This is a genomic window from Streptomyces sp. NPDC048623 (assembly GCF_040650755.1).
Lineage (GTDB): Bacteria > Actinomycetota > Actinomycetes > Streptomycetales > Streptomycetaceae > Streptomyces.
The window spans coordinates 336,437-385,610 of record NZ_JBEZHV010000005.1; the positions used below are offsets into that span (position 1 = coordinate 336,437).

Below are 49,174 nucleotides of genomic sequence, written 5' to 3' on the forward strand. Positions count from 1 at the left end.
AGCCCGGTCACCGAGCGCGCGGCCCGCACCTGGAAGAGCATCACCGCGCCGGTGTTGAGGATCCAGAGCGCCGAGACCGTCCAGCCGGGCGCGGTGGTCCGCTCCACGATCCACAGCGGGAGCGCCAGGCTGAGCAGCGGGAGCCGGAGCAGCAGCAGTGCGTTGAGCAGGGTGAGGAGCGCGTACGGGCGGTCCCGCAGGACGACGAGGCGCGGCTCGCCGGTGCCGCCGGCCGGGCTGCCCGGCACCGCGGGGAGGCCGTGGAGGACGAGGGCGCAGAAGAGGAAGCCGAGCGCGTCGAGTCCGAAGACCGCGAGATAGGCGGTGCGGGTGCCGGAGGCGATGGCGAGTCCGCCGAGCGCGGCGCCGATGGCGAGCCCGGCGTTGAGCGTGGCCTGGAGCCGGGCCAGCATGCCGACCCGGGCGTCCGCCTCGACGAGCCCGGCGAGCAGGGCCTGCCGGGCGGCGGCGAGACCGCTCTGCGCCGTGGCGTACAGGACGGCGGCGAGCAGGAAGGGCACGAAGGAGCGGATGAAGAGGAAGGCGGCGACCGCCACCGCGGTCGCCACGGCGAGGAGTACGGCGCTGCCGCGCGGCCCGCGCCGGTCGGCGAGATGCCCGAGCGGCACCCCGGCGAGCGAGCCGATGCCCCAGGCGACGGCGAGCCCGGCACCGATCTGCGCGGCGGAGAGCCCGACGATCAGGGAGAAGTAGAGCGCCGAGGCCGTGTAGAAGGCGCCGTCGCCGACCGAGTTGCCGAACTGGGCGACAAGCAGCCTCCGCCGCACCCGCGCCCCGGCGTGCGCCGCCTCCCGCGCGCTCCCCTCGTGCCCCGTGTGCCCGGCCGGCTCCCCGCGCCCCGCCCGGCCCGTGCGCCCCTCGCGCCCCGGATTCCCCGTGCTCTCCGTGCTCTCCGTGCTCCGCGTCGTCGTCATACCCCTGAACCTAGGGGTCAGTGGCCCAGAGCTCCCGGTCCATTTCGGGCCTGCCGCGGTGGGCCACTTCAAGGGTCGGCGACGACCGGGCACGACAAAGCCCCTCTGCCTGCGTTTCCGCAGGTCAGAGGGGCTTACTTCCGGTGGAGCCTAGGGGAGTCGAACCCCTGACATCTGCCATGCAAAGACAGCGCTCTACCAACTGAGCTAAGGCCCCGGAGCGAGACCAGAGTACCGGGTGACCCCCCGTATCCCGCAAAAGGATTGGGACTCCCCGTGGACGACCACTCTCCGTAAGATGCTGACCGGGGTTCGCAGTGGTGAACCCAAGGGATGGGGAGAAGTAGTAATGGATACAGCGCAGCAGGAAGCCACGGCCAGAGCCCGGGAGCTTCAGCGCAGTTGGTACGGGGAGCCGTTGGGGGCGCTCTTCCGTCGGCTGATCGACGATCTCGGACTGAACCAGGCCAGGCTGGCGGCCGTGCTCGGGCTCTCGGCGCCCATGCTCTCCCAGCTGATGAGCGGTCAGCGGGCCAAGATCGGCAATCCCGCCGTCGTCCAGCGTGTCCAGGCCCTCCAGGAGCTCGCCGGCCAGGTCGCCGACGGCAGCGTCAGCGCCGCCGAGGCCACCGACCGGATGGACGAGATCAAGAAGTCCCAGGGCGGCTCGGTCCTCACCGCCAACAGCCAGACCACCTCCAGCAGCGGCGCGCCCACCGTGCGCCGGGTGGTGCGCGAGATCCAGTCCCTGCTGCGCTCCGTGGCCGCGGCCGGCGACATCATCGAGGCCGCCGACTCGCTCGCGCCGGTCCACCCCGAGCTGGCAGAGTTCCTCCGGGTGTACGGCGCCGGGCGCACCGCCGACGCGGTCGCCCACTACGAGGCGCATCAGAACTGAGCCCGGCCGGTACGGGCCGGGAGACGGTACGACGGGGAGCGGGCGCAGCGCGATGGGTGAGGTCTTCGCTGGTCGGTACGAGCTGATCGATCCGATCGGCCGCGGCGGGATCGGCGCGGTCTGGCGTGCCTGGGACCACCGGCGCCGCCGCTATGTGGCGGCCAAGGTGCTCCAGCAGAGCGACGCCCACGCGCTGCTCCGCTTCGTGCGCGAGCAGGCGCTGCGCATCGACCACCCGCATGTCCTCGCCCCGGCCAGCTGGGCCGCGGACGACGACAAGGTCCTCTTCACGATGGACCTGGTGGCGGGCGGCTCCCTGGCGCATGTGATCGGGGACTACGGCGCGCTGCCGCCCCGCTTCGTGTGCGCCCTGCTCGACCAGCTGCTCTCCGGTCTGGCCGCGGTGCACGCGGAGGGGGTCGTGCACCGCGACATCAAGCCGGCGAACATCCTGATGGAGGTCACCGGCACCGGGCGGCCGCATCTGCGGCTGTCCGACTTCGGCATCTCGATGCGCAAGGGCGAGCCCCGCCTCACCGAGACCAACTACGTGGTGGGGACGCCCGGTTATTTCGCGCCCGAGCAACTGATGGGCGCCGAGCCCGACTTCACGGCCGACCTGTTCGCGGTCGGCCTGGTCGCGCTCTATCTGCTCCAGGGCCGCAAGCCCGACTCGCACGCGCTCGTGGACCACTTCCGGGCCCACGGCACGCCGGGCGCCCCGCAGGGCATCCCCGAGCCGCTGTGGCAGGTCCTGGCCGGGCTGCTGCAGCCCGACCCGCAGGCCCGCTTCAAGACGGCCACGGGGGCGCGCAAGGCGCTCACGGCGGCCGTCGAGCTGCTGCCGGAGCCCGCGGCCGGTGAGGAGCCGGTCGAGGTCTTCGACCAGATCGGCCCGCTGCCGGCCGGCTTCGGCCCGGAGGGCCCGGAGGCCGCGGCCCCGGCCGCCCCGGCGCCCGTACCCGTACCCGTACCCGTACCCGTACCCGTACAGCAGCCTGTACCCGCGCCCGTACAGCAGCCCGCACCCACGCCCGTACCGCCGCAGGACGCGGCACCGCCCCTGCCGGGGCCGTCCGAGACGGGCAGCTTCCCTCTGCCGCCCCCGCCGCGCCAGGCACCGGCGCCGGCTCCCGCCGTGATACCGACCCCGACCCAGCAGGTCGTCGCGGCCCCCGCGCAGGCTCCGGCCGCCTTCGCGCAGGCGCCCACGGCCGCCGTGCCGTACGACGGGCCGGCGGCGCGGCCCGCGCCCCACCCGTACACCGCTCAGAGCCCGGTGGCCCCCGTACGGCAGCCCGGGCCGCCCGCCAAGGTCGCGGTGCCGGTCCTGATCGCCGCGCTGCTGTGCTTCGCCGTGGGGATCTGGGCGCTGATCCAGGCCTGATCCGGGTTCAGCGCGTACGGCGGGCGAGGAGCCACCAGGCGCCCAGGCCGAGCAGCAGCACGCCGCCCGCGCCGATGCCGGCCACGCCGACGATCCGCAGGGTGCCGCTGCGCTCCTCCGCCTCCGGGCCGCTCTGCCCGCTGGCGGCGGCGTCCCGGTCGTCCTCGGTCACCGAGAAGACGCCGGCGCCGCCCACGTACGCGGGGGCGGGCGCGGCCTGGCCGGTGACGTTCACCTTCAGGGTCAGCGGCAGCGCCTTGTCCCCGTAGGCCGTGGCCATCTCCGGGCTGAGCGTCGCCGACAGGTAGTACCAGCCGGCGAAGCGCATGCCGCTGGTGGAGTCGCTGGAGTCGAAGCGGTTCTCGTAGGCGACCGGCCGGTGCGGGTCGAGCGACATCGTCGCCGGATCGCCGGAGTACGTCATGGTGTCCTGGTCCACGTGCCCGCGCGCCGGGTTCTCCAGGGAGAGCATCAGCGCGTTGCCGACGTAGGCGTCGCCGGCCGGGCTGCTGCCGAGCTCGGCGGTGGTGAAGAGCTGCTGGCCCCAGTCGACCGGCACCCGGTAGTAGACCGTCTGGCCCGGCCTGATGTCGGTGCGCCACTCGCCCTGCGTCAGCGAGACCGCGTCGTGGAGGCCGGCGCCGCCGTCGCGCCGCCGCGGGCCGCCGGCGGGCGGCTGGGGCGTGCCCGAGGCCCAGGTGGACGGCAGGGCGGTCGGACCGGCCTTGGCGACGGCCGGCTCGGTCAGATAGCGGATCTCCAGCTCCCAGTCGCCGCCGTCCGAGCCCTCCTTGGACTCGCGCTCGACCAGGGCGTAGTACGTGCCCGCCTGCCGGCAGCTCGTCGAGTCCGGCTCGATGGTGCGGTCGGCGTACGCGACGACGGGGCGGGAGTGGTCGCCGAAGGAGAAGGACGTGCTCTGGTAGCCGCACTGGCTGTTGGAGCCGTCCAGCATCGTCACCTTGATGCCGTCGCCGTAGCCGGCCTTGGCACCCTTCGCGGGGACGGCGACGACGGAGACGTACGCGTTCTGTTTGTCGTCGAGGTCGACGCGGTAGTAGAGCTTGCCGTCCTTCTTGATGGTGTCGCGGTAGGTCCGCCCGGCCGTCAGCCGCTCCGCGTCCAGGTTGGACACGGCGCCCTTCACCCGCTGCGCGCCGCCGTCGAAGCCGTAGCCGCCGCCGTCCCCGGCCGCCCACGCCCCGCCCGGCAGGGCGAGGCCCGCGCACAGTGCCGCGGCCAGCGCCCCGGCCGCCCGCCCGGCCGCCCGCCCGGCCGCCCGCCCGTAAAGCGTCGCGGCCGTGCGGCGCCCGCGCCCGGTTCCCCGTTGCCTCTTCACGCGCTTCCGCTTCCCCTCGTCGTGTCCGTGCCGGCCCATCCTGCCCGCCCGTACCGCCGACACCCTACAAATTCGCGAGAGCAAGCATTTCGTTCGCTTTTGTTCGCTCCGGCGAACCATCGGCGAACAGAGTGAGGCCCCGGCCGCTCGAAGCGGCCGGGGCCTCACTCATGGACGATCTTTCGTCTCACACACCCGAACCTGCGGGCACGGAGTCGGTCGCCTCCGTCCACAGATCCTGCTCGGCGCGATCCGCCTGGATCTGGCGGTACACGAGGAGCCCGCCGATGGCGGCCAGTGCGACCAGGAGAAGCTTCTTCACCGCGCGACCTCGTCTTTCGTTGACGTAGGAGACTTCTGACGCCCACTCTACACACCGGTCGATACCGATCGGTGACCTAGGCCGCCCCCGTGCCACGCAAAACAATCGGCCCGGACGGGTGAACCGTCCGGGCCGATCTTCACTGTGGGGCTAACAGGATTTGAACCTGTGGCCTCATCCTTATCAGGGATGCGCTCTAACCAACTGAGCTATAGCCCCGCCGTTGCTTCGCGGTGTGTGTCCCGCTCGCTGACTCCTGAAGATTAGCGCACGTGGGGGCCAGTCCCAAAATCGGTTCGTGACCGACCCCCGCGCAGGTCACTCGTCCTCGGCGAGCGTGAGCTCGACACCGCCCACGAAACCGGCGGAGAGGTTGTAGATGAACGCGCCCAGCGTGGCGAGCGCGGTCATCAGGACCACGTCGATCACCGCGATCACCGAGGTGAACATCAGCACGCGCGGCAGCGACAGGAAGGACTGCAGATCGAAGCCGTTCGACTCGTTGGAGCCGGTCGCCTCGCTGATCGTGCCACCCACGGTCGAGAAGACGCCCATGGCGTCCATGACCATCCACAGCACCGCCGCGGCCACCACGGTGCAGATGCCCAGTGCGATGGAGAGCAGGAAGCTCACCTTCATCACCGACCACGGGTCCGCCTTGGCGACCCGCAGGCGCGCCTTGCGGGTGCGCGGCGTGGTGCGCGCGCCCGTCCGGGCCTTGCGCTGGGCCGCCGCGTTCTGGCCGGCCAGCGTGCCGCCCGCCCCGCCCATGGTGCCGCCGCCGCCCTGTCCGGGCTGGCCGCCCGGCGCGCCCTGCGGCGTGCCGTAGGCCTGCGGCGGGTGGTACGGGCCGCTCTGCTGCGCCCCCGTCCGCTCGCCGGGCAGTGGCCCGTTGTACGTCTCGTACGAGGGCCGCTGCCCCCGAGTGTCCGTCACCGTAATCCCCCTACCTTCGGCGGGAGTGCCCCCACCCTGGGAGTCCGCGGCGGAGCCACGGGCACCGCTCGATCCTGCGGACCGGCCGTCGGCCGAACCGGCGCCCGTGGCTCCACTCACGCTCTACTCCTCGTGCTCCCCGGTCGCGGGCTCCGTGCCCTCGACCGCCTCGGCTGTCTCGACCGTCTCGGCCGCCTCGACACCCTCGGCCGCCTCGTCGGCATCCTCGTCCTCGCCGCCCTCGGCATTGCGGGCGATTCCGACGACGGCATCGCGCTTGCCCAGGTTGATCAGCTGGACGCCCATGGTGTCACGGCCGGTCTCCCTGACTTCGTTGACTCGCGTACGAATCACACCGCCGGACAGCGTGATGGCGAGGATCTCATCCGTCTCCTCGACCACCAGCGCGCCCACGAGCGAGCCACGGTCCTCCACGATCTTGGCGGCCTTGATGCCGAGGCCGCCACGACCCTGGACGCGGTACTCGTCGACGGCGGTGCGCTTCGCGTAGCCGCCGTCGGTCGCGGTGAAGACGAACGTACCGGGCCGGACGACATTCATCGAGAGCAGTTCGTCGTCCTCGCGGAAACTCATGCCCTTGACGCCCGAGGTCGCGCGGCCCATCGGGCGCAGCGCCTCGTCCGTGGCGGTGAAGCGGATCGACTGCGCCTTCTTGGAGACGAGCAGCAGGTCGTCCTCGGCGGACACCAGCTCGGCGCCGATCAGCTCGTCGTCGCTGCCGTCCTCCCGCTCGCGCAGGTTGATGGCGATGACACCGCCGGAGCGCGGCGAGTCGTAGTCCTTCAGGGCGGTCTTCTTCACCAGGCCGGCCTTGGTGGCGAGCACCAGGTACGGCGCGGCCTCGTAGTCGCGGACCGCGAGGATCTGGGCGATCTGCTCGTCCGGCTGGAAGGCCAGCAGGTTGGCCACGTGCTGGCCGCGGGCGTCCCGGCCGGCGTCCGGCAGCTCGTACGCCTTGGCGCGGTAGACCCGGCCCTTGTTGGTGAAGAACAGCAGCCAGTGGTGGGTGGTCGAGACGAAGAAGTGGTCGACGATGTCGTCCTGCTTCAGCTTCGTGCCGCGCACGCCCTTGCCGCCGCGCTTCTGCGAGCGGTAGTCCTCGGTCTTCGTCCGCTTGACGTAGCCGCCACGCGTGATCGTGACGACGATGTCCTCCTCGGCGATCAGGTCCTCGATGGACATGTCGCCGTCGAAGGGCACCAGCTGCGAGCGCCGGTCGTCGCCGAACTTCTCGACGATCGCCGCCAGCTCCTCGCTGACGATGGCCCGCTGCTTCTCGGGCGAGGCGAGGATCGCGTTGTACTCGTTGATCTTGGCCTGGAGCTCGTCGTGCTCGGCGACGATCTTCTGGCGCTCCAGGGCGGCGAGCCGGCGCAGCTGCATCTCGAGGATGGCGTTGGCCTGGATCTCGTCGATCGTGAGCAGGTCCATCAGGCCCGTGCGGGCGATCTCGACGGTCTCGCTGCGCCGGATGAGCGCGATGACCTCGTCGATCGCGTCGAGCGCCTTGAGCAGACCGCGCAGGATGTGGGCGCGCTCCTCGGCCTTGCGCAGCCGGAACCGCGTCCGGCGCACGACGACCTCGATCTGGTGCGTCACCCAGTGGCGGATGAACGCGTCCAGGGAGAGGGTGCGCGGCACGCCGTCGACGAGCGCCAGCATGTTGGCGCCGAAGTTCGTCTGCAGGTCGGTGTGCTTGTAGAGGTTGTTGAGGACGACCTTGGCGACGGCGTCGCGCTTGAGCACGATGACCAGGCGCTGGCCGGTACGGGACGAGGTCTCGTCGCGGACGTCGGCGATGCCGCCGATCTTGCCGTCCTTCACCAGGTCGGCGATCTTCTGCGCGAGGTTGTCCGGGTTGACCTGGTAGGGCAGCTCGGTGACCACCAGGCACTGGCGGTTCTGGATCTCCTCGACCTCGACGACCGCGCGCATGGTGATGGAGCCGCGGCCGGTGCGGTACGCCTCCTCGATGCCCTTGCGCCCGACGACCAGCGCGCCGGTCGGGAAGTCGGGGCCCTTGATGCGCTCGACGAGCGCGTCGAGCAGGTCCTCGTGGCTGGCCTCGGGGTTGGCCAGGTACCACTGGGCGCCCTCGGCGACCTCGCGCAGGTTGTGCGGCGGGATGTTGGTCGCCATGCCGACCGCGATGCCGGCGGAGCCGTTGACCAGCAGGTTCGGGAACCGGGCCGGGAGGACCGTCGGCTCCTGGTTGCGGCCGTCGTAGTTGTCCTGGAAGTCGACGGTCTCCTCGTCGATGTCCCGGACCATCTCCATCGACAGCGGCGCCATCTTGCACTCGGTGTAGCGCATGGCGGCGGCCGGGTCGTTGCCCGGGGAGCCGAAGTTGCCGTTGGAGTCGACCAGCGGCATCCGCATCGACCAGGGCTGGGCGAGGCGGACGAGCGCGTCGTAGATGGAGGTGTCGCCGTGCGGGTGGTACGTGCCCATGACGTCGCCGACGACGCGGGCGCACTTGTAGAAGCCCTTCTCGGGCCGGTAGCCGCCGTCGTACATCGCGTAGAGCACGCGGCGGTGCACCGGCTTGAGACCGTCACGGACGTCGGGCAGCGCGCGGGACACGATGACGGACATCGCGTAGTCGAGGTACGAGCGCTGCATCTCGGTCTCGAGCCCGACGGGCTCGATCCGCAGCGGGGGCTCTTCGTCCCCGGCGGTCTCGGTGTTCACGGGAGTGGTGTCGTCGGCCATTGCTGGTCGTCAGTCCTTTCGTGCGGTCAGCTGAGACCGACTCAGATGTCGAGGAAGCGAACGTCCTTGGCGTTGCGCTGGATGAACGAGCGCCGCGCCTCGACGTCCTCGCCCATCAGCACCGAGAAGAGGTCGTCGGCCTGGGCGGCGTCGTCCAGGGTGACCTGGCCCAGCACGCGGTGGTCGACGTCCATGGTGGTGACGCGCAGCTCCTCGGCGTTCATCTCGCCGAGACCCTTGAAGCGCTGGATCGAGTCTTCCCTGATCCGCTTGCCGTTCCGCTTGCCCAGCTCGACGAGCGCGTCGCGCTCGCGGTCCGAGTACGCGTACTCGAAGTCGTCCCGGCCCCACTTGATCTTGTAGAGCGGCGGACGCGAGAGGTACACGTGCCCGTGCTCGATGAGCGGGCGCATGAAGCGGAAGAGGAAGGTCAGCAGCAGGGTGTTGATGTGCTGGCCGTCGACGTCGGCGTCCGCCATCAGGATGATCTTGTGATAGCGGAGCTTCTCGATGTCGAAGTCCTCGTGGACACCGGTGCCGAAGGCGGAGATCAGCGCCTGGACCTCGGTGTTCTGCAGGATCTTGTCGACCCGGGCCTTCTCGACGTTCAGGATCTTGCCGCGGATGGGCAGGATGGCCTGGTACATCGGGTTGCGGCCGGACTTGGCCGAGCCGCCGGCGGAGTCACCCTCGACGATGAAGATCTCGCACTTGGTGGGGTCGTTCGACTGGCAGTCGGACAGCTTGCCCGGCAGCGAGGCCGACTCCAGGAGGCCCTTGCGGCGGGTCAGGTCGCGCGCCTTGCGCGCGGCCACGCGCGCCGTGGCGGCGTTGATGCCCTTGCGGATGATGTCCGCGGCCTCGACGGGGTTGCGGTCGAACCAGTCCGTGAGGTGCTCGTGGACGACCTTCTGGACGAAGGTCTTCGCCTCGGTGTTGCCGAGCTTCGTCTTGGTCTGGCCCTCGAACTGCGGCTCGCCGAGCTTGACCGAGATGATCGCGGTCAGGCCCTCGCGGATGTCGTCACCGGTGAGGTTGTCGTCCTTCTCGCGGAGCAGCTTCTTGTCGCGCGCGTACTTGTTGACGAGCGTCGTCAGCGCCGCGCGGAAGCCCTCCTCGTGGGTGCCGCCCTCGTGGGTGTGGATCGTGTTGGCGAAGGAGTACACACCCTCGCTGTACGAGGAGTTCCACTGCATCGCGATCTCGACCGAGAGCGTGCGCTCCTTGTCCTCGGCCTCGACGTCGATGACGCTGGGGTGGATCAGCTCGCCCTTGCGCGAGTTGAGGTACGTCACGAAGTCGACGATGCCGCCCTCGTAGTGGTACTTCACCGTGCGGGCGGCGGGCTCGGCGGCCGCCTCGGCGTCCGGGTCGTCGGCGCCCACGGTCGCCTTCGCGGACTCGCGCTCGTCGGTGAGCGCGATGGTCAGGCCCTTGTTGAGGAAGGCCATCTCCTGGAAGCGGCGCGAGAGCGTCTCGAAGGAGTACTCGGTCGTCTCGAAGATGTCGCCGTCGGCCCAGAAGGTGACCGACGTGCCGGTCTCCGTGGTGGCCTCGTGCTGCGCGAGGGGCGCGGTCGGGACGCCCATCTTGTAGTCCTGCGTCCAGCGGTGGCCGTCGGTCTTGATCTCGACGGCGACCCTCGTGGACAGGGCGTTCACGACGGAGACACCGACGCCGTGCAGACCGCCGGAGACCGCGTAGCCGCCGCCGCCGAACTTGCCGCCCGCGTGCAGCACGGTCAGGACGACCTCGACGGCCGGCTTGCCCTCGGAGGCCACGATGCCCACCGGGATGCCGCGGCCGTTGTCGACGACGCGCACGCCGCCGTCGGCCAGGATCGTCACGTCGATGGTGTCCGCGTGGCCGGCCAGGGCCTCGTCGACCGAGTTGTCGACGACCTCCTGCACCATGTGGTGCAGGCCGCGCTCACCGGTCGAGCCGATGTACATGCCAGGGCGCTTGCGCACGGCATCCAGGCCTTCGAGGACCTGGATGTTGCTGGCGGTGTACTGGTTGTTCTCGTTGGGGTTGCCGGAATCGGCCACGAAGCGCCCTTTCTGGCACAGCACAGGCCGTTCTCCGGGCATACGGGAGCCGGCTGCGTCGTTCGACTTGTTCCGCAGGGTGGCGGGATTGTCTTCCAGTCTACCGGTACCACTGACACTCATGGGGGTTTGCCGGTACCTGAATGCTCATGTGCCGCCCTCGGCGGCCCTGAGACGACTCCCCATATCCGGAGAGGGGCTCCAGAGGCCTCTGGCGGCCACCTAGCGCTTCGGGTCGTAGCGCGTTGTGGCGACGGGCGGCGAGGGCCGGGCAGGGGCGAGGTGGGGGTCGACTGTTTGCGGGCATTCGTCCCGCTGGGGCTGGAGGTCCCCCCGCCGAAGGCAGGGGGAGGGTGGGCACAAACCCCCCAGGGCGGCGCCCGCTCCCCGTGCCTCCGCCCCTACGGACCCGCACCCGCGGTCGGTCCGGCTCAGCCGTACGTGTCCCCGGGCCCGGTGGACCCGGGCGCCCGCAACGGCCCGTACCCCCGGCGGGGTCCGCCAGGGCCAAGAACCTTGATCATGCGCACGGTCCCATGCCCGAGGTCCTCGTTCAGCCGCGCCACCAGCCTCGGCGCCAGCAACCGCAGCTGCGTCGCCCACGCGGTGGAGTCGCACTGCACGGTGAGCACCCGCTCCTCCGGGTCCTCGTCGTACTTCAGCGGCACACAATGCTTCGCCAGGTCCTCGCCGACGATCTGCGGCCAGCGCCCCATCACCCCGCCGACCGCCGCCGGCGTCTCCCAGCCGCGCTCGGTGATCAGCCGGTTGATCGCGGCGCCGAGCGCCATCGGATCGCGCCCGTCGGCACGCGCGCCGGAGCGCAGTCCGCCCCCGCGCCTGGCCTGCTTCTTCTGCGCGGCCGCCGCGCCCCGCGCCTTCGCCTGCTCCTTGGCGGCGCGCAGCGCGACCCGCGCGAGGTCGACGCCGGTGGGCGCGGGCTCGGGAGCCGCACCTTTGTCCACAGGCTGTGGGGAAACCGGCGCACCCGGCGCACCGTTCTCGCTCATACGCGTTCCACCTCCCCGCCGGCCACCGCGTACCGCGTCCCCGTCAGGACCCCCGGCACGTCGTCGTCCACCGCCGCCGTCACCAGGACCTGCTCGCCCGGCGCCACCAGCTCCGCGAGCCGCTCGCGCCGCCGCGCGTCCAGCTCGGCGAAGACGTCGTCGAGGACAAGCACCGGCTCGTTGCCCTCCGCCCGCAGCAGGTCGTACGAGGCGAGGCGCAGCGCCAGCGCGTACGACCAGGACTCGCCGTGACTCGCGTACCCCTTGGCCGGCAGGTCGCCGAGCTTGAGGAGCAGGTCGTCGCGGTGCGGGCCGACCAGCGTGACCCCGCGCTCGATCTCCTGCTTGCGTACGTCCGCGAGCGCGGCGATCAGCTGCCCGTACAGCTCCTCACGGGTGTGCCCGGAGCCGGGCGCGGACGGCTTGTACTCCAGCTGGACCGGCCCGCCGCCGGGCGCCAGCTGCTCGTACGCCTTGTCGGCGAGCGGGCGCAGCATGCCGATGAGGTCGAGCCGCTGGGCGAGCAGCTCGGCGCCGGCCCGGGCCAGGTGCTGGTCCCAGACGTCGAGCGTGGACATGTCCATGGAGCGGCCGCCGTGCCGCCGCGCCATGGCGGCGGACTTCAGGAGCGTGTTGCGCTGCTTGAGCACCCGCTCGTAGTCGGAGCGCACGCCCGCCATGCGCGGCGCGCGCGCCGTGATCAGCTCGTCGAGGAAGCGCCGGCGCTCCCCGGGGTCGCCCTTGATCAGCGCCAGGTCCTCCGGCGCGAACAGCACCGTCCGTACGATGCCGAGCACGTCACGCGGCCTGACCTGCGAGGAGCGGTTGATACGGGCCCGGTTCGCGCGCCCCGGGTTGAGTTCGAGCTCGACCAGCTGGGAGCGCTCGCCCTGGGTGACGGCGGCCCGGATGACCGCCCGCTCCGCGCCCATCCGCACCAGCGGGGCGTCGGAGGAGACGCGGTGGCTGCCGAGGGTGGCGAGATAGCCGACCGCCTCGACGAGATTGGTCTTGCCCTGCCCGTTCGCCCCCACGAACGCGGTGACGCCCGGATCGAGCGGAACCTCGACCCGGGCGTACGAGCGGAAGTCGGCCAGCGACAGATGCGTGACATGCATGGTGGGCGCCGACCTTCCCCCGGCTGCTGTGCACCGCGGGGTGCACAGCCTGTGGATTACTTCTTCGTCTCGACCGCGTGGCCGCCGAACTGGTTGCGCAGCGCGGCGATCATCTTCATCTGCGGCGAGTCGTCCTGACGCGACGCGAACCGCGCGAACAGCGACGCGGTGATCGCCGGCAGCGGTACGGCGTTGTCGATGGCGGCCTCGACGGTCCACCGGCCCTCGCCGGAGTCCGACGCGTAGCCGCGCAGCTTGTCCAGGTGCTCGTCCTCGTCCAGGGCGTTGACCGCGAGGTCGAGCAGCCAGGAGCGGATGACGGTGCCTTCCTGCCAGGACCGGAAGACCTCGCGGACGTCGGTCACGGAGTCGACCTTCTCCAGGAGCTCCCAGCCCTCGGCGTAGGCCTGCATCATGGCGTACTCGATGCCGTTGTGGACCATCTTCGCGAAGTGGCCGGCGCCGACCTTGCCCGCGTGCACGTTGCCGAACTCGCCCTCGGGCTTCAGCGCGTCGAAGATCGGCTGGACCCGCGCCACGTGCTCGGCGTCGCCGCCGTACATCAGCGCGTAGCCGTTCTCCAGGCCCCACACGCCGCCGGAGACTCCGCAGTCGACGAAGCCGATGCCCTTGGCGGCGAGCTCCTCGGCGTGCTTCTCGTCGTCCGTCCAGCGGGAGTTCCCGCCGTCCACGACGACGTCGCCGGGGGAGAGCAGCTGGGCCAGCTCGTCGATGGTCGACTGGGTGGCCGCGCCGGCGGGGACCATGACCCACACGACACGCGGACCCTTGAGCTTGCCCACAAGCTCTTCGAGGCTGTGGACGTCGGCGAGGTCCGGGTTGCGGTCGTATCCGACGACGGTGTGGCCGGCGCGGCGAATGCGCTCGCGCATGTTGCCGCCCATCTTGCCGAGACCGACGAGACCGAGCTCCATCAGAGATTCCTTAAGCGTCGTGTGCGGTTCGTACCCGGGTCCGAGCCTACGCCCGGACCCGCGTGCACACCTGTGGGGTCAGCCGCTCACTCGGCCACCCGTGGAACGCCCCTGAAGGCCGTGTCAGCCGCTCAGCCGCACCGGCATACTGCGATCCCCGGGGGGCAACCCCCGGACCCCCGGCAGAGACCTCAGCCGCTCAGCCGCACCGGCATGATCAGGTACTTGTAGGCCTCGTCCGCCTCCGCGTCGACCGCCGGCTTGCCGCTGAGCAGCGCGGGCTTGGTGGAGGTCGTGAAGGAGAGCTGGGCGACCGGGGAGTCGATGGCGCTCAGTCCGTCGAGCAGGAAGGTCGGGTTGAAGGCGATCGAGATGTCGTCGCCGTCCAGCTGCGCGTCCACGCGCTCCACAGCCTGTGCGTCGTCGCTGGAGCCGGCCTCCAGGATGAGCACGCCCTGCTCGAAGCTGAGCCGGACCGGGGTGTTGCGCTCGGCCACCAGGGCCACACGCTTGACGGCCTCCACGAAGGGGGCGGTCTCGATCACCGCGATCGAGTTGAACTCGGTGGGGAAGAGCGTCCGGTACTTCGGCAGGTCGCCCTCGAGCAGCCGGGTGGTGGTGCGGCGGCCCGCGCCCTCGAAGCCGATCAGGCCCTCGCCCTTGCCGGAGCCGGAGAGCGCCAGGGTCACGGTGTCGCCGCTGGTGAGCGCCTTGGCGGTGTCCAGGAGGGTCTTCGCGGGCACCAGGGCGACCGCGGAGGCGTCCGGGGACTCCGGCTTCCACAGGAACTCGCGGACCGCGAAGCGGTAGCGGTCGGTGGAGGCCAGGGTGACCGTGTCGCCCTCGATCTCGATGCGCACACCGGTGAGCACCGGCAGCGTGTCGTCACGGCCGGCGGCGATGGCCACCTGGGCGGCGGCGGAGGCGAAGACCTCGCCGGGGACGGTGCCGGTCGCGGTCGGCATCTCGGGCAGCGCCGGGTACTCCTCCACAGGCAGGGTGTGGAGGGTGAAGCGGGAGGAGCCGCAGACCACGGTCGCCCGTACACCGTCTGTGGAGATCTCCACCGGGCGGTTGGGGAGGGCGCGGCAGATGTCGGCGAGCAGGCGGCCGGAGACCAGGACGGTGCCGTCCTCCTCGACCTCCGCCTCGACGGAGACCCGGGCCGAGACCTCGTAGTCGAAGCTGGAGAAGCTCAGCGCGCCGTCCTCGGCCTTCAGCAGAAGGCCCGCGAGCACGGGCGCCGGCGGACGGGCCGGAAGGCTGCGGGCCACCCACGCCACCGCCTCCGCGAGTACATCGCGCTCCACCCGGATCTTCACCGGAACCGCCTCCTGCTTGTTGCTGGCTCTTCGTCGACTGCGGGAACCAGTCTGACGTACGCCACCGACACTCGGTGCGGCTCGGGGTCAAGTCGCGACAACAGGTCGCCGAGGCTCCGGGCTCGAGTTGTGCACAGGTCCCACTTCGAAGCGGATTCCGGGCTAACTATGAGTGGGAGTAGTAGTAGGGCCTGTGGAAACCGTGGATAACGTCGTCCGCGCAGGTCAGACCCAGTTTTTTGTCCACTGCCCCTGTGGGTGGCACCGGTGGACAACTGGGGTGCGCTGTGGACACAGGAAAGTTCTGCACACCCGATTCACAGGCCATGGGGAGTTCTCCCCAGTGCTGTCCCCAGCTTTCCCCAGGTTCCCCACAGCCCAAACGTCTCCCTTGGTGTGACGGCTTTCACTCGCCCCAGTGAGCCCGGGCGTTTCGTTGCCGAACAGTGGACAGGCGTGTGGAGAAGCTGTGGGCAACCGGACCCTGCCTGTGGGTTGCCGGTGGACAACCGAGCGGGGTCCCTGTGGACGGATCTTTCATCCACAGGCTGTGGAGATCGTTTGCCAACAATTCCACAGCCCTCTGACCTGGAGTGATGGGTTGTCACCAGGGGGGCCTGTGGATGCAATCCGGATAACTCGACAGTCCCCACCCTGTGGACGGGAGATCATCCCCCAATCTGTGGAGAACCCGCCACCGCACCTCACTAATCGAACAGCGCCGCCGCGCCGCGGAGCGGCCGCCGGCCTCGCGCGACTGCTCGGGACGGTGCTCCGAGCGGTCCGGGGACGGTCCGAGGCGGCCTTGAGGCGGCTCCAGGGAACGCCGAAGGGCGCCCCGGATGTCTACCCGGAGCGCCCTTCGGCGAAGCGGCGGCGTCAGCCGTTCTTGATGCGGTTGGTCAGTTCGGTGACCTGGTTGTAGATGGAGCGCCGCTCCGCCATCAGCGCACGGATCTTGCGGTCCGCGTGCATGACCGTGGTGTGGTCGCGGCCGCCGAACTGCGCGCCGATCTTCGGCAGCGACAGGTCCGTGAGCTCGCGGCACAGGTACATGGCGATCTGGCGGGCGGTGACGAGCACCCGGCTGCGCGAGGAACCGCACAGGTCCTCCACCGTCAGCCCGAAGTAGTCCGCCGTGGCCGCCATGATCGCGCCGGCCGTGATCTCCGGCGCCGAGTCCTCGCCGCCCGGGATCAGGTCCTTGAGGACGATCTCGGTCAGCCCGAGGTCCACCGGCTGCCGGTTGAGGCTCGCGAAGGCCGTGACACGGATCAGCGCGCCCTCCAGCTCACGGATGTTCCGCGAGATCCGGGAGGCGATGAACTCCAGCACCTCCGGCGGGGCGTTCAGCTGCTCCTGCACCGCCTTCTTGCGGAGGATCGCGATCCGCGTCTCCAGCTCCGGCGGCTGCACATCGGTGGTCAGACCCCACTCGAAGCGGTTGCGGAGCCGGTCCTCCAGCGTCACCAGCTGCTTCGGCGGGCGGTCCGAGGACAGCACGATCTGCTTGTTGGCGTTGTGGAGGGTGTTGAAGGTGTGGAAGAACTCCTCCTGCGTCGACTCCTTGCTCGCGAGGAACTGGATGTCGTCGACCAGCAGGATGTCCACGTCGCGGTAGCGCTTGCGGAACGCGTCGCCCTTGCCGTCGCGGATCGAGTTGATGAACTCGTTGGTGAACTCCTCGGAGCTCACGTACCGCACCCGGGTGCCCGGGTAGAGGCTGCGCGCGTAGTGCCCGATCGCGTGGAGCAGATGGGTCTTGCCGAGGCCCGACTCCCCGTAGATGAAGAGCGGGTTGTACGCCTTCGCCGGCGCCTCGGCCACGGCGACCGCGGCCGCGTGCGCGAAGCGGTTCGAGGAACCGATGACGAAGGTGTCGAAGAGGTACTTGGGGTTCAGACGCGCGTGCTGCTCGCCCGGCGCGCCCGCACCGGCGCCCTGGCCGGACGAGGAGCCGCCCATGCCGGGGGTGCCGCCGCCCGGACGCGGGCCGTGCGCTCCCGGACCGCCGTGGCCGCCGGGGCCGCCGTGGCTGCCGGGGCCGGCGTGGCTGCCGGGGCCGGCCGGACCGTCGGTGTCCGGGAGTTCGGCGCGCTCGGGGCGCTGCGGCGATTGCTCGTACGGGGGGCGCTCGTCGTACCGCGGCTGCGGAGGCTGCTGCGGCCGGGCCGTCGCGTAGGGGTCGCGCTCCTGGAAGCCGCCGAGCCGCTGCTGCTGCCAGGCGATGTCCTCCTGGGCGCGCGGCCAGGAGCCCGGGTCGGGGCGCGGCTGCTGGTAGTCCGGGTACGCGGGGCGGGCGGTCGGCAGTCCGTCGTCGGGCATCGGGCGCCCGTACTCGTCGTACTTCTCGCTCTTCTCGTACGCGTCGTATCCGCCGTAGCCGCCGTACGGCTGCGGGGCCGGCCGGGCGGGCGGCGCGGGGGGCGTCGGCTCGCCGGCGGAGTCGTCGACGGTGATCGCGATCCGGATCGGGCGGCCGCAGGCACGGCTGAGGGCCTCGCTGATCAGCGGGGCGAGCCGGCCTTCGAGGACCTGCTTGCCGTACTCGTTGGGGACGGCAAGCAGGGCGGTGTCGGCCACCAGTGCGAGCGGCTGGCAGCGCTCGATCCACTGCTTGTCCTTGGGCTCGATGCCCTGCTGGCCTTCGCCGAGGAGCTGTTCCAGCACGCGCGGCCACACTGCGGCAAGATCGGCAGGTACGTCAGCCACGGGGCACGCTTCCTCATTGGTCCCACGGAGGTGTGGTTCTGCGGGACGGTGGGTCGAAGTCCGGGTCCGGAAGGACAGGTAAGGACAGAACGGAAAAGACTGTGGAGTCCAGCCACGGTAGTCGGGGCGGCTGACGTGGTTCAAGTTGTTGTCCACAGCCTGTGTACAGACGGCCCGGTTGACGGGTCGGTTTGACCGGATGGCGTAGCCGCGCGTACCGTAACCAGGTCGAGTTGTCGATGGCTGCTGCCGCCTGCCTCCGATGGGCGAAGATCACTCTATGTGATCGCGAAGCGGTGCACTCGGGCGAATGCGAGAGCTACTCGTGGGCGCACGGTGACAGCCAGGCGATGTCCCGCCACCACCGAATCATTTCTGGAGCCCCCGAGTGAGCAAGCGCACCTTCCAGCCGAACAACCGTCGTCGCGCGAAGACCCACGGCTTCCGCCTGCGCATGCGTACCCGTGCCGGCCGCGCCATCCTGGCGAACCGCCGTGCCAAGGGTCGCGCGAGCCTGTCCGCCTGATCTGCCTCAACAGGTCATGACGTGCTGCCTACCGAGAATCGGCTGAGGCGGCGCGAGGACTTCGCGACCGCGGTACGCAGAGGACGCCGGGCCGGACGCCCGCTCCTCGTCGTCCATCTACGCAGCGGTGCAACGGACCCGCACGCGCCTGGGGAGAGCGCTCCCCCGACGCGTGCGGGTTTCGTCGTGAGCAAGGCCGTAGGCGGCGCGGTCGTCCGCAACCAGGTGAAGCGTCGTCTCCGCCATCTCGTGCGCGAGCGACTCACCCTGCTTCCCCCCGGTAGCCTGGTGGTCGTACGGGCGTTGCCCGGAGCCGGCGACGCCGACCACGATCAGCTGGCCCGAGACCTGGACGCCGCTCTCCAGCGACTGCTGGGAGGGGGCACGCGATGAAGTACCCGCTGCTGGCTCTCATCAAGCTGTACCAGTGGACGATCAGCCCGCTTCTGGGCCCCGTCTGCCGGTACTACCCGTCGTGTTCCCACTACGGATTCACGGCCATCGACCGGCATGGCGCGATCAAGGGCACAGCCCTGACCGCCTGGCGCATCCTGCGGTGCAATCCGTGGTCGCCCGGCGGCGTGGACCATGTCCCCCCGCGCAAGCGGCCGCGCTGGCACGAGATGCTGCGCTCCGCCCTGCGCGGAGACAAGGGCGGGTTCTCCGCCGAGACGAGCCCGGCCGCAGAGACCTCGCCCAATGCTCAAGGAGCCTGATTAGTGGACACGATTGCCAGTCTGTTCAGCTTCATCACCACACCTGTCTCATGGGTGATCGTCCAGTTCCACAAGATGTACGGGGCGATCTTCGGCCCTGACACCGGCTGGGCCTGGGGTCTGTCCATCGTGTCCCTGGTGGTGCTGATCCGCATCTGCCTGATCCCGCTCTTCGTGAAGCAGATCAAGTCGACGCGGAACATGCAGGCGCTCCAGCCGAAGATGAAGGCGATCCAGGAGCGCTACAAGAGCGACAAGCAGCGTCAGTCCGAAGAGATGATGAAGCTGTACAAGGAGACGGGTACCAACCCGCTCTCCTCGTGCCTTCCCATCCTGGCGCAGTCGCCGTTCTTCTTCGCCCTGTACCGCGTGCTCTCCAGCATCGCCGAGGGCAAGACCATCGGCGTCATCGACCAGCCGCTGCTCGAGAGCGCCCGTCAGGCGCACATCTTCGGTGCCCCGCTCGCCGCGAAGTTCACCGACAGCGCCGAGAAGGTCGCCTCGCTCGGTGCCTCGATCACCGATGTGCGCATCGTCACCGCGGTCATGATCGTCCTGATGTCGGCCTCGCAGTTCTACACGCAGCGCCAGCTGATGATGAAGAACGTCGACCTCTCGGTGAAGACCCCGTACATGCAGCAGCAGAAGATGCTGATGTACATCTTCCCGCTGATCTTTGCCGGCATGGGCATCAACTTCCCCGTCGGTGTCCTCGTCTACTGGCTGACCACCAACGTGTGGACCATGGGCCAGCAGATGTACGTGATCAACCAGAACCCGACCCCGGGCAGCAAGGCCCAGGACGCCTACCTTCAGCGCCTGCTCAAGGGCGTCACCCACCACGGTGAGGTCCGCGGCCGCCGCCGCAAGAACATCGTGAAGGCGATCGTCGCCAAGGGCAGCGACCGCAACGACAACGAGCGCCGCTTCTTCGCGGGCCTGGCCAAGGCCGGCTTCGCCGCCCAGGCCGACGGCACCGTGATCAAGGGCGACACCGCGGTCGCCGAGGCGGAGGGCGGTGCCGGCACCCGGCGCCAGCAGCCCAAGCGCCAGACCAAGTCCCAGCGCCAGTCCGGTGGCGGGCAGCAGCAGTCCCACGCGAAGGAGGCCGACGAGGCCGCCGAGCCGCAGGACGCCGCGCCCGGCGACAAGACCCCGTCGCTGGAGAAGAAGCCGCAGTCCCCGGCCAAGGGCGCCAAGGCGGGTTCCGCCGGCACCCAGGGCACGGGCGACCAGCCGGCACGGCCGAGCCGGGCCAACTCCGGCGGCTCCCGCCAGGGCCAGTCCAAGTCCGGCCAGCGCAAGGGCCAGCAGCGGCCCAAGCACCCCTCCTCCAAGAAGTAAGCCTCCACGAAGCAAGAAGGAGTCCATCCGTGACGGAAGGCACCACCTCCGCCGCCGAGGGTGGCGACACCCTGACCCGCCTGGAGCAGGAGGGTGAGATCGCGGCCGACTATCTCGAGGGCCTGCTCGATATCGCCGATCTCGACGGTGACATCGACATGGATGTCGAAGCGGACCGGGCCTCGGTCTCGATCGTCAGCGACTCCGGCAGCCGTGACCTGCAGAAGCTGGTCGGCCGCGACGGAGAGGTGCTGGAGGCCCTCCAGGAGCTCACCCGGCTCGCCGTGCACCGGGAGACCGGTGACCGCAGCCGGCTGATGCTCGACATCGGGGGCTTCCGCGCCAAGAAGCGCACGGAGCTGGCCCAGCTCGGTGCCAAGGCGGCCGAGGAGGTCAAGGCCTCCGGCGAGCCGGTCAAGCTGGACCCGATGACGCCGTTCGAGCGCAAGGTCGTGCACGACGCGGTCGCCGCCGCCGGTCTGCGCAGCGAGTCCGAGGGCGAGGAGCCGCAGCGCTTCGTCGTCGTGCTCCCTGCCTGAACCCTCTCGTAGTGCCGGCCCCGTCTGTTCTGCAGGCGGGGCCGAACTTTGTCAGCCTGATAGTCAGCCACACAGTGCGTTCGCGCGGTATGCGTGCGGTACGGAAGGACGGTTCCCCGTGACGGAGGCAGCGGAGCTTCCCCAGGCGCCGGAGCAGGCGCGGACGGTCTTCGGCGAGTACTTCCCGGAGGCGGTCCGGTATGCGGAGCTCCTGGCGGACGCCGGGGTCAAGCGGGGTCTCATCGGCCCCCGTGAGGTGCCCCGGCTGTGGGAGCGCCATCTCCTGAACTGTGCCGTGCTCTCCGAGGTCGTCCCCGAGGGCGTCACGGTGTGCGACGTCGGCTCGGGCGCCGGCCTGCCCGGTATCCCGCTGGCCCTGGTGCGGCGCGATCTGAAGATCACGCTCCTGGAGCCGCTGCTGCGCCGCACGAACTTCCTCCAGGAGGCCGTCGAGCTGCTCGGCCTCGACCACGTCACCGTGGTTCGCGGGCGTGCCGAGGAGATGCTGGGCACGCTGCAGCCCGTGCATGTGGTGACCGCCCGCGCCGTGGCACCGCTCGACCGGCTCGCCGGCTGGGGTGTCCCGCTGCTGCGTCCCTACGGCGAGATGCTCGCGCTCAAGGGCGACACGGCGGAGGAGGAGATCAACGGTGCCCGCTCCGCGCTCGCGAAGCTGGGTGTGGTCGAGGCCTCCGTGCTGCATGTGGGCGAGGGCGTCGTCGATCCGCTGACCACCGTCGTCCGGGTCGAGGTGGGCGAGAGTCCCGGCGGTGTGCGGTTCGCCGCCAAGCGCGCCAAGGCCGCCCGTTCCAGCCGGCCCCGCAGGCGCCGCTGAGCGGTCTCGGAATGTCCCGGGCCCGGCCCCAGGGTCGGCCTCGGGACTGTCCCGCTGATCCGTACAAGCTGCGATACGTACAGATTTCGGAGTGTCGGGCGGTTCCGGCCCGGCGGCGCGTGCATCGTGTTTCACGTGAAACGTCGCTCACTGCTGCAGGGGATCATCAGCCGCGGCCGCGCGGCTGCCACCCCCCGGGACCGCAAGCCCTCGGCGAAACCCCCCGTGAGGGTTAAAGGGTTGTCCACAGAGGTGGATTCATCCACAGAACCACGGGCCTCGCTGGTTCACGACCCCGAAAGCATGGCAGGCTCTGTTCATCGCGAGCCTGAAGCCGAGGAGAGTGAATCCTTGCGGTCCAACGCCAACATCGCGGGACCGATGACCGATCCGGTCCCCGGTCCCCGAACCGAATCGGTAGGGATGGATGTTTCACGTGAAACACCGCCTCCGATGGACGACACCCCCATTGGTCGTGCTGCCCAGCTGGCCGTAGAGGCCCTGGGTCGTGCGGGCGAGGGGCTTCCCCGGCCTGCCCAGACCCGCGTGATGGTGGTCGCCAACCAGAAGGGCGGCGTGGGCAAGACGACCACGACGGTCAATCTGGCCGCCTCCCTGGCCCTGCACGGCGCCCGCGTCCTGGTCATCGACCTCGACCCCCAGGGCAACGCCTCCACAGCGCTCGGTATCGACCATCACGCCGAGGTCCCCTCGATCTACGACGTTCTGGTGGAGAGCAAGCCGCTTGCCGAGGTCGTCCAGCCCGTCCAGGATGTCGAGGGCCTCTTCTGCGCTCCCGCCACGATCGATCTGGCCGGCGCCGAGATCGAGCTGGTGTCCCTGGTGGCGCGCGAGAGCCGTCTGCAGCGAGCGATCCAGGCCTACGAGCAGCCGCTCGACTACATCCTGATCGACTGCCCGCCCTCCCTCGGTCTGCTCACGGTCAACGCCCTGGTGGCGGGCGCCGAGGTGCTGATCCCGATCCAGTGCGAGTACTACGCACTGGAGGGCCTGGGGCAGCTGCTGCGGAACGTCGACCTGGTGCGGGGTCATCTCAACCCCACCCTGCATGTCTCGACGATCCTGCTCACCATGTACGACGGCCGGACCCGGCTCGCCTCGCAGGTCGCCGAGGAGGTGCGCACCCACTTCGGCGAAGAGGTCCTGCGGACCAGCATCCCGCGCTCCGTACGTATCTCGGAGGCGCCGAGCTACGGGCAGACCGTGCTCACCTACGACCCGGGCTCCAGCGGCGCCCTGTCGTATCTCGAAGCGGCACGTGAGATCGCCCTGCGCGGGGCGGATCTGCACTATGACGCCACCCAGGCCCATGGGGGACAGCCCCACCAGGGTCACCAGAACAACCAGCGAATGTCGGAGGGGATCCAGTGAGCGAGCGACGTAGGGGGCTGGGACGCGGTCTCGGCGCGCTGATCCCCGCTGCTCCCCAGGAGCGGCCGGCGTCGGCCATCGGCGTGGGTGCCGTTCCGGCCGCGTCCGCTCCCGGTGCCATTCCGGCGCTGGGCTCCGAGCGTGGTGTGGCCGCCGCGAAGCTGGCGACCCTGCCGGCGAGCCCGCAGTCCCCGGACTCCGTGGTGCCGGCGCCCTCCGAGCCGCTGCCGGAGTCCCCTGCCGGGGCGCACTTCGCCGAGCTGCCGCTCGACTTCATCACCCCGAACCCGCGTCAGCCGCGCGAGGTGTTCGACGAGGACGCCCTGGCCGAGCTGATCACCTCCATCAAGGAGGTCGGTCTGCTGCAGCCGGTCGTCGTCCGGCAGTTGGGTCCCGAGCGCTACGAGCTCATCATGGGCGAGCGCCGCTGGCGGGCCTGCCGTGAGGCCGGTCTGGAGCGGATTCCCGCGATCGTGCGGGCCACCGAGGACGAGAAGCTGCTCCTGGACGCCCTCCTGGAGAACCTGCACCGGGCGCAGCTGAACCCGCTGGAGGAAGCCGCCGCCTACGACCAGCTCCTCAAGGACTTCAACTGCACCCACGACCAGCTGGCCGACCGCATCGGACGCTCGCGTCCCCAGGTCTCCAACACGCTGCGTCTGCTGCGTCTCTCCCCGCCGGTGCAGCGCCGGGTGGCCGCCGGTGTTCTGTCGGCCGGTCATGCGCGTGCGCTGCTCTCCGTGGACGACGCCGAGGCCCAGGACAAGCTGGCGTACCGGATCGTCGCCGAGGGCCTCTCGGTGCGGGCCGTCGAGGAGATCGTCACGCTGATGGGTTCGGAGCCCTCGTCTCCGGTCAAGCCCAAGGGTCCGCGGGCCGGTGCCCGGGTCTCCCCGGCGCTGCGTGATCTGGCGACCCGGCTCTCCGACCGCTTCGAGACCCGGGTGAAGGTCGACCTCGGGCAGAAGAAGGGCAAGATCGTCGTCGAGTTCGCCTCGATGGAGGATCTGGAGCGGATCCTGTCGACGCTGGCTCCGGGCGAGGGCCGGGTCATGGACCAGGGGACGGCGACGCAGGACGTCGAGGACGGGCAGGACTCCGAGGACTGAGTCCGTTCTGTTCGAGCCCCGGGGCGGGGCGCGTTCGGTCATTCACCGGAACGCGCTCCGCCCTTTGCCTGTCCGCGGTATCGCCCCGATCGGCCCCTCGTTACGATTCTGAGAGGCATATTCGTACTGCGATGGCCGAGGGAAGCGAGGAACAGCCGTGGGGCGTCGGCTCGTACCGCTCACGCTGGACAACCTTCCGGATCTCCCCAAGCGATGCCGTTCCTGTGTGTTCTGGGAGCTCGATCCGGTGAGTGGCGAGGCGGCCGTGAAGGCCGGCCGTCCGGAGCTGGAGAAGGAAGCCTGGATCTCCGCCGTGCTCCTGGAGTGGGGCTCCTGCGGCCGGGTGGTCTATGTCGACGAGATCCCGGTCGGCTATGTGCTCTACGCGCCGCCGGCCTATGTGCCCCGCTCCACCGCCTTCCCCACGAGCCCGGTCGCCGCGGACGCCGTGCAGCTGATGACCGCGTGGATCATGCCGGGCTATCAGGGCCAGGGGCTGGGGCGGACGATGGTGCAGACGGTCGCGAAGGACCTCCTGCGGCGGGGCTTCAAGGCGATCGAGGCCTTCGGCGACGCCCGCTGGAAGGAGCCGGCCTGTGTGCTGCCCGCCGACCATCTGCTCTCCGTGGGCTTCAAGACCGTACGGCCCCATCCGAGCTTCCCCCGGCTGCGGCTGGAGCTGAGGACGACGCTCTCCTGGAAGGAGGACGTCGAGATGGCGCTCGACCGGCTGCTCGGTGCCGTCCAGAAGGAGCCCGCGCTGCGTCCCCTCTGAGCACCGCCTGATCTGCGCACCGCCCGACCAAGACGAAGGCCCGCCCCTCGGAAGGGGCGGGCCTTCGTTGTTTCACGTGAAACAACGCGTGCCGAGGGCCAGGCGTCAGGCCTTCGGCGTGACGAAGTCCTCCAGGTCGCGCAGGATCGCGGCCTTCGGCTTGGCGCCGACGATGGTCTTCACGACCTCGCCGTTCTGGTAGACGTTCAGCGTCGGGATGGACATGACGCCGTACTTGGCGGCGGTGGCCGGGTTCTCGTCGATGTTGAGCTTCACGACCTCGATCTCACCGTGCTCGGCGGCGATGGCCTCCAGCGACGGGGCGATCTGGCGGCACGGGCCGCACCAGGCGGCCCAGAAGTCCACGAGGACGGGCTTGTCGCTCTTGAGGACGTCCTCGTCCCAGGTGGCGTCGGTGACGTTCTTCAGGGTGCCGGCCACGGCGCCCTCCTTCATTCAGTGGGGTGTGGGGTGGGGGGAGCGTAGGGGGGTTCAGACCGCGCGGGTCTCGGCGAGCTTCTCGCTGTCGGCGAGGGCCGCCAGGAAGCGCTCGGCGTCGAGCGCGGCGGAGCAGCCGGTGCCCGAGGCGGTGATCGCCTGACGGTAGGTGTGGTCGACGACGTCGCCGGCACCGAAGACACCCGGGAGGTTGGTGCGCGTGGACGGCGCGTCGACCTTGAGGTAGCCCTCCGCGTCCAGCTCCAGCTGGCCCTTGAAGAGCTCGGTGCGCGGGTCGTGGCCCACGGCGATGAAGAGGCCCGTCACCGGGAGCTCGCTGGTCTCGCCCGTCTTGGTGTTGCGCAGGGTCAGACCGCTGAGCTTCTGGTCACCGTGGATCTCGGCGACCTCGCTGTCCCAGGCGAACTTGATCTTCGGGTCGGCGAAGGCGCGCTCCTGCATTGCCTTGGAGGCGCGCAGGCTGTCCCGGCGGTGGACGATGGTGACCGTCTTGGCGAAGCGCGAGAGGAAGGTGGCCTCCTCCATCGCGGTGTCGCCGCCGCCGACCACGGCGATGTCCTGGTCCTTGAAGAAGAAGCCGTCGCAGGTGGCGCACCAGGAGACACCGCGGCCGGAGAGGGTGTCCTCGTTCGGCAGGCCGAGCTTGCGGTGCTGGGAGCCGGTGGTGACGATGACGGCCTTGGCGCGGTGCACGGTGCCGGCGGTGTCGGTGACCGTCTTGATGTCCCCGGTGAGGTCCACGGCGACGACGTCGTCCGGCACGAGCTCGGCGCCGAAGCGCTCGGCCTGGGCCCGCATGTTGTCCATCAGGTCCGGGCCCATGATGCCGTCACGGTAGCCGGGGAAGTTCTCCACCTCGGTCGTGTTCATCAGGGCGCCACCGGCGGTGACGGCTCCCTCGAAAACGAGCGGCTTCAGCGACGCGCGCGCCGTGTAGAGCGCAGCGGTGTAACCCGCGGGCCCGGAGCCGATGATGATCACGTTACGGACGTCGCTCACGGGTTTCTTCCTCGTCTCTGCAGACTGCCTACTGCCTACGGGGGCGGTCGGTTGGGTCACTCACCCCACCCAACCGATCCTACGGGGCAAGCATTCCCAAGACCGCCGCCCGGCACGGCACAGAGTTCAGGACCGCGGGAGGGATTCCGTCAGCAGGACCTCGCCGGCGGCCTTCCCGCCGCTTGAGGCGCAGGCGGCATCGACTACATAGGCCTGCACCTTCGTGCTGTCGGCGGTGTCGGGCAGGACCAGGAGATAGGCGGGCGTCCCCTGGTAGTCGCCGCGTTGGAAGGCGAGGACCGGCTCCGTGCGTCCGGTGCCGGCCTTGACGCAGTCCGGCAGGGCCGCGGGCAGCGCCCGCTGCGGTGTGTCGCCGTCGTTCTCGGCGGTGAGCGACTTGGGGGCGGCGTTCTGGTCCTGCGGGGCCTTGAGGGTGCCGTTCAGGGTGAGGAGCGTGCGTACGGTGGTCGCCACCGGCTGTCCGTCGAACCGTGCGGTGTCCGCCGCACTGACCGTCGCGTCCGATGGGGTGTCGCCGCCCGACTGGAGGAAGAAGACGCTCAGGCCCAGGGCTGCGGCGCCGAAGACGGCTCCGAGGGCCGCGACGCGGCGGCGACGGGCCTTGCGGGGGCGTCCGGGTCCACTGGCGGCGGCGGGGCGCCCGGCGGGCCGGTCGACGGCGGGAGCGGAGGATGCGGGACGGGCGGGCGATGTTTCACGTGAAACACGTGCACCGGCCTCGGGGGCGGTCGCGTTCAGCAGTGCCTCGGCGGCGAGGGCGGCGTCGATCCGTCCGGCGATCTCGGCCGGCATCCGGGGCGGCCCGGGGAGGGTGCCGAGGAGCCCACGGATCTCCTCCAGGGAGTCCCGTACGTCCGCGCACAGGGGACAGGCGTCGAGATGCCGGCGTACGACGGCGCTGCGGGAGGGCGGGAGCAGGCCCTCGGTGAGGTCGGAGATCTCCGAGACGTCCGGGTGCTGAGTCGTGTCTGCCGCGGAAGTCACGCGCGTCCACCTCCGCCCTTCACAGCCGCTGGATTGCTCGGTCCGGTATCCGTAGGTCCCGGCACCGGTGGGACGGATGCCCCCGGCGTCCGGTTCCTTCCCCGGTCCGAGCCCTCGTTACCCACCGTGTTCCCGCGCAGATGAGTGAGCATCGGCAGGAGTTTGGCCCGTCCGCGTGCACAGCGGCTCTTCACGGTCCCGGCGGGGACATCGAGGATACGAGCGGCCTCGGCCACCGGGTATCCCTGCATGTCGACGAGGACGAGCGCGGCCCGCTGCTCGGAGGGCAGGGTGGCGAGCGCGGCCAGGAGCTGGCGGTGGAGGTCCTGGCGCTCGGCGGGCGCCTCGGCCGACTCGACCGGTTCGAGGAGCTGCTCGAACCGGTCCGTGTCGTCCACGGGCGAGGTCCGCCGTGAGGCGGCCTTCCGGGCCCGGTCGAGACAGGCGTTCACCGTGATGCGGTGCAGCCACGTCGTGACGGCCGACTGGCCCCGAAAGGTATGGGCGGCCCGGAAGGCCGACACCAGGGCGTCCTGGACGGCGTCGGCGGCCTCCTCGCGGTCGCCGAGCGTCCGCAGGGCCACCGCCCACAGCCGGTCCCGGTGGCGCCGTACGAGCTCACCGAAGGCCTCGGGATCACCGGCCACATGGCAGGCCAGCAGTTCCTGGTCGCTGCGCTCGTCGCGGATGGCGTCGTCCAACGGTGAGCCCTTCCCCCGGGTGTGGCGTCAGCTGGTGATCTTGATGTCCGAGATCTCGCCCCGGTAACCGCCCGGGACGCTCGGCAGATCGGTCAGCCAGACGAGCACATAGCGCGTCTTCACGGGCTTGGCCGGAGCGAGATTCACCTGGGTGCCCGACTGCGCGGCCTGCTTGGTGAAGTCGCCGATCTGACCGGGCTGCGAGGAGAAGTTCTCGGGAGTCGTCCGGAGCTCGACCGACGTGACGCCGTGGAACGCCACCTCGACCTTGGCAACCTGCTGGACCTTGCCGAGGTCGAGGATGATGCCGACCCCGTCCTTCAGGTTGCCGAACTTCGAAGGCGGTTCGTACCGCATGGTCGTCCACGCGGTACTCGGGTCACCGTCGTAGGCGTTCTTTATGGCCTCGGGGTTCTCCCGGCCGTCGTCGCTCTGTGGGTCGAAGTCCCGCGCGTCGACGATCGTGATCGGCTTCCCGTCCGCGGCCGGTTCCTTCTCGTCCTGGCCTGACTGCGGCTGGTTGGTCTGCGGAGTCTCCGTGCCCTTGTCCTGGTCCAGGAGCCGGTCCGCGATCTGCCAGCTGCCGAGGCCCAGGGCGGCGATCAGGAGGGCCGAGACGGCCCACTTCAGGGCCTTGCCCGTACGGCTCTGCAGCGGGGGCGGCGGGATCACGACCGGCTGGGCGGCCACGGGACGCTGCTGAGGGCGTCCGTAGGTGCCCTGCTGGTAGGTGGTGCGCTGGTACTCGGGCGGGGCAGGGAGCGGGAACTCAGGCTCCGGCGGGCGGATGCGGGGCATCGCCGCGACGGCCTTGGCGAGTTCGTCCGGGGTCGTGCAGGGCGGCTCCTGGCGCGAGGCCGTGGCCCCGTCGTTCGCGAGAGCGCGCATGGCGATCTCGGAGAGCCCCCGGTGGACGCCCGCGCGGACCTGGTCCGGCGGGAGCAGCCCGACGCCCTTGGGCAGCCCGGAGAGGCCGTAGGCGTCGTTCTCGTACGGCCAGCGCTGGGTGAGCGCCGCGTACAGCAGGGCGCCGATCGCCTCGGTGTCGGTGCGCTGCGGGCGGTCGGCGCTGATGCCACGCAGCGCGGCGTTCACGGCGAGGCCGCGGATGCGGTACTGGCCGGTCGAGCTGCGCAGCACGGCGCTCGGGGTGAGCCGGAGGTGCGAGAGGCCCTCGCGGTGCGCGGCGGCCATGGCCTGGGAGACCTGGCTGACGAGCTGATAGGCGTCGTGCGGCTCCAGGGGTCCGGCCGCGAGCAGCGCGGTCAGCTCGGTGGAGTCGGGCAGCCACTCGTGCACGACGTAGACGAGGTCGTTCTCCTCGACGGCGTCGAGGACCTGCACGAAGCGTGGGTCGCCGAGCAGCGCGGCCGAGCGCGCGGCGGCGAGCACGGAGCGGGCCCGGGAGTGGTCGGCGGGCAGGATGTGCACGCCGACGGCACGGCGGAGTTTCTCGTCGACGGCACGCCAGCTGCTGAATCCGTCCAGTCGGGTGACGCACTCCTCCAGCCGGTACCGCCTCGCCAGCTTGTGGCCGCTGTGCAGCTCCGGTGCCGCGATGGAAGGCTGTTCGCCGTTCTTTCGTTCGCCCGCCTTGTTCTCCGTGGACTCGGCGGACGTGCCCGCCTTCTTCTGCGCTTCCGCCACCCCGTCGGTCGCGGCCTTCTCCGCCTTGGCGGTCAGCGGGTCGTCACCGCTGTTGTCGGCCACGTCGACGGCAGCCGTGCTACGTTCCGCCACCGTCGTTCCTGCCTCCCCATCCGTTGCGCCACATCCAACAGCCATGCCAATTGTGCCCACAGTCCGGCGCTATGCACGACACGCGTCGGCGCCCGATGGTTGCGCGAACCTCGCGGGACTGCTTCCGGTCAGCGCCCCAGACGCCCGCGGACCATGCCGACCATGGAGTTGAGCTCCGCGATCCGCATGCGCTTGGCGGCGACGAAGAACACCCCGAGCAGGACGGCGCCGCCGACCAGGAGCGCGACGAGCGAGCCCAGGGCGCCCTCGCCGAGCACCTTCAGGAGGCCGAAGCCGACCGCGCCCGCGACGATGGCGGCGGGCAGCGAGGCCAGGCACAGACGGGCGTAGGTGCGCATCACGTGCGCGCCGTCCAGGTCGCCGCCGAGACGGTTGCGCAGCCGGCGCCAGGCGACGCCGACGCCGACCATGTAGGCCAGGCCGTAGGAGGCGGCCATGCCGACGACGGCCCACTGCGCGGGCAGCAGGACGTAACACACGGCCGAGGCGGCCGCGTTGACGGCGGCGACGATGACGGTGTTGTAGAAGGGCGTCCGGGTGTCCTCGTAGGCGTAGAAGCCGCGGAGCACGACGTACTGGACCGAGTAGGGGATCAGACCGAGGCCGAAGGCCATCAGGATGAAGCCCATGCCCTGGGCGGCCTCGACGCCGCTGGAGGCGTAGAGCAGCGTGCACATCGGGACGCCGAGCGCGAGGAACGCGAAGGAGACCGGGACGATCGCGACGGCCGAGTTGCGCAGGCCCTGTGAGATGTCGTCACGGACGGCGCCCGGGTCGTCGTCGGAGGCGGCGCGGGAGATCCTCGGCAGCAGTGCGGCCATGACCGAGACGGTGATGATGGCCTGCGGCATGCCCCAGATCAGCTGGGCGTTGGAGTAGGCCAGGAAGCCGGCGCCGTCCTTGCCGGACTCCTCGCCGGCGGCGGTGGCGAGCTGGGTGACGACCAGGACGCCGGCCTGGTTGGCCAGGACGAACAGCACCGTCCACTTGGCCAGCTTGACGGTCTTGCCGAGGCCGTGGCCCTTCCAGTCGAAGCGGGGGCGGAAGCGGAAGCCGGTCTCGCGCAGATACGGGATCATCGCCAGGGCCTGGACGGCGAGGCCGAGCAGGGTGCCGATGCCGAGCAGCCGGACGCCCTCGTCGGGGATCGTCTGCACGCCCATGTGGGACTCGGCGGAGGTGCCGTACACCCAGATGAACAGGCCGAACGTCACGATCATCACGATGTTGTTGAGGACCGGGGTCCACATCATCGCGCCGAACTTGCCGCGGGCGTTGAGGATCTGACCCATCACCACGTGCACACCCATGAAGAAGATGGTGGGCAGGCAGTAGCGGGCGAAGGTGACGGCGACGCTGTTGGCCGCCGCGTCGTCCGCGATGGTGTTGGACATCAGCCGGATCAGCAGGGGCGCGGCGAACACGGCGATGGCCACGATCGCGCCGAGCGCGACCATGACGAGGGTGAGGAGACGGTTGGCGTAGGCCTCGCCGCCGTCCTCGTCGTTCTTCATGGAGCGGACCAGCTGCGGCACGAAGACCGAGTTCAGACCGCCGCCGACGGTGAGGATGTAGATCATCGTCGGCAGGGTGTACGCGACGGTGAAGGTGTCACCGAGGAGCGCGGCGCCGAGGGCACCGGTGATCACCAGGCTGCGGACGAAGCCGGTGAGGCGCGAGACGAGGGTGCCGGCGGCCATCACGGCGCTCGACTTGAGCAGCCCGGAGGCGCGGCCGGCCTTCTTCGGGGCGGGCGCGGGCATGGGGTTCGGCTCCGGGGCGGGCGGCGGCACCTGGCCGGGGGTCTGCTGGTCCCGGTAGAGGTGGGCGAACGCGTCGGGCTCCGGCTGCTCCTCCCCCGCGTGGGTCACCAGGTCGTCCACGCCGGTGAACTGGACCGTGCGGGCGTCGTCGCCGTACGGCAGGTGGCGCGAGGGGCCGTCCGGCTCGGGAGCGGGCGTCTGGGCCCACACCCGGGGGTCCGGGGCGTGCGGGGGCACGGCGGGCTGCTGGTAGAGCGGCTGCGGCTCCGCGTAGGTCCCCGGCGGGGGCGGCGGGTGCGCGGCACGGTCGTAGAGCGCCTCGCCCACCGGGTCCTGGGCGGCCAGGTCCCGCGCCTGGTAGGGGTCGTGGGCGTAGGCGTCCTGGACGTACGGGTCCTGGGCGTGGGGCTGCTGCTGGTCCGGTGCGTACGGGTCCGGGGCGGCGTGCTGCGGCGGAGGCACCGGCGCGGGGCCGGGTGCCGCGGGCATCCCACCGGACGGCCCGGCGCCACCCGCGCCCTGACCGCGGTCACCGTCGTACGGCGCGTTCATGGTTACCCCACCTCATCGTCCGGCCGACCGGCCACGACATCGCTCAACGGTCCACTTTCTCACCCGGGCCGGACGGGTCGCCGCTTTCGGACCCGGTGTCCGGTTCCAGGTCACTCGGCTGCCCGGGATCGGCGTCGTTCGAAGGGGTGGCGCCGGGGCCTTCGCCCTTGCCGCCGACCCCGTTCCCGCCCTCGGTCTTACCGTCGGCTTCGGCCTCGGCCTCGGTGCCGGTCTCCGCCTCGGCCTTCGCGTCCGCCTCGGCGTTCCGGGCGGCGGCGCGCTTGCGCGCGCTGTACATCCGGATGCCGGCGAGGACGAGCAGCAGCACACCGCCCGCGATGACGAGCATCACCGTGGGGGTGATCTCGGAGACCTTCACGGTGAAGGTCATCGGGTCGCCGTAGGGCGTGCCGTCCTCGGTGTAGAGCTGGGCCGTCATCGTGACCGGACCGTTGGCGTTGGCCGAGGCGTCGAACTTCACCGACTGGCTGTGCCCGCCGTCGATCTTCACCGGCCGCACCGCCTCGCCGGAGTCGTCGTCCAGCTTCAGTCGGGTCTTGTTGCCGGACGTCAGCTTCAGGACCAGGTGGTCCACACCCTGGAGCAGCTTGTTCTGCACGGTCACGGGGATGGTGGCGCTGCGGCCGGACAGCGTGAGGTCCGACTTCTCGATCAGCTGCACCTCCTGGGTGAGGCTGTGCAGGTAGTCCTGGACCTCCTTGCGGTACAGCGCGGCCGAGGGGGCCTCGCCGCGCCAGGAGGTCGACATCTCGCGGCTGATCGCGTTGGTGAAGGGCGGCACCACGCGGTCCGGGGCGGTCAGGATCACCCGGAAGTCGTCCAGGTCGTCCCGGGTCGCCTTCATCTCGCGGAAGGCGGCGGAGTTCAGCTCCTGGGCCCTCAGCGTCCTCGGGTAGGCCGAGCCGCCGGGGACCCGCTTCGACGCGTCGGGGTCGGACTGTGCGGCGGCGGCCTGCAGGTCGAGCGGCTCCGACCAGCGCTTGGCGGCGAGCCCCTGGAGGGCCTTGGCCATCGCCTGCGCCTGCGCGGTGCTGGGCATGCGCTGCGGGGCGACCACGATGCTGCGCTGGTCCTCGGGAAGCTCCAGGGTGATCGCGAGCGACTGGGCGAGGAACTGCTGGACGGCCAGGGTCGAGTTCTCGGCCCGGATCATCTCGCCCTGGAAGGACTTGGACAGGGTCGCGTCGCTGACGATCGCGGTGGTGCCGCCGCCGATGGGGCGGGCCGAGGTCGGCGTGTACGAGAGGTCGTCGCGGAGGCTGTCGCTGCGGGCGATCACGTTGCGGGCGCCGGCGGAGGTGGCGACCGCCATGATCGACGGGTCCACGGCGCCGTCGACGGGCCAGGAGAAGTCGGTGGACGGCTTCACGTGCAGGACGGTCTCCACGGTGGTGGAGGCCAGCGCCGTGGCCTGCTGGAGGTGGCCGAGGGAGCCGGGGACCTCCTTGCCGTGGTGGGCGAGGGAGGCCAGGTCCGGGTCGGCGAAGGGCAGCGCCACGACCTTGCGGCCCTGGACGGCCTTCTCCAGGTCGTTCAGCCAGCGCTCGGCGATCGCCTGGTTCCGGCCGGGGACCTCGGTCGTCCCGTTCTTGACCATGTACGGCTCGGTCATGGCCGTGACACTGGCCAGCAGGTCCGGGTCGATCACCCAGGTGACCGGGAGGTCCCTGCCGAGCGCGACCATCTCGTGCAGCCGACCGCCGGGGGCGAGGTCGGCCGCCAGGTCGTCGTTCTCGAAGACCGGGGTCTGCTGCTGGTTGGCACCCGTCTCGGCGGAGACATGGGCCGTCGAGATCAGCGGCCAGAGATAGGTGAGCCGGGTCTTCTTCTCGGTGGCCTCGGGCTGGAAGGGCAGCAGCGTCCGCTCGATGCCGAGGACTCGCCCGTAGGGCCGGCTCGCGGTCTGGCCGGTCAGGGAGACCCCGAGCTGGTAGACGCCCGCCTCGTCCAGGTCGAGCTTGGAGACGGGCACGGAGAGCGTGAAGTCCTGGCTCAGTCCGGCGCCCAGTCTGGGGATCTTCACCGTGTAGGCGCCGCCCAGCGGAGCCGGGTCACGGCCGTCCCGGTATGTCTTGCGGCCGGAGACCTCGTCGATCTCACTGCGGCTGCTCAGCCGGGGTCCGACGCGCAGATCGACCGTGGCGTCCGTCACGGCCTGCTTGCCCTCGTTGGTGACCGTGCCCGTGAGAGTGACCGTGTCACCCTCCACCGGGGCGCTCGGGGTCAGCGTGTCGAGCGACACATCGACGGTGCCGGAGTCGCTCGCGCTCTCGGCGGCCGTCGCCGCGGGCGTGTGAGCGCCCTGGAGGAGGCCCGCGAGCAGCGGGGCCGCGACGGCGAGCGAGGCCGTACGCCGCATCCAGCGGCGGGCAGGTGAGGGAAAGGTCCCCTGGATAGCTGCCGCCTCGGCCACGCGTCGCCCGTCCTCGTCGTTGTCTGTGGTGTCAGTGGTGTCGGTGGTTCCCGGATGCTGTGTCCAGGCATGGTAACGAGGCACGCGGGGGCCAAGTGCCGGGGAGTGCTCCAGCCGATGCGCCGCGGCGGGTCCGGACCGGGCCGGGCGGCGGGAGAAAACGGGGACGTCGGGACAGGCCGGTGCACGTACCCTTTTCTGTTGTGCCGAACGCCAACGAAGACACCCCGACTGCCCTGAGCCAGGTGCAACGCCGCGCGGTCAGTGAACTACTGCGCGTGTCCCCTGTCGCCGACGACCTCGCCCGCCGCTTCAAGGATGCCGGGTTCAGCCTCGCGCTGGTCGGCGGCTCGGTTCGCGATGCCCTCCTCGGCCGTCTCGGCAACGACCTGGACTTCACCACCGACGCCCGCCCCGAGGACGTACTGAAGATCGTGCGCCCCTGGGCCGACGCCGTCTGGGAGGTCGGGATCGCCTTCGGCACCGTCGGCTGCCAGAAGGACGGCTACTTGGTCGAGGTCACCACGTACCGCTCCGAGGCGTACGACCGCACCTCGCGCAAGCCCGAGGTCTCCTACGGCGACTCCATCGAGGAGGACCTGGTCCGGCGTGACTTCACCGTCAACGCCATGGCCGTGGCCCTCCCCGAGAAGGAGTTCATCGACCCGCACGGCGGTCTGGAGGACCTGGCCGCGCAGGTGCTGCGCACCCCGGGGACGCCCGAGGAGTCCTTCTCCGACGACCCGCTGCGCATGATGCGTGCCGCCCGCTTCGCCGCGCAGCTGGACTTCGCGGTGGCCCCCGAGGTCGTCACGGCGATGACGGAGATGGCCGGCCGCCTGGAGATCGTCTCCGCCGAGCGCGTCCGTGAGGAGTTCAACAAGCTTCTGATCTCCTCCCACCCCCGCAAGGGCCTCGGCCTCCTCGTCGACACCGGCCTGGCCGCCCATGTGATCCCCGAGCTGCCGGCGCTGCGCCTGGAGAGCGACGAGCACCACCGACACAAGGACGTCTACGAGCACTCGCTGACCGTGCTCGAGCAGGCCATCGACCTGGAGGAGGACGGCCCCGACCTGGTCCTGCGTCTCGCCGCCCTGCTCCACGACATCGGCAAGCCGCGCACGCGCCGCTTCGAGAAGGACGGCCGGGTCTCCTTCCACCACCACGAGGTGGTCGGCGCGAAGATGACCAAGAAGCGCATGACGGCGCTCAAGTACTCCAACGAGATGATCAAGGATGTCTCGCGTCTGGTGGAGCTGCATCTGCGCTTCCACGGCTACGGTTCGGGCGAGTGGACCGACTCCGCCGTGCGCCGTTACGTCCGGGACGCGGGCCCGCTGCTCTCCCGGCTGCACAAGCTGACGCGCTCCGACTGCACCACCCGGAACAAGCGCAAGGCCGCCGCGCTCTCCCGCACGTACGACGGCCTGGAGGAGCGCATCGCCCAGCTCCAGGAGCAGGAGGAGCTGGACGCCATCCGTCCCGACCTCGACGGCAACCAGATCCAGGAGGTCCTGGGCGTCCGCCCCGGACCCGTGGTCGGCCAGGCCTACAAGTTCCTCCTTGAGCTGCGCCTGGAGAACGGCCCGATGGAGCAGGAAGCCGCCATCGCCGCGCTCAAGGAGTGGTGGGCGGCTCAGGCGGGCTGACGCGGAAGCCGCCGTTTCACGGTCGATGTTTCACGTGAAACATCGACGCGGCGGTCTCGGGCAGGGGTGATGTTTCACGTGAAACATCACCCCTTTCTGTTGGCGGCCCGGCGGGCCTTCCGGTCGGCGCGGGCCAGAACGAGCGTGAGGACCGCGTAGAGCAAGGTCACGAGGAGCACGATCGCGGGGGACCGCCCGTCCGGCGGCAGCATCAGTGCCGCGACCCCGGCCGCGCCCACGAAGGCGACGTTGAAGAGCACGTCGTAGAGGGAGAAGACCCGCCCGCGGAAGGCGTCGTCCACGGAGGTCTGTACGACGGTGTCGGTCGCGATCTTGGCGCCCTGGGTGGTCAGCCCGAGTACGAAGGCGGCCACCAGGAACGGTGTCCGCGCGAAGGTCAGCCCCAGGGCGGACGTCAGCACGGCGGCGGCACCCGTGCACACGGTCATCCAGCCGAAGGCGCCGAAGCGCCCGACAGCCCATGGGGAGAGCATGGCGGCGGCGAAGAATCCGGCCCCGGAGGTGGCGACGGCCAGCCCGAGGACGGCCAGCCCCTGCGACTCCGTGGTGCTCCAGGCGTACCGGGAGAGCATGAGCACGGTCACGAACAGAGCCCCGTAGCAGAAGCGCATCAGCGTCACGGCGGAGAGCGCCCGGGCGGCAGGGCGCCGCTCGGCGAGATGCCGCAGCCCGCTCGCCAGCCCGCGGGCGGTGGAGGCCAGCGCGGCGGAGAGCCGGGGCTGGAGCAGTTCCGGGTCGGGGCCGAGGAGCTCACGGGACATCAGCAGCGAGGTGAGCGCGGAGCAGAGATAGAGGAGAGCGCCCAGGAGGACCACAGCGGCGTCGGAGTCGTCCGCCACCAGCCGGACGCCGAAGGCCAGACCGCCGCCCAGGGTCGCGGCCAGCGTGCCGGCGGTCGGGGAGAGCGAGTTGGCGACGACCAGCCGCTCGTGGTCGACCACTCGCGGAAGGGCGGCGGAGAGACCGGCCAGGACGAAGCGGTTGACGGCCGTGACGGAGAGCGCGGAGGCGTAGAACAGCCAGTCCGGCACGGAGGCCAGCATGAGCACCGCGGTGCCGCCGGCCAGCAGGGCCCGGAGCAGGTTCCCGTAGAGGAAGACCTGGCGCCGCCGCCAGCGGTCGAGCAGGACCCCGGCGAAGGGGCCGATCAGGGAGTAGGGGAGCAGGAGCACCGCCATGGCGGAGGCGATGGCGGCGGCGCTGGTCTCCTTCTCCGGGGAGAAGACGACGTACGTGGCCAGGGCGACCTGATAGACGCCGTCGGCGCACTGGGAGAGCAGGCGGACGGCGAGCAGGCGGCGGAAGTTGCGCAGCCGCAGGAGGACGCGCAGATCACGCACGACGGACATGGCAGCAAGACTCACATACGACGAGGGCCCCCGGGCAGTGCCACGGGGACCCTCGTCATCGAGCCTTCATCGAGCCCTCGACGGCCGGCCGGCCGTCGGAAGACCGTCAGGTCAGCGCTCGACCTCGCCCTTGATGAACTTCTCGACGTTGGCGAAGGCCTCGTCGTCGAAGTACTGGACCGGCGGGGACTTCATGAAGTACGAGGACGCGGAGAGGATCGGGCCACCGATGCCGCGGTCCTTGGCGATCTTCGCGGCGCGCAGGGCGTCGATGATGACACCCGCGGAGTTCGGGGAGTCCCACACCTCGAGCTTGTACTCCAGGTTCAGCGGGACGTCACCGAAGGCGCGGCCCTCAAGGCGCACGTACGCCCACTTGCGGTCGTCAAGCCACTGCACGTAGTCGGACGGGCCGATGTGGACGTTCTTCTCGCCGAGGTCCCGGTCGGGGATCTGGGAGGTGACGGACTGCGTCTTGGAGATCTTCTTGGACTCCAGGCGCTCGCGCTCGAGCATGTTCTTGAAGTCCATGTTGCCGCCCACGTTGAGCTGCATGGTGCGCTCGAGGCGGACACCGCGGTCCTCGAACAGCTTCGCCATCACACGGTGCGTGATGGTGGCGCCGACCTGGGACTTGATGTCGTCACCGACGATCGGGACACCGGCCTCGGTGAACTTGTCCGCCCACTCCTTGGTGCCGGCGATGAAGACCGGGAGGGCGTTGACGAAGGCGACCTTGGCGTCGATGGCGCACTGGGCGTAGAACTTCGCCGCGTCCTCGGAGCCGACGGGCAGGTAGCAGACGAGGACGTCGACCTGGCGGTCCTTGAGGATCTGCACGACGTCGACCGGAGCCTCGGCGGACTCCTCGATGGTCATGCGGTAGTACTTGCCGAGACCGTCGAGCGTGTGGCCGCGCTGGACCGTGACGCCCTTGTTGGGGACGTCGCAGATCTTGATGGTGTTGTTCTCGCTGGCACCGATCGCGTCCGAGAGGTCGAGGCCGACCTTCTTCGCGTCGACGTCGAACGCGGCCACGAACTCCACGTCACCGACGTGGTAGTCGCCGAACTGGACGTGCATCAGGCCGGGCACCTTGGTCGCCGGGTCGGCGTCCTTGTAGTACTCGACGCCCTGCACCAGCGAGGCGGCGCAGTTGCCCACGCCGACGATGGCTACGCGAACCGAACCCATTCCGGTTGCTCCCTGTGTGATCGTGGAAGCCCTGCGGGAGCAGGGTTTCACTTGGCGGTGTCGTCGGACGGATCCGGCCGGGTACTGCCCCCGTGCCGGGGCAGGCCGCCCGTTTCTCCGGATTCTCTGTTCTGCTGCTGAGCGGCGCCCTCGGGGGCGTCGGGGCCGGATCGCTGATCCCGCCCCGCCCGCTCGCTCTCGATGAGCTCGTTCAGCCAGCGCACTTCGCGCTCCACGGACTCCATTCCGTGGCGCTGCAGCTCAAGCGTGTAGTCGTCGAGGCGCTCGCGCGTCCGGTTGAGGGAGGCGCGCATCTTCTCCAGGCGCTCCTCCAGCCGGCTGCGGCGGCCCTCAAGCACTCGCATCCGCACCTCGCGCTCGGTCTGGCCGAAGAAGGCGAAGCGGGCGGCGAAGTGCTCGTCCTCCCAGGCGTCGGGGCCGGTGTGGGAGAGGAGCTCCTCGAAGTGCTCCTTACCTTCGGCCGTCAGCCGGTAGACGATCTTGGCGCGGCGTCCTGTGAGTGACGTCGCCACGGCCTCCTCGGCACCGCTGCCCGGTTCCTCGATCAACCAGCCGTTGGCGACCAGCGTCTTGAGGCACGGGTAGAGGGTCCCGTAGCTGAAGGCCCGGAAGATGCCCAGGGAGGTGTTGAGCCGCTTGCGCAGCTCGTACCCGTGCATCGGGGCCTCGCGGAGCAGGCCGAGAACGGCGAACTCGAGGATTCCTGAGCGCCGGCTCATTCGTCGCCTCCTCCGTTCTCGGGACTCGTCTCGGGGACCGTGCGGAAAACTCCTATGCCGAGTCGATGTGCCGCACTGATGTATCGACTCGATACATCCCGACGATAGAACGGCCCCATGTCCGCGACAAGTGGGGCGCGAGTGACCGGCGTCACATCGTCAATTCACAGCAATCGAGTTGCCGGATTTGGGGTGAACTCGCCCCCTCGGCAGGTTTTGAGCGTGCGTAGTCTGTGCGGCATGCAGACCACCGGGAACCGAGCGACGCCGCAGGACGTCCGTGCAACGGGTGACCGGCTGCGGCACGGGCGGGCTTTTTCCGAGGGCCCGGCCGTGTGCATTTCGGGGGGACCGGAACTCAACTGCCGCTTCCAGGCGTACGCGCCTGCCCGAGGAGTAGTCGTTCGATGAGCGAGCACCGTCGCAAACCGCTGCCGCAGCCGCAGCAGCAGCCGCCGTACGGCGGTCGTGCCGCGGCACGGCGCGCCGCCCAGCAGCCGATGGGCCGCCGGGCGGCGCCCGGTCGTGATGCCGCCATGGGGTCCCCTTCGGCCTCGTACGGGCCGCCTTCCTCCTATGGAGAGGAAGAGCGCCCCTACGGCGGACGGGCCGAGGCGCGTCGCGCCGCCCAGCGGGGCGGGCGCAGGCGCGCCCCCGAGGGCGGCGGCGGGCCGGGCGGTCCCGGTGGCCGGCGTGGGGGTGGCGGAGGCGGCCGTGGTGACGGTCCCGGGCGTGGCCGTGGCGGCGCCGGTGGGCGTCCGCCCGGCAAGAAGCGGCTCATCGACTACCCGCGGTACGGCAAGTACGGCTGGCGCCGCTGGATGCCCTCGTGGAAGCTCGTGACGGGCCTGTTCCTGACGTTCATCGGCGGCCTCATGGGTGCGGCGACGATCGGGTACGCCATGGTGGGCATTCCCGACGAGGCGATCAGCGCCAAGCAGCAGAACAACGTCTTCTACTGGTCCGACAACTCGGTGATGGCCGCGACCGGCGAGGTCAACCGGCAGATCATCGACTACGCCGAGATCCCGATGCCCATGCAGAACGCGGTGGTATCGGCGGAGAACAAGACCTTCTGGGACGATTCCGGCGTCGACCCGATGGGCATCGCCCGCGCCGTGTGGAACATGGCCAAGGGCGGCGAGACCCAGGGTGGCTCGACGATCACCCAGCAGTACGTGAAGAACAACCGTCTCGACGACCAGTCGCAGACGGTGACCCGCAAGGTCAAGGAACTCTTCATCTCGATGCGTGTCGGCAACGAGAAGGACAAGACCGAGATCATGGCGGGCTACCTCAACACCTCGTACTACGGCCGGGGTGCTTACGGCCTCCAGGCCGCCGCCCGCGCGTACTTCGGCAAGAACGCCAAGGAGCTCAACCCCAGCGAGTGCGCTCTGCTCGCCTCGGTGCTGAAGGGCGCGACGTACTACGACCCGGCCGGCTACCCCGAGATCGACCCGGGTGCCAGCCGGGAGGCGAACACCGCACGCGCCCAGAAGCGCTGGGCGTGGATCCTCGACGAGATGGTCAAGGACCAGAAGCTCCCCGCCGCCGAGCGCGCGAAGTACACCGAGATGCCGAAGACCAAGCCGCGCTCCCAGGGCGCGCAGCTGGGCGGCCAGATCGGCTATCTGGTGCGGACGGCCGAGGCGAACTTCCTGAACAACAGCGACTACACGTCGCAGCAGCTCGCCAAGGGCGGCTTCCAGATCTACACGACCTTCGACAAGAGGAAGGTCCAGGCACTCGAGTCGGCGGTCAAGAACGTCTACAAGGAGCACATCGACCCGAAGAAGCGGCCGGACACGGACACCCACGTCCAGTTCGGCGGTGCCTCGGTGGACCCCGAGACCGGTGCCATCGTCGCCCTCTACGGAGGCGAGGACGCCACGAAGCACTTCACCAACAACGCGGACCAGACCGGTGCCCAGGTCGGCTCGACCTTCAAGCCCTTCGTGCTGGCCGCCGCGATGCGCGACGGTGTGCGGGACCCCAAGGGGGACAAGGTGCAGGGGCCCGAGACCCGCAGGATCGTCGACCCGGACAAGAGCTTCTACAACGGCACGAACAATCTGACGATCAAGAACTACGACGGGTCGATCTGGCTCGACGACAAGGGCAACGAGTGGCACCAGGCCAATGACGAGAAGGAGAGCCTTCCGAAGGTCGACCTGCGCAAGGCCATGATGAAGTCCATGAACTCGCCGTATGTGCAGCTCGGCATGGACGTCGGCATCGACAAGGTCCGCCAGTCGGCCATCGACGCGGGTCTGCTCGACTCCTCTCTGGTGAAGGCGAACGTGCCGTCGTTCTCGCTCGGTATCTCCTCCCCGAGCGCCATCCGCATGGCCGGTGCCTATGCGACCTTCGCGAACAACGGCGAGCGCAACGACGTCTTCTCCGTGACCAAGGTCCTGCTGCGTGGTCAGCCCGTCTACCAGCACAAGGCCGAGCCCAAGCGGACGTTCTCCACGGCCGTCGCCAGCAACGTGACCGACGTGCTGAAGGATGTCGTCAAGGCCGGTACCGGAACCAAGGCGAAGCTCGACGACCGCGAGGCGGCCGGCAAGACCGGTACCACCGACGGCAACAACTCGGCCTGGTTCGTGGGCTACACGCCGCAGCTGTCGACCGCCATCGACATGTACCGCTTCGCCGACGACGAGACGCTCAAGGACCGCAAGTTCGAGTCCATGTACGGCACCGGTGCCCAGCCGAAGATCCATGGTTCGTCGTTCCCGTCGCGTATCTGGCACGACTACATGACCGACGCCCTCAAGGACACCGACCCGAAGAGCTTCCCGCCGGCGGAGGACCTCGACGGCGAGGCCGTCTTCGGCGGTGGCGCGGTCAGCCCGACCCCGACGCCGACCGCCACCACCGAGTCGCCGACGCCGAGCATGACGCCGTCGACCGAGCCGCCCACGGGTAAGCCGACCAAGTCGCCCGGCCCGGGCAGCACCTGCAGCGTGTGGGACTGGCCGTGCGACACCAACGGCGGCAGCACCAAGGGCGGCACCAACGGCGGCAGCACCGGTGGGACCACCACCACACCCACCATCGATCCGACGAGCACAGCCACCGCGACGACCACCAGCGGTGGCGGCGGAGGCAAACCCGGCGGCACTACTTGGGGCGTGACCGGCTAGCCACGCTCCCCCGGGCCTGAAGGGCCGTCGCACCCGGTCCGTACCTCGCGTACGGAAACGGGCGCGGCGGCCCTCACCGTTTTCCCGGGGGCGTACGGCAGGATGTCCCCCATGCCGAGCCTCCAGAAGACGAGCCCTCCGCAGGACCCCCCGGTGGTCTGCCCCACCCGACGGGACGAGGTGGCCGCCGCGGGCAGCGAGCTGATCGGCGGGCCGATCGGACGCCGGGCGCTGCTCGGCGCGGGTCAGCTGACCCCGGTGCGCGTCGTGGCGCTCGTGGCCCTCGGGATGTACGCGCTCGGCATGGTGCAGAAGCTGCCCTGCTACAACTGGGCCTGGTTCCGGGGCTCCACCTCCCAGTACACCCACACCTGCTACTCCGACATCCCGCACCTGTTCTCCGGGCGCGGCTTCGCGGAGGGGCTTGTCCCGTACTTCGACCGGCTGGGCGGCGACATACCGTTCCTGGAGTACCCGGTCCTGACCGGGCTGTTCATGCAGGTCGCGGCGTGGCTGACGCCCGGCGGCGACACGACGGCGCAGGAGCAGGCGTTCTGGATGGTCAACGCGGGCCTGCTCATGGTCTGCGCGGCCGTCCTGGTCGTCTGTGTGGCCAGGACCCACCGCCGGCGCCCCTGGGACGGGCTCCTGGTGGCTCTCGCGCCCGCGTTCGCGCTGACCGCCACCATCAACTGGGACCTGCTGGCCGTGGCGCTGACGGCCGCCGCGCTGCTGATGTGGTCGCGGAGCTGGCCGCTGGCCTTCGGGGTGCTGCTCGGGCTCGCGACGGCCGCCAAGTTCTATCCGGTGCTGCTGCTCGTGCCCGTGCTGCTGCTGTGCTGGCGGGCCGGGAAGTGGCGGGCGTTCGGTACGGCACTGCTCGGCGCGGCCGGCGCGTGGCTGGTGGTGAACCTGCCGGTGCTGCTGCTCGCGACCGAGGGGTGGAAGCAGTTCTATGTCTTCAGCACCGACCGGAACGTCGACTTCGGCTCCGTGTGGCTGCTGATCAGCCAGCTCACCGGCGAGCAGATGCGCCCGGAGACGGCGAACTACTGGGCGCTGTTCCTGATGATGCTGGCCGTCGCGGGCCTCGCCTATCTGGCGTTCAACGCGCCCCGCAGGCCGCGGCTCGCGCAGCTGGCGTTCCTGATGGTGGCCGCGTTCGTGCTCGTGAACAAGGTCTACTCGCCGCAGTACGTGCTGTGGCTGATCCCGCTCGCCGCGCTTGCCCGGCCGCGCTGGCGGGACTTCCTGGTGTGGCAGGGCTGCGAGGTCATGTACTTCCTCGCGATCTGGTTCTACCTGGCCTACACGAGCAGCGGCAACAGGCAGGGCCTGCCGACCGACGGCTACCAGTTCGCGATCGTGCTGCACATGCTCGGCACGCTCTACCTGTGCGCCCTGGTCGTACGGGACATCCTGGCGCCCGACCGGGACGGGGTGCGGCAGGACGGCTCGGACGACCCCTCCGGGGGCGTCCTGGACGGTGCCGAGGACGTGTTCGTGCTCGGCAGGGCGGCGCATCCGGCGCGGCACGCGGCACCGGCCCTGGAGGGCCCGCGGGTGGAGTGGGGCACGCCGCCCCGCGAGTGACCGCCCCCACGGACGGAAGCGGCCCCCGGGAAGATCCCCGGGGGCCGCTGCGCGTCTCGGCGCTGCCGGATGCGGCTCAGCGCTCCACGAGCCGGTCGTACTGGGTCGTGGTGTGCCGCAGGTGCGCGACCAGTTCGTCGCCGACCTGGGGCTCCTGGGCGTCGGCCGGCACGAACAGGATCGACACCTGCATGTGCGGGGGCTCGGCGAACCAGCGCTGCTTGCCGGCCCAGACGAACGGCGAAAGGTTCCGGTTGACGGTGGCGAGGCCGGCCCGCGCCACGCCCTTGGCCCGCGGCATCACACCGTGCATGGCCTTGGGGGCCTCCAGACCGACGCCGTGCGAGGTGCCGCCGGCGACCACCACGAGCCAGCCGTCGGAGGCGGCCTTCTGCTGCCGGTAGCCGAAGCGGTCGCCCTTGGCGACCCGGGTGACGTCGAGGACCGCACCGCGGTACTCGGTCGCCTCGTGGTCGCCCAGCCACAGCCGGGTGCCGATCCGGGCCCGGAAGCGGGTCTGCGGGAACTGCTGCTGGAGCCGGGCCTGCTCCTCGGCGCGCAGATGGCTGACGAACATGGTGTGCAGCGGCAGCCGGGCGGCCCGCAGCCGGTCCATCCAGGCGATGACCTCCTCGACGGCGTCGGTGCCGTCGGTGCGGTCCAGCGGCAGGTGCAGGGCGAAGCCCTCCAGGCGCACGTCCTCGATGGCGGCGTGCAGCTGCGCCAGCTCGTTCTCGTGGACGCCGTGCCGCTTCATCGAGCTCATGCACTCGATGACGACCCGGGCGCCCACCAGGGCGTGCACGCCGTCCACGGAGGACACCGAGCGGATGACCCGGTCGGGCAGCGGCACCGGCTCCTCACCGCGCCGGAACGGGGTGAGGACGAGCAGGTCGCCGCCGAACCAGTCCTTGATCTTGGCGGCCTCGTACGTGGTGCCCACCGCGAGCATGTCGGCGCCGAACCGGGCGGCCTCGTCCGAGAGCCGCTCGTGGCCGAACCCGTAACCATTGCCCTTGCAGACCGGGACCAGACCCGGGAACTGGTCGATCACGGTCTTCTGGTGCGCCCGCCAGCGAGCGGTGTCGACATAGAGGGAGAGCGCCATGGCCGGCCCGGAACCTTTCTGATGGCTGCGGTGTGTCAGAGATGTGTACGAGACTACGCAAGCCTCGCACGCGGCGTCAGCGACGCGACCTGGACGTCAGCGACGCGACATGTAGATGTCCAGGGCCTTGTGCAGGAGCTTGTTGAGCGGGAAGTCCCACTCGCCGACGTACTCCACGGCCTCGCCGCCGGTGCCGACCTTGAACTGGATCAGGCCGAAGAGGTGGTCGGTCTCGTCCAGCGAGTCCGAGATGCCGCGCAGGTCGTAGACCGTCGCGCCCATCGCGTAGGCGTCCCGCAGCATCCGCCACTGCATGGCGTTCGAGGGCCGCACCTCGCGGCCGATGTTGTCGGAGGCGCCGTAGGAGTACCAGACGTGCCCGCCGACCACGAGCATCGTCGCGGCGGACAGGTTCACGCCGTTGTGGCGGGCGAAGTAGAGCCGCATGCGGTTGGGGTCCTCGTTGTTGAGGACGGTCCACATGCGCTGGAAGTACGAGAGCGGGCGCGGCCGGAACTTGTCGCGGACGGCCGTGATCTCGTACAGCCGCTGCCACTCGGCCAGGTCCTCGTAACCGCCCTGGACGACCTCGACACCGGCCTTCTCGGCCTTCTTGATGTTGCGGCGCCACAGCTGGTTGAAGCCCTTGAGGACGTCGTCGAGCGAACGGTTCGCGAGCGGGACCTGGTAGACGTAGCGGGGCTGGACGTCGCCGAAGCCGGCGCCGCCGTCCTCGCCCTGCTGCCAGCCCATCTTCCGCAGCCGGTCGGCGACCTCGAAGGCGCGCGGCTCGATGTGGGTGGCCTCGACGTCCCGCAGGCGCTTGACGTCCGGGTCCTGGATGCCGGCCTTGATCGCGGGGGCGTCCCAGCGGCGGATCACCACCGGCGGGCCCATCTTCACGGAGAAGGCGCCCTGCTGCTTGAGGTGCGCCAGCATCGGCTGCAGCCAGTCGTCGAGGTTCGGCGCGAACCAGTTGATGACCGGGCCCTCGGGCAGATAGGCGAGGTAGCGCTTGATCTTGGGCAGCTGGCGGTAGAGCACCAGACCGGCGCCGACGAGTTCGCCGGACTTGTCGAACCAGCCGAGGTTCTCCGAGCGCCACTCGGTCTTCACATCAGCCCATGCGGGGACCTGGCAGTGACTCGCCGCGGGCTGGCTCTGGATGAAGGCCAGATGCTGCTCACGACTGATGGTCCTCAGGGTCAGGCTCATGCGGGGCGCTCCTCGGCAGGTCTGTCCCCATCGGTTGCGGGGCTGCGGTTCTCGCGCCGAAGCCTACTGCGACCGGGGAGCGCCCCGAATGGCCCCGTGGGCCTTCTGGGCCCGGCGGGGGCCCAGGTGGAGGGCCCGCGGCTAGCCCATCAGGCCGCCGAAGAGGCCGCCGTGGGACATGCCGAGCATGAACCCGACCCCGGACGCGCCCAGTCCGAGGATCAGCGCGAAGCGCTCACGGGTGGTCACGGAGATGAACTGGCCGTATCCGCCCGTGAGGATGCCGATCAGTCCCGTCCAGGACGCCAGCAGGTGCAGGTTGTCGAAGAAGCCCGTGACGAAGGAGAGGACGCCGAGCGCGAGGGTGACGGCGAGCAGGGTGTCCTGGAGCGGGTGGGGCTTGCCGTCCGTGGCGAAGAGGGAGTGTCCGGGGTCGGGTCGCATTGCCTGTGCCATGGGGCACCTCCTGGCGTGGCTGCCGGAAGGCGGCGTCGTGTGACGCCGCCGACATCCGTTGTGTACAGATTGCGTCCCCTCACCACCGGATTTCAACCGCAGGGCAGTGTGCGGGTACTCTGTACGGTCTGCACCGGTGTCTGCCCAGGTCCGTCCTGGAGTCCGCCGGCAGCCCCCCGCTCGTCGGGGCGGACTGTCAGTGGCCGCGGCTACCGTTGCGCACGCATCACGACCCTCCTGCCACGGAACGACCGTGGCCGCTGAGTCCAAAGGAGGTGGGTTCCACATGCGTCACTACGAGGTGATGGTCATCCTCGACCCCGATCTCGAGGAGCGCGCTGTCTCCCCGCTGATCGAGAACTTCCTCTCCGTCGTCCGTGAGGGCAACGGAAAGGTCGAGAAGGTCGACACCTGGGGCCGTCGTCGTCTCGCCTACGAGATCAAGAAGAAGCCCGAGGGCATCTACTCGGTCATCGACCTGCAGGCCGAGCCTGCGGTCGTCAAGGAGCTCGACCGCCAGATGAACCTGAACGAGTCGGTCCTCCGGACCAAGGTCCTCCGCCCCGAGACCCACTGAGCTTCCGCTCAGCAGTTCTCGGGTCCGAGTAGCAGTAAGCAGCCGTAAGCAATCCCGCCGAGAGGTTCACCCATGGCAGGCGAGACCGTCATCACGGTCGTCGGCAACCTTGTCGAAGACCCCGAGCTGCGCTTCACCCCGTCCGGTGCGGCGGTCGCGAAGTTCCGCGTCGCGTCCACTCCCCGCACCTTCGACCGGCAGACCAATGAGTGGAAGGACGGCGAGAGCCTGTTCCTGACCTGCTCGGTCTGGCGTCAGGCGGCGGAGAACGTCGCCGAGTCGCTCCAGAAGGGCATGCGCGTCGTCGTGCAGGGCCGTCTGAAGCAGCGGTCCTACGAGGACCGTGAGGGCGTCAAGCGCACGGTCTACGAGCTGGATGTCGAGGAAGTCGGCCCCAGCCTGCGCAACGCCACGGCCAAGGTCACCCGCACCACCGGTCGCGGTGGCCAGGGCGGCTACGGCGGCGGCCAGCAGCAGGGTGGCGGCGGTGGCTGGGGTGGCAACTCCGGTGGCGGCCAGCAGGGCGGCGGAGCTCCCTCCGACGACCCGTGGGCCTCCAGCGCTCCGTCCGGCGGCCAGCAGGGCGGCGGCGGTGGCGGCTGGGGTGGCAACTCCGGCGGCGGCTACTCGGACGAGCCTCCCTTCTAGGGCTCGCGCCCCGGAAGCAGCTCGTACCCAAACTTCTTGATCACACAGGAGAAACACCATGGCGAAGCCGCCTGTGCGCAAGCCTAAGAAGAAGGTCTGCGCGTTCTGCAAGGACAAGGTCGCGTACGTCGACTACAAGGACACCAACATGCTGCGGAAGTTCATTTCCGACCGCGGCAAGATCCGTGCCCGTCGCGTGACCGGCAACTGCACGCAGCACCAGCGTGACGTCGCCACGGCCGTCAAGAACAGCCGTGAGATGGCGCTGCTGCCCTACACGTCCACCGCGCGCTAAGGGAAGGGTGACCGAAAAATGAAGATCATCCTCACCCACGAGGTGTCCGGCCTCGGTGCCGCCGGCGACGTCGTCGACGTCAAGGACGGCTACGCTCGCAACTACCTGGTCCCGCGCGGTTTCGCGATCCGCTGGACCAAGGGTGGCGAGAAGGACGTGGCGCAGATCCGCCGCGCCCGCAAGATCCACGAGATCGCGACCATCGAGCAGGCCAACGAGATCAAGGCCCAGCTCGAGGGCACGAAGGTCCGTCTGGCCGTTCGCTCCGGCGACGCCGGCCGTCTCTTCGGCTCCGTGACCCAGGCCGATGTCGCCGACGCGATCAAGACCGCCGGTGGCCCGGCCGTCGACAAGCGTCGCGTCGAGCTCGGCTCGCCGATCAAGACCCTGGGCTCGCACGAGGTGTCGGTGCGTCTGCACGCCGACGTCGTCGCGAAGCTCGGCGTCGAGGTCGTCGCCGCGTAACACTGCCCCTGGGCCCGGCCGGACCAGGTCGAAGTGGGCCTCGGGGAGGGTGAGGGTGGCCGGGGAGTTCGCGATGTGGCGCACCTCGGGCTCGACGCCGGCCTTCT

At 70.1% G+C, this 49,174-nt stretch carries 42 protein-coding genes, 2 tRNA genes and 1 pseudogene (1 of these 45 only partly in view); 18 read left to right on the forward strand and 27 right to left on the reverse strand.

Annotation, left to right across the window (positions count from 1 at the left end; translation table 11 throughout):
• On the reverse strand, positions 1 to 935 hold the 5' portion of the coding sequence (locus AB0C73_RS10485; protein WP_362527116.1) for an MFS transporter. 394 nt of this gene lie to the left of the window's left edge; 935 of the gene's 1,329 nt are visible here — the first part of the coding sequence; it begins with the start codon at positions 933 to 935; its stop codon lies beyond the left edge, outside the window.
• 144 nt (positions 936 to 1,079) lie between these two features.
• Positions 1,080 to 1,152, reverse strand: a tRNA-Ala gene (locus AB0C73_RS10490).
• A 132-nt stretch (positions 1,153 to 1,284) separates the two neighbouring features.
• On the opposite strand from AB0C73_RS10490, the gene AB0C73_RS10495 reads away from it, so the two are divergent.
• Positions 1,285 to 1,833 (forward strand): DNA-binding protein, encoded by a 549-nt coding sequence (locus AB0C73_RS10495; protein WP_362527119.1) that lies wholly within the window; start codon positions 1,285 to 1,287, stop codon positions 1,831 to 1,833.
• A 52-nt stretch (positions 1,834 to 1,885) separates the two neighbouring features.
• Positions 1,886 to 3,220 carry a serine/threonine-protein kinase gene (locus AB0C73_RS10500; RefSeq protein WP_362527122.1) on the forward strand — a complete coding sequence of 445 codons (1,335 nt, stop codon included), beginning with the start codon at positions 1,886 to 1,888 and terminating at the stop codon, positions 3,218 to 3,220.
• Between the two features lie 7 nt (positions 3,221 to 3,227).
• Here AB0C73_RS10500 and AB0C73_RS10505 read toward each other — a convergent pair whose 3' ends face one another.
• The 11 genes from AB0C73_RS10505 to dnaA all read right to left on the reverse strand — a co-directional run bounded on the left by AB0C73_RS10505 (position 3,228) and on the right by dnaA (position 17,695).
• The gene (locus AB0C73_RS10505) at positions 3,228 to 4,559 is read right to left on the reverse strand and encodes a hypothetical protein (protein ID WP_362527125.1); all 1,332 of its coding nucleotides are present in this window, start codon (positions 4,557 to 4,559) and stop codon (positions 3,228 to 3,230) included.
• Between the two features lie 187 nt (positions 4,560 to 4,746).
• Positions 4,747 to 4,881: a DLW-39 family protein gene (locus tag AB0C73_RS10510; protein WP_003958712.1), complete on the reverse strand. Its 135-nt coding sequence runs from the start codon at positions 4,879 to 4,881 to the stop codon at positions 4,747 to 4,749.
• 145 nt (positions 4,882 to 5,026) lie between these two features.
• Positions 5,027 to 5,100, reverse strand: a tRNA-Ile gene (locus AB0C73_RS10515).
• Positions 5,101 to 5,199: 99 nt separating this feature from the next.
• Positions 5,200 to 5,817: a DUF3566 domain-containing protein gene (locus AB0C73_RS10520; RefSeq protein WP_362527128.1), complete on the reverse strand. Its 618-nt coding sequence runs from the start codon at positions 5,815 to 5,817 to the stop codon at positions 5,200 to 5,202.
• A 123-nt stretch (positions 5,818 to 5,940) separates the two neighbouring features.
• Entirely contained in the window at positions 5,941 to 8,550 is a 2,610-nt protein-coding gene (gene gyrA, locus AB0C73_RS10525) for a DNA gyrase subunit A (RefSeq protein ID WP_362527130.1), read from the reverse strand.
• Positions 8,551 to 8,591: 41 nt separating this feature from the next.
• Positions 8,592 to 10,622, reverse strand: a complete 2,031-nt coding sequence (gyrB, locus tag AB0C73_RS10530) for a DNA topoisomerase (ATP-hydrolyzing) subunit B (RefSeq protein ID WP_362527132.1) — start codon at positions 10,620 to 10,622, stop codon at positions 8,592 to 8,594.
• A 407-nt stretch (positions 10,623 to 11,029) separates the two neighbouring features.
• Complete coding sequence (locus AB0C73_RS10535; protein WP_362527134.1) at positions 11,030 to 11,608, reverse strand: DciA family protein; 579 nt, start codon at positions 11,606 to 11,608, stop codon at positions 11,030 to 11,032.
• Positions 11,605 to 12,726 carry a DNA replication/repair protein RecF gene (recF, locus tag AB0C73_RS10540; protein WP_362527137.1) on the reverse strand — a complete coding sequence of 374 codons (1,122 nt, stop codon included), beginning with the start codon at positions 12,724 to 12,726 and terminating at the stop codon, positions 11,605 to 11,607. The genes AB0C73_RS10535 and recF overlap by 4 nt, the downstream gene beginning before the upstream one ends.
• A gap of 56 nt (positions 12,727 to 12,782) precedes the next feature.
• Positions 12,783 to 13,661 (reverse strand): phosphogluconate dehydrogenase (NAD(+)-dependent, decarboxylating), encoded by an 879-nt coding sequence (gnd, locus tag AB0C73_RS10545; RefSeq protein ID WP_362527140.1) that lies wholly within the window; start codon positions 13,659 to 13,661, stop codon positions 12,783 to 12,785.
• Positions 13,662 to 13,852: 191 nt separating this feature from the next.
• On the reverse strand, positions 13,853 to 14,983 hold the full coding sequence (dnaN, locus tag AB0C73_RS10550) for a DNA polymerase III subunit beta (RefSeq protein WP_362527142.1): 1,131 nt from the start codon (positions 14,981 to 14,983) through the stop codon (positions 13,853 to 13,855).
• 879 nt (positions 14,984 to 15,862) lie between these two features.
• Positions 15,863 to 17,695 (reverse strand): chromosomal replication initiator protein DnaA, encoded by a 1,833-nt coding sequence (gene dnaA / locus AB0C73_RS10555; RefSeq protein ID WP_362527145.1) that lies wholly within the window; start codon positions 17,693 to 17,695, stop codon positions 15,863 to 15,865.
• A gap of 388 nt (positions 17,696 to 18,083) precedes the next feature.
• Between dnaA and rpmH the strand changes: the two genes are divergently transcribed.
• The 9 genes from rpmH (at position 18,084) to AB0C73_RS10600 (ending at position 24,931) form a co-directional block, all read left to right on the forward strand.
• Positions 18,084 to 18,221 (forward strand): 50S ribosomal protein L34, encoded by a 138-nt coding sequence (gene rpmH / locus AB0C73_RS10560; protein ID WP_015659252.1) that lies wholly within the window; start codon positions 18,084 to 18,086, stop codon positions 18,219 to 18,221.
• 21 nt (positions 18,222 to 18,242) lie between these two features.
• Entirely contained in the window at positions 18,243 to 18,614 is a 372-nt protein-coding gene (gene rnpA, locus AB0C73_RS10565) for a ribonuclease P protein component (protein WP_362527147.1), read from the forward strand.
• Positions 18,611 to 18,937: a membrane protein insertion efficiency factor YidD gene (gene yidD / locus AB0C73_RS10570; RefSeq protein WP_362527150.1), complete on the forward strand. Its 327-nt coding sequence runs from the start codon at positions 18,611 to 18,613 to the stop codon at positions 18,935 to 18,937. Before rnpA ends, yidD begins: the two co-directional genes overlap by 4 nt.
• 3 nt (positions 18,938 to 18,940) lie before the next feature.
• Positions 18,941 to 20,281 (forward strand): membrane protein insertase YidC, encoded by a 1,341-nt coding sequence (gene yidC / locus AB0C73_RS10575; RefSeq protein ID WP_362527152.1) that lies wholly within the window; start codon positions 18,941 to 18,943, stop codon positions 20,279 to 20,281.
• 29 nt (positions 20,282 to 20,310) lie between these two features.
• Positions 20,311 to 20,820 (forward strand): R3H domain-containing nucleic acid-binding protein, encoded by a 510-nt coding sequence (locus AB0C73_RS10580; protein ID WP_362527155.1) that lies wholly within the window; start codon positions 20,311 to 20,313, stop codon positions 20,818 to 20,820.
• A gap of 118 nt (positions 20,821 to 20,938) precedes the next feature.
• Entirely contained in the window at positions 20,939 to 21,655 is a 717-nt protein-coding gene (gene rsmG / locus AB0C73_RS10585) for a 16S rRNA (guanine(527)-N(7))-methyltransferase RsmG (RefSeq protein WP_362527158.1), read from the forward strand.
• Positions 21,656 to 21,958: 303 nt separating this feature from the next.
• Positions 21,959 to 23,047, forward strand: coding sequence for a ParA family protein (locus AB0C73_RS10590; protein WP_362527160.1), 1,089 nt, complete (start codon positions 21,959 to 21,961; stop codon positions 23,045 to 23,047).
• Positions 23,044 to 24,156 carry a ParB/RepB/Spo0J family partition protein gene (locus tag AB0C73_RS10595; RefSeq protein WP_362527163.1) on the forward strand — a complete coding sequence of 371 codons (1,113 nt, stop codon included), beginning with the start codon at positions 23,044 to 23,046 and terminating at the stop codon, positions 24,154 to 24,156. The genes AB0C73_RS10590 and AB0C73_RS10595 overlap by 4 nt, the downstream gene beginning before the upstream one ends.
• 157 nt (positions 24,157 to 24,313) lie before the next feature.
• On the forward strand, positions 24,314 to 24,931 hold the full coding sequence (locus tag AB0C73_RS10600; protein ID WP_362527166.1) for a GNAT family N-acetyltransferase: 618 nt from the start codon (positions 24,314 to 24,316) through the stop codon (positions 24,929 to 24,931).
• 105 nt (positions 24,932 to 25,036) lie between these two features.
• Here AB0C73_RS10600 and trxA read toward each other — a convergent pair whose 3' ends face one another.
• The 7 genes from trxA to AB0C73_RS10635 all read right to left on the reverse strand — a co-directional run bounded on the left by trxA (position 25,037) and on the right by AB0C73_RS10635 (position 34,605).
• Positions 25,037 to 25,372, reverse strand: coding sequence for a thioredoxin (trxA, locus tag AB0C73_RS10605; RefSeq protein ID WP_362527169.1), 336 nt, complete (start codon positions 25,370 to 25,372; stop codon positions 25,037 to 25,039).
• Positions 25,373 to 25,423: 51 nt separating this feature from the next.
• Complete coding sequence (trxB, locus tag AB0C73_RS10610; RefSeq protein WP_362527172.1) at positions 25,424 to 26,389, reverse strand: thioredoxin-disulfide reductase; 966 nt, start codon at positions 26,387 to 26,389, stop codon at positions 25,424 to 25,426.
• A gap of 126 nt (positions 26,390 to 26,515) precedes the next feature.
• Positions 26,516 to 27,394 (reverse strand): hypothetical protein, encoded by an 879-nt coding sequence (locus AB0C73_RS10615; protein WP_362527175.1) that lies wholly within the window; start codon positions 27,392 to 27,394, stop codon positions 26,516 to 26,518.
• Entirely contained in the window at positions 27,391 to 28,095 is a 705-nt protein-coding gene (gene sigM, locus AB0C73_RS10620) for an RNA polymerase sigma factor SigM (protein WP_362527178.1), read from the reverse strand. The genes AB0C73_RS10615 and sigM overlap by 4 nt, the downstream gene beginning before the upstream one ends.
• A 27-nt stretch (positions 28,096 to 28,122) precedes the next feature.
• Positions 28,123 to 29,835: a serine/threonine protein kinase gene (locus tag AB0C73_RS10625; protein ID WP_362527181.1), complete on the reverse strand. Its 1,713-nt coding sequence runs from the start codon at positions 29,833 to 29,835 to the stop codon at positions 28,123 to 28,125.
• A gap of 128 nt (positions 29,836 to 29,963) precedes the next feature.
• Positions 29,964 to 32,171 carry a murein biosynthesis integral membrane protein MurJ gene (murJ, locus tag AB0C73_RS10630; RefSeq protein ID WP_362527183.1) on the reverse strand — a complete coding sequence of 736 codons (2,208 nt, stop codon included), beginning with the start codon at positions 32,169 to 32,171 and terminating at the stop codon, positions 29,964 to 29,966.
• A gap of 43 nt (positions 32,172 to 32,214) precedes the next feature.
• Positions 32,215 to 34,605 carry a DUF6049 family protein gene (locus AB0C73_RS10635; protein ID WP_362527186.1) on the reverse strand — a complete coding sequence of 797 codons (2,391 nt, stop codon included), beginning with the start codon at positions 34,603 to 34,605 and terminating at the stop codon, positions 32,215 to 32,217.
• A 203-nt stretch (positions 34,606 to 34,808) separates the two neighbouring features.
• On the opposite strand from AB0C73_RS10635, the gene AB0C73_RS10640 reads away from it, so the two are divergent.
• The gene (locus AB0C73_RS10640; protein ID WP_362527188.1) at positions 34,809 to 36,254 is read left to right on the forward strand and encodes a CCA tRNA nucleotidyltransferase; all 1,446 of its coding nucleotides are present in this window, start codon (positions 34,809 to 34,811) and stop codon (positions 36,252 to 36,254) included.
• A gap of 86 nt (positions 36,255 to 36,340) precedes the next feature.
• On the opposite strand, the gene AB0C73_RS10645 is transcribed toward AB0C73_RS10640, so the two are convergent.
• The 3 genes from AB0C73_RS10645 to AB0C73_RS10655 form a co-directional block, all read right to left on the reverse strand.
• Positions 36,341 to 37,624, reverse strand: a complete 1,284-nt coding sequence (locus AB0C73_RS10645) for an MFS transporter (RefSeq protein ID WP_362527191.1) — start codon at positions 37,622 to 37,624, stop codon at positions 36,341 to 36,343.
• A 111-nt stretch (positions 37,625 to 37,735) separates the two neighbouring features.
• Positions 37,736 to 38,818, reverse strand: a complete 1,083-nt coding sequence (locus AB0C73_RS10650) for an inositol-3-phosphate synthase (protein ID WP_362527193.1) — start codon at positions 38,816 to 38,818, stop codon at positions 37,736 to 37,738.
• A 47-nt stretch (positions 38,819 to 38,865) separates the two neighbouring features.
• Positions 38,866 to 39,558: a PadR family transcriptional regulator gene (locus AB0C73_RS10655; protein ID WP_362527196.1), complete on the reverse strand. Its 693-nt coding sequence runs from the start codon at positions 39,556 to 39,558 to the stop codon at positions 38,866 to 38,868.
• A 407-nt stretch (positions 39,559 to 39,965) separates the two neighbouring features.
• Between AB0C73_RS10655 and AB0C73_RS10660 the strand changes: the two genes are divergently transcribed.
• Together AB0C73_RS10660 and AB0C73_RS10665 are read left to right on the forward strand one after the other, a co-directional pair.
• Positions 39,966 to 42,710 (forward strand): transglycosylase domain-containing protein, encoded by a 2,745-nt coding sequence (locus AB0C73_RS10660; protein WP_362527199.1) that lies wholly within the window; start codon positions 39,966 to 39,968, stop codon positions 42,708 to 42,710.
• 111 nt (positions 42,711 to 42,821) lie between these two features.
• Positions 42,822 to 44,303: a glycosyltransferase 87 family protein gene (locus AB0C73_RS10665; RefSeq protein ID WP_362527202.1), complete on the forward strand. Its 1,482-nt coding sequence runs from the start codon at positions 42,822 to 42,824 to the stop codon at positions 44,301 to 44,303.
• Between the two features lie 76 nt (positions 44,304 to 44,379).
• Here the strand turns inward: AB0C73_RS10665 and AB0C73_RS10670 are convergent, their stop codons facing one another.
• The 3 genes from AB0C73_RS10670 to AB0C73_RS10680 form a co-directional block, all read right to left on the reverse strand.
• Entirely contained in the window at positions 44,380 to 45,411 is a 1,032-nt protein-coding gene (locus AB0C73_RS10670; RefSeq protein WP_362527205.1) for an alanine racemase, read from the reverse strand.
• A 96-nt stretch (positions 45,412 to 45,507) separates the two neighbouring features.
• Positions 45,508 to 46,626, reverse strand: a complete 1,119-nt coding sequence (locus tag AB0C73_RS10675; protein WP_362527208.1) for a peptidoglycan bridge formation glycyltransferase FemA/FemB family protein — start codon at positions 46,624 to 46,626, stop codon at positions 45,508 to 45,510.
• 141 nt (positions 46,627 to 46,767) lie between these two features.
• Positions 46,768 to 47,082, reverse strand: a complete 315-nt coding sequence (locus AB0C73_RS10680; RefSeq protein ID WP_362527211.1) for a hypothetical protein — start codon at positions 47,080 to 47,082, stop codon at positions 46,768 to 46,770.
• A 286-nt stretch (positions 47,083 to 47,368) separates the two neighbouring features.
• Here AB0C73_RS10680 and rpsF point away from each other — a divergent pair, with 286 nt between their 5' ends.
• The 4 genes from rpsF to rplI all read left to right on the forward strand — a co-directional run bounded on the left by rpsF (position 47,369) and on the right by rplI (position 49,067).
• On the forward strand, positions 47,369 to 47,659 hold the full coding sequence (rpsF, locus tag AB0C73_RS10685) for a 30S ribosomal protein S6 (RefSeq protein ID WP_004950685.1): 291 nt from the start codon (positions 47,369 to 47,371) through the stop codon (positions 47,657 to 47,659).
• A gap of 72 nt (positions 47,660 to 47,731) precedes the next feature.
• Complete coding sequence (locus AB0C73_RS10690; RefSeq protein WP_362527214.1) at positions 47,732 to 48,307, forward strand: single-stranded DNA-binding protein; 576 nt, start codon at positions 47,732 to 47,734, stop codon at positions 48,305 to 48,307.
• Between the two features lie 58 nt (positions 48,308 to 48,365).
• On the forward strand, positions 48,366 to 48,602 hold the full coding sequence (gene rpsR / locus AB0C73_RS10695) for a 30S ribosomal protein S18 (protein ID WP_128983236.1): 237 nt from the start codon (positions 48,366 to 48,368) through the stop codon (positions 48,600 to 48,602).
• Positions 48,603 to 48,620: 18 nt separating this feature from the next.
• Positions 48,621 to 49,067, forward strand: coding sequence for a 50S ribosomal protein L9 (rplI, locus tag AB0C73_RS10700; RefSeq protein WP_362527216.1), 447 nt, complete (start codon positions 48,621 to 48,623; stop codon positions 49,065 to 49,067).
• A gap of 12 nt (positions 49,068 to 49,079) precedes the next feature.
• Here rplI and AB0C73_RS10705 read toward each other — a convergent pair.
• A pseudogene (locus AB0C73_RS10705) lies at positions 49,080 to 49,174 on the reverse strand (alanine racemase); the annotation flags it as partial.

Coding starts and splice junctions, on each gene's coding strand:
- AB0C73_RS10495 (WP_362527119.1), top strand. CDS start 1,285: ATGGATACAGCGCAGCAGGAAGCCACGGCCAGAGCCCGGGAGCTTCAG.
- AB0C73_RS10500 (WP_362527122.1), top strand. CDS start 1,886: ATGGGTGAGGTCTTCGCTGGTCGGTACGAGCTGATCGATCCGATCGGC.
- gyrA (WP_362527130.1), bottom strand. CDS start 8,550: ATGGCCGACGACACCACTCCCGTGAACACCGAGACCGCCGGGGACGAA.
- AB0C73_RS10535 (WP_362527134.1), bottom strand. CDS start 11,608: ATGAGCGAGAACGGTGCGCCGGGTGCGCCGGTTTCCCCACAGCCTGTG.
- recF (WP_362527137.1), bottom strand. CDS start 12,726: ATGCATGTCACGCATCTGTCGCTGGCCGACTTCCGCTCGTACGCCCGG.
- gnd (WP_362527140.1), bottom strand. CDS start 13,661: ATGGAGCTCGGTCTCGTCGGTCTCGGCAAGATGGGCGGCAACATGCGC.
- yidD (WP_362527150.1), top strand. CDS start 18,611: ATGAAGTACCCGCTGCTGGCTCTCATCAAGCTGTACCAGTGGACGATC.
- AB0C73_RS10590 (WP_362527160.1), top strand. CDS start 21,959: ATGGCAGGCTCTGTTCATCGCGAGCCTGAAGCCGAGGAGAGTGAATCC.
- murJ (WP_362527183.1), bottom strand. CDS start 32,171: ATGAACGCGCCGTACGACGGTGACCGCGGTCAGGGCGCGGGTGGCGCC.
- AB0C73_RS10645 (WP_362527191.1), bottom strand. CDS start 37,624: ATGTCCGTCGTGCGTGATCTGCGCGTCCTCCTGCGGCTGCGCAACTTC.
- AB0C73_RS10650 (WP_362527193.1), bottom strand. CDS start 38,818: ATGGGTTCGGTTCGCGTAGCCATCGTCGGCGTGGGCAACTGCGCCGCC.
- AB0C73_RS10655 (WP_362527196.1), bottom strand. CDS start 39,558: ATGAGCCGGCGCTCAGGAATCCTCGAGTTCGCCGTTCTCGGCCTGCTC.
- AB0C73_RS10660 (WP_362527199.1), top strand. CDS start 39,966: ATGAGCGAGCACCGTCGCAAACCGCTGCCGCAGCCGCAGCAGCAGCCG.
- AB0C73_RS10665 (WP_362527202.1), top strand. CDS start 42,822: ATGCCGAGCCTCCAGAAGACGAGCCCTCCGCAGGACCCCCCGGTGGTC.
- AB0C73_RS10670 (WP_362527205.1), bottom strand. CDS start 45,411: ATGGCGCTCTCCCTCTATGTCGACACCGCTCGCTGGCGGGCGCACCAG.
- AB0C73_RS10675 (WP_362527208.1), bottom strand. CDS start 46,626: ATGAGCCTGACCCTGAGGACCATCAGTCGTGAGCAGCATCTGGCCTTC.
- AB0C73_RS10680 (WP_362527211.1), bottom strand. CDS start 47,082: ATGGCACAGGCAATGCGACCCGACCCCGGACACTCCCTCTTCGCCACG.
- rpsF (WP_004950685.1), top strand. CDS start 47,369: ATGCGTCACTACGAGGTGATGGTCATCCTCGACCCCGATCTCGAGGAG.
- AB0C73_RS10690 (WP_362527214.1), top strand. CDS start 47,732: ATGGCAGGCGAGACCGTCATCACGGTCGTCGGCAACCTTGTCGAAGAC.
- rpsR (WP_128983236.1), top strand. CDS start 48,366: ATGGCGAAGCCGCCTGTGCGCAAGCCTAAGAAGAAGGTCTGCGCGTTC.
- rplI (WP_362527216.1), top strand. CDS start 48,621: ATGAAGATCATCCTCACCCACGAGGTGTCCGGCCTCGGTGCCGCCGGC.